Source organism: Luteimonas sp. J29, from assembly GCF_000472505.1.
Taxonomy (GTDB): Bacteria; Pseudomonadota; Gammaproteobacteria; order Xanthomonadales; family Xanthomonadaceae; genus Luteimonas.
In genome coordinates, this window is record NZ_AWZR01000014.1 from 1 (window position 1) to 54525 (window position 54525).

Here is a 54525-nt window from a genome sequence, read left to right on the forward strand (position 1 = left end):
CGCTCATTGCCGCGTGACCCGGATGCGGCCTGCGGCCTTATCCGGGCTACGCGCCGCCAATCGCGTAGCCCGGGTAAGCGAAGCGCACCCGGGGCCCCATCGCGGCGCTCATTGCCGCGTGACCCCGGATGCGGCCTGCGGCCTTGTCCGGGCTACAAGGGCCGTGCGTCGACGAGATGTTCGCCGGGTCGCGTTCACTTCACCCGTTACACTGGCCGCGTCCCACACAGGAGCAATCAAGGATGTTGAAGACCAAGACGGTGTTGGCCACGGGGGTTGCACTGGTGCTGCTGGCGGCGTGCGGCAAGCAGGACGCCCCACCACCTGCGGCCGACGCCGCCACGGAACCGGCACCTGCCGCGGCCGGGCCGGCAATGGCCGAGCCCGACACGAACGAGCCGGCTGCCGCCGCGGAAGAACAGGCTGCGGAGGAGACGAGCGGGGAGGAAGCTTCGGCCGCGCCGGATGCCCCGGCCACGTTCGACATCGGGGCCATCCCCGTCAGCGACCAGCCGCTGCCCGAATGGCCCTACGTCGTGCTGCCCTCCGGATACGCGTTCGATCGTGACGACGTTTCCCGGCAGTCCAAGGACCTGGCCCGCGTGCCCGTCTGGACCGGCCAGTCGCTGCTCTGGGTGGAAGGCCGCACCTTCAGCGACGGCGTGGAGAGCACGGACGGCAAGACCTACTCCAAGTTCGAAGTGCGCAAGAACCTGCAGCAGGCCATCGAGGCGCTGGGCGGGGTGCGCCTGGGCCAGCGCAGCTTCGACCGGACGACCTACCAGGCCAACCGTGCAGAACTCGACGACTTCCGCCAGGAGTTCTCGGAAATGCAGAACGCCTACTGGTACGACAGCGACGCGGACACCTACGTGATCCGCCGAGCCGACAAGGCGATCTGGGTGGTGTTCGGGAGCAGCAACACCCGCGGCGCGGTGCTGGTGGCGGAAGGTCCGCTGCCGGAGGCTGGGGCGCAGTAGGGCCATGGGCGGCTGGTGGGGACCCGCTGTCCCCACCGGTCATGCGCGGCAGCGGCCGGCGACATGTCATCGGCCAGTTGCGGGTGGTCCCGGATGCGGCCTGCGGCCTTGTCCGGGCTACGAGGCAACTGTGTGGCCCGGGTAAGCGCAGCGCACCCGGGGGACGATGCGAAGCCGATTGTCGCGCGGTCCCGGATGCGGCCTGCGGCCTTATCCGGGCTACGGGGCGGCCGGCGACGTAGGATGATGCGCCGGGCGCGCATGCCCGCGACGAGCCCGGCATCAACGAGGTGACGAAGGCGTGGCCCATCCAGGCGGCGATGGCTTCGGCCGCGACGTTCGTCGTGGGCGCCGCGATGCCGCTGGCGGCGGTGCTGCTTCTGCCGGCCGACATGCAGGTGATCGGCGTGTCGATCGCGTCGCTCGCGTTCCTGGCGCTGCCCGGCGCGATCGCGCCGGCGCAGGGGCGCCAACGGGCTCAAGGCGACGTTGCGCATGACCTTCTGGGGCACGCTCGCGATGGCGCTGACTGCGGGCATCGGCAGGCTGTTCGGCACGACGGTGCGAGGCTCGACGGGGCAGTCCCTCCGGCGCGCCCTCGTGGCGGGTGGTCCGCCGCGGCGCCAGGTGCGCGCTACGACGCTTCGCCCTCGCGCAGTTCCGCCAGCAGCCGGCCCGGTGTGCAGCCTGCGATCGCATGGAAGTCCGCGATCAGGTGGCCTGGTCGTAATAGCCGGCATCGGCTGCGATGCAGGTCCAGGCGGGCGCGGGGGTGCGCTGCGCCAGGCGGACGGCGGTCTCGAAGCGCTTCAGCCGCGCGTAGGTCTTGGGGCCGATGCCCAGCGCGCCACGCAGCACGCGGCGCAGGTGGCGCTCGCTGAGACCGAGATCGCGGGCGACCGTGCCGACATTGGCGGCCTCCAGCTTCCCCAGCGCCACATCGAGCAACGGCAGTGGAACGGCCGCGGGTCGGGTACGTCCCGTGCGTTGCGACAGCGTCGCGTGCAGCAAGCGCGAGGCGTTGCCCGCGTCGTCTGTCCGGGCAAGACGCTCACGCAGGCGCCCGGCGTCGGCGCCGCCCCACAGCGCCTCGAGTGGCACGGGGTCGTCGCCCAGGTCCGATGCCGGGCTCCCCAGCGCCGCGTCGCAGGTGCCGGGGCGCAACCGGACCAGCAATGCGCGCTGTCCGCCGTGGATGAACTTGCGGTGGACGCGCGTGCGGGGACCCAGCGCATGGATATCCACGCCGCCATCGATCGATGGCGCGAAGCGTGCGACCAGCTGCACCTCCGGATGCGGAATCGCCACGCGGCGGGTATCGCGCCGGAAATGCTGCACCGTGGTTGCCAGGACGGGACCCGTGGCGTGGCCGGCCGGCATTGCGGCGCGGAAGGCGGAGGCGGGGTCCATGGTTCGATAGTGCGCCCCGGCGGGAAGGGTCGCAACCCCGCTGCGCATGGCCGTTTTCTCCAATCCGCGCGAGCGCGTGGCGGATATCGTGCGCGGCATGGACATTCTGTTGACCGGTGCGACCGGAAAAGTGGGAAGCAGGCTCGCCAGGCGGCTGGCGGAGGCGGGCCATGGGGTGCGTGCGCTCGTGCGCGATCGGGCCAGGGCGGCATCGCTCGCCGGGCATGGCATCGATCTGGCGGAAGGCGACCTGATGCGCCCGGAAACCCTGGAACCGGCCCTGCGCGGCGTCGAGGCGATCGTGCATTGCGCAGCCTTCTTCCGCGGCGCGACGCCGGAACAGGCGCACGCCGTGAACCACGTGGGGACGCGGCACCTGGCACTGGCGGCCGTCCACACCGGCGTGGGCCGCTTCGTGTTCACCAGCACGGGCCTTGTGTATGGGCCGAACGGAGGTGTCGCAGCGCGCGAGGACGACGCCTGCGCACCCGTCGACGCGTACCCGCGGAGCAAGCTCGAGGCCGAGCGGATGCTGCTGGCGATCGAGGGGCTCGACGTGCGCATCCTGCGCCTGCCGTTCGTCTACGGCGACGGCGACCCGCATATCGCCGAGGCGGTGCCGCTCATGCAGGCGTTCCCGCCGGCGCAGCGCATGTCGATCGCCCATCATGCGGACGTGGCGCAGGCGGTCGTGCGGCTGCTGGCTGCACCATCGCCGACGCATCGCATCTACAACGTCACCGACGACGCGGCGCCGGACCTGGCCACGCTGTTCGCCGCGGTCGGGCAGCCGCCACCCGACGGCAGCAACCCGGAGCGCGCCCGGGCATTCGCCGTGGTGCTGGACGGGCGCCGCCTGCGGGATGAACTCGGCTTCCGTCCGCTGTACCCGCGCCTGGCGGATGCAGCGGCGGCCGGACAGGCCTGAGCACGCCGGGCGGCGTGTCCGGCGCGGAGTGCGGCCGGTTCCGACGCGCAGCCGAGCGCCGCTCCCCGCGTGCAGCTGCCGGGCGATCATCGCGTCGTCGCCCGCCCCATGGCCTGCGGCTGCGCCACGACGCGGGCTGCGCGACTTGATTGCGTCCACACTGCAATGACCATCGACACATCGGGCACGCACGGTTGCGTGCTACGGTCCGGCGGGCGCCGTGGCGCCGTGCCATTCGTCCCGTCATCCCCAGGAACCCCCGTTGCCCTCGCGATCCCGCCGCCTCGTCCGATCCTGCCTCGTGGCCTGCCTGGCCTTCGCGTCCATCGGTGCGGCAGGCGCCCAGCCGCGCGCGGTGCCGCCGAAGGACACCACCGCCTTCGTCGACGTGAACGTCCTGCCGATGGACCGGGAAGGCGCGCTGCACCACCAGACGGTCCTGGTGCGGGACGGCCGGATCGTGGCGATGGGCGAGTCGGTCGATGTGCCGGGGGACGCGCGGATCGTGCACGGGCGCGGCAGCGCCTGGCTGCTTCCGGGCCTGGCCGACATGCACAACCACGTGCATCGCAGGCAGGACCTGGAACTGCTGCTGGCGCAGGGCATCACCACCACGCTGCACATGGGCGAGGCGCCCAACAGTTTCGTCGGCAGGACGCGGGCGGCGATCGAGGCCGGCGAGCAGGCCGGTCCGAGGGCGTTCGTGGCGCTGGCGGTGGATGGCTCGCCGCGCTATGGCCACCTGGTGGTGGCCGATGCCGAAGACGCACGCGCGGCGGTGCGCCTCGCGCGCCGCAACGGGTACGGATTCATCAAGGCCTACAACAACCTGTCGGCCCCGGCATTCGCCGCCCTGGCCGCGGAGGCCAAGGCACAGGGCCTAGGGCTCGTCGGGCATGGCGTGGCCGAAGTCGGCCTGCGCGGGCAGCTGGAGGCCGGCCAGTCGCTGGTGGCGCATGCCGAAGAGTTCTTCTACGCGTTCTTTCCGCCGCCGGCGGGCGAGGATCCCAACGCCGCGCCCGACGAGGACGGGATCGACGCGGCCATCGACCTGCTGCGCCGGCACGGCACGACCGTGGTGGCCGACCTCGTCACCTACGGCACGATCGCGCGCCAGTGGGGCCGCCCAGACGTGGTGGAGGCCTTCCTCCGCAGCCCCGGCTCGCGCTACCTGCATCCGGAGCTGCGCGTGTCGTGGCCGCTGCAGGGATACGCGCGGCGCAGCGGGAGCCTCGACGCCCGTGCGCGCTTCCTCGCCAGGTTCGTGATGGCGATGCACGAGGCGGGCGTGCCGTTGCTGTCGGGCACGGACGCGCCGGACATCCCCGGGCTGTTCCCGGGCGACGCCCTGCATCGCAACCTCTCGGCCCTGGTGGACGCGGGGCTGGATCCGCATGCCGCCCTGGCGACGGCCACGCGTGTGCCCGGCGAGTTCGTCCGCCGTCACCGGCCCGACCTCCCGGCCTTCGGCGTGGTGGCCGAAGCGGCGCGCGCGGACCTGTTGCTGGTGGCCGCCGACCCGCGTGCGGATCTCGCGACGCTGGCCGCGCCCCTGGGCGTGATGGCCGACGGGCGCTGGTATCCGCGCGAGGACCTCGAGGCGCGCAAGCAGGCGATCCTCGAGGCGTATGCCCGGGCCGAGGCGTCCGCGCGCGAGGCGGGGACGGAGTAGGGCCGCCGACGATGCGTGGCCGCGGCGGCGCTGTGCCGCCGCGACCGCGATCCCGTCGATGGCCCGGGAGAGAACGCCCCCGCCGGAACCCGGACGTCCGGTCGGATCGCTACGTCAGCGGCCCGCCACCGCCGCGGCACGAGGGCGGATCGAGCGGTGAGGTCTGCACCGGACATCCCTTCAGGCAGTTCGCGCCGCGAGCCGTGTTCTCCTCGACGCACTTCACCCGGTCGGGCCCTTCCGGATGGTTCTCGAGGCAGGCCTGGTAGCCCTGCGACGTCTGCCCGGAACAGCGGCTGGAGCAGTCCGACCAGCTCGAGTCGTAGGTGCATTGCCAGAATTCGGGGCGGGCGAAGAAGGCGTCGAGCGGCGACCGCCCGAACGGGTGGGAGGCGGCCATCTTCGCCCTCAGGTCCCGGTTCTGTTCCTGCACGGCCCCGACCTGGCCTTCGAGGTCGGCGATCCGCTTCTCCATGGCGTCGCCGCCTGCCGGTGCCGCCTGCTGGCAGCCGGCCAGTGCCAGCGCCGCCAGGAGAAGCGACAGTCCTTTGATTGCGATTCCAGTGCGCATATGCGTGCTCCCAATCCTGAGTGCCCCTGCGTTGAGGACAACGAGGGGGACGGAAGGGATCGGTCATGCCGGCAACCGACGCAGGTTGGCCACGTGGCGGCCACTCTGGATGGAACCCGCGGCTCCAGGCGGGCAACCGCTCTGGGCGCGTCCGCACCCGGACGCATTCCAGGGAGGCTGGCTGCCTCCAGGCGCGATCATGCAGAATGGGGCAGCCGACCAGGGGATTGGTCCGGGGGGAGGACCATGTGGGGATTGCGTCTGGCGTGCGCCACCTTGATGGTGCTGCTCGTGGCCTGCGAGCGAAATCCGAAGCCCGGCGTCGAGGATGCGACGCAACCGGCGCTGGCCGCCCACGCGGCACGGATGGAAGGTCGGGCTGTGGGCCTGCCGGCTGCGGCCCCCTGGACTGTGGCGCCACCTGCACCCGCGCCGCAGCCCGCGCTTGGGCCATTCGGATTCAGGCCGCCGCGGCAGCTGCTGCGGCCCACCGACGACGGGCCCGGGCGGGCCATCGTCGAGACACTGGCGACGCTTGACATCGACGGGGACGGTCGCCCGGACCTCGTGACCATGTCCGCACAGGGCCTGGTGGACGTCTATCTCCAGACTCCGGCTGGGCAACTCGTCCGTCGGGTCACCGTTCGTTCGACCACTGGGGACTACTCACCGGACAACAGCTGGCTGCTGGGCGACTTCAACAGGGACGGCATCGACGACTTCGTCTTCAGGCTGACCGATGAGCATGGCGTGCATGGCGGAGTGGGCCTGCTGCTCTCGCGCCAGGGTGGACTCCCGGTATTCCGCGAGGCGTTCCCTCCCACCGTGTACATGGCCGCGGACGGGATCTCCGAGTGGGTGGTCCTGGACGAGGATGGCGACGGGCACCAGGACATCGTCCTGTTCCGGAACTTCGTGGATGTCCCGTCGACCCCGCTGTCCTGCGCGTCGCAGATCTGTCCCAACTACCAGGTGCTTTATGGCGACGGGACGGGCAATCTCGGACGCCCCGTGCTGCGCAGGTTGCCGTTCGACCAGATGCTGCGCGAGGCCAGCGTCATCGACCTGGACGGAGACGGCCTGGAGGACATCGTGGCCTCGGCGCTCGCGCCCGGATCCCCGGAGGACGATGTGGCCCTGTTCGCCTCGTACGGCAACGGCGGGCCACCGCTGCAGGAATGGCACTACGTCCACCCGCTCGGATCGTTGACATCGGTCGTGTTCGCGGACCTGGACGGGAACGGTCGCGCCGATACGATCCATGGCGCCACCATCCGGTTCCAGGAGGCGGCCAGGCGGTTCTCCGACGAGGTCTACCTGGCGTCCTACTACCACTACCCGTACGTCCCGCACGTCGCCGACTTCGACCACGACGGACGGGGCGACCTTGTGAACCACCAGTTCACGGACTTCGGGACGATCCCGTTCCTTGCGGTGTACCTGGGGACGGGCGGGGACTTCCGGCAGCCGTTCACCCTCGACGATCCACCGTGGCCCCACGGCTTCAACATCTCCATCCATCGCCATGCCTACGCGTCGGCGGACTTCAACGCCGACGGCTGCACCGACCTTGCCATCGCCGTCAATTACGATGGCGTCGCCATCCTGGACGGCTACAACTGCCTGCCCTGGCCCCACCGGATGGCGGGGCCCATGCCGCGGCGGAAGAAGCGGTAGGACGCGAGGGCGCCCGGCCGGGGGCGTGGCCGCACCGGCCGTGGCGGGCATTGCGCCTGCGCCTTGGCCGGCTTACCGTGGGCCCGGGTGCATGGCACGGCGGGGACGCCGGACCCCGGGACTGGCATGGGCGCAGACGACCTGGAAATGCTGCTGCGGTTGCTTGCGGCGCTGTTCGCGGGCGCGCTGATCGGCTACGAGCGTACCTACCACGGTCGCCCGGCGGGTTTCCGGACCCATGCGCTCGTGTGCATGGCCTCGAGCCTGCTGATGCTGGTGACCGTGTACGAGGACCAGTGGGTCCGGACGGCGGGGGAGTCGGTGCGCCTGGATCCGACGCGCATGGCCCAGGGAATCATGACCGGCATCGGCTTCCTCGGCGCCGGCGTGATCATGAAGGAGGGCATTTCGGTCCGCGGACTCACCACGGCCGCCTCGATCTGGATCACGGCCGCGATCGGCATCCTGGCCGGGATCGGCTTCTACTTCCCGCTCGTGGTGTCGGTCGTGCTGACGATCGCCGTGCTGTCGCTGTTTCGCCTGCTGGAGTCGCGGATGCCGGCGCAGGCGTACTACCACGTCCAGTTGCGTTTCGGCCAGGCGGCTGACATGAGCGAGGCCGCGTTGCGGGACCTCATCGAAGGCCACGGCTTCAGCATCGCCAACCTCAGCTACCGCTTCGACGGTGGAGAGCGCGTGGTCCGGCACAGCATGGTGCTGCGCACGACCGACCGCTGCAGCGCCGCGCGGCTGTCGGAGACGCTGGCCGCGAAGGACGGGGTGCTGGAGTTCAGGATCACGCCGACGGGAGACTGATCGCCTGCCCGGCGAGCCCGGAGGCTGCACCGAGACGGGCTGCTGGGCGCGGCCCCGTGGATCGCGGCCGTGGAGCAAGGTTCACGCGCGAACTGTATGTAGCGCCTACAGACGTCCGCACGCCACCGCATCGAGGATCCGCTCGATCTCGGCCACCAGCTGCGCCAGATCCCGGGTGTCGAAGTACAGCAGTTCGTCGCCGTCGTGGGTCGTGCCGTCGTGCAGGGTTCCCCGACCTCCTCCAGCGCCCAGCGCACGCGCATGTCGCGCGCCAGTCCGCGGCCGCCGTCGGGGGAATCCGCGAAGGCGGTGATGACCGGACGCAAGGGGGCGGTTCCCGGTTCAGCCACGGCCGCCCCCTCTGGAACCGGGAGCGGGGCACGGAGGAGGCACGCGCTGGCGAATCATGGGCGGCTCCCGGTCGGTGGAGGCAGGGCCAGCGGCCCCTCTATGCCTGCGACGAACCACGGCTGGCCGGATCGACACGGCATCCGACCCCTGCGTGATCGCCTGGTTGGCGCGGGACCCACCAGGATCGGCGCCGTGGCGGAACGCGCCTCCGGTCCGGCGCTGACCTGCCGGCGCCCGGTTCGACCGGCGCCGTCGGCGTGGAGCCGGATCGTTCCGGCGGCCTCCACAGGGCATCGACCTGCATCAACGCGCCGCGCGAGCGTGCACGGCAACGTGTCGTGATGCGGACAGGCGACAATGCGAAGGCAGCCCGGAGCCGGGATCCGGGGCGGAACGCACACAGAACAACGATGTCGGAGTCGGCGAGGAGAACGATGGCCGTGCTGGCGCTGGGCGCGGTCGCTGCGGCATGGGCGCAGGCGCAAGCGGAGGAGCGGCCGCAGGCGCGGGAACTCGATGCGGTACGCGTCACGACGACGGTGCTGCCGGCGACCGCGGGCGAGGCGATCCACAGCGTCACCGTTCTCGGTCCGGAGCAGCTCGCACCCTGGCGCGGACGCAGCCTCGCCGAGGTGCTCGCCGCACAGGCCGGCCTGGTGCTGGACCGCAGCGCACGCGGCGGCGGCTTCGGGGCCCTTTACCTGCGCGGGGCCGATCCCAGCCACGTGGTCGTGCTGGTGGACGGGGTGCGGCAGAACGATCCGCTGTCCTCGCGCGGCAGCGCCGTGGACCTCAATACGCTGTCGCTGGAGCAGGTGGAACGGATCGAAATCGTGCGCGGTGCCGCCAGCGTCGCCCACGCCGAGGCGATCGCCGGCGTGGTCCACGTGCACACGCGGCGGCCCGCGTCCGGCGCGTCCGCGGGCGCGGCGGTCGGCGGTGACGGGCTGCGTGCGGTCCATGCGGTGCTGTCGGGCGACGGCTGGCGCCTGGCGGCGAGCGACCGCTCGGACGGAGACGGGGACATCGGCAGCCACGACCTGCGTGCGCTGGACGCGTCGTGGGCGGGCGAGCTGCGGCCGGCGCTGTCGATCCGCGCGGCCGCGGGCTATGGCGACAGCGTCGCCCGCGGCTTCCCGGACGACAGCGGCGGGCCGCGCCACGCAGTGCTGCGCGAGCTGGAAGAACGCGAGGCGCGCACCCGACACGTCTCGCTGCAGGCCGAGTGGCGTCCTGCGCTGGGTGCCGTGGAGGCACAGTGGGCATGGTTCGCCCGGGACGGCGCGGAGGATTCGCCCGGCGTGGCCGGAGGCGTGCGCGATCCGGTCGGGCTGCCGGCGCTGGCCGCCCGCACCGGTTACCGTCGCGACGAACTCCAGGCCACGTGGAGAAGCCCGCTGGGAGCGCGCGGCGAACTTGCCGTGGGCATCCTCCACCAGCGCGAGCGTGGCCGCTACGACGGCCGCATCGACTACGGAGTCTTCCGGGCGCCGGTGGCGTTCGCCATGGAGCGCAATACCGGCGCCGCCTTCGCCGAACTGCGCTGGCGCCACGCCGGCTGGACCGCGCAGGGCGGCCTGCGCTTGGAGCGGCGCAGCGACGGCGACACCGGCCACGTCCACGCCAGCCAGCCGATGCTGTCGCTGCAGCGGCGCCTGGCCGGCGGCTGGCACTGGGGCGCGTCGTACTCGCGCAGTTCGCGGCCACCGAGCTTCTACGCGCTCGGCCATCCGCTGGTTGGCAATCCTTCGCTTCGCCAGGAGCGGGCGGAGCACCGCGAGGCGTACGTCGCCACGGACGACGATGCGGCCTGGCCAAGCCGGTTCACCCTGTTCAGCGCCCGCTACCGCGACCTGGTCGATTTCGACGCCGGGCCGCCGCCACGGCTGGTGAACCGGGCGCGCATCGAGGCCGACGGCCTGGAATGGCGCAGCTCCCACCGTTTCGGCAACGACTGGCGCCTCGGCCTGGACGGCACCTGGATGCGGGTCCGCGATCCGGCGGGCGGGGCGATCCTCCGCCATCGCCCCAGGCTCCAGGCGGGGGCCGACCTGCTCGTGCCCGTCGGCGGGGCCGAGCTGTCCCTGCGCCTGCAGCACCTCGGTCGCCGCTTCGATTCGGCGATCCCCACCGGCGACCGCTGGCTCGACCGGGCGACCACGCTCGACGTGGCGATACGCCGGCCGGTCGGGCCTGCGATGCTGCTGCTGTCGCTCGACGACGCCACCGATTCACGAGGCGAAGAGGTCATCGGGCTGGACACGCCCGGCCGTCGCCTGCGACTGTCGCTGCAATGGAGCCTGGAATGAAGCCACGCCTACGGATCTCGCCGGTGCTCGCCGGACTCGTCGCCGGTGCCGCACTGCTGCCCGCGCTGGCCTGGATCGGCCTGCTGGCGCCCGCGCCCGGGCGGGCGCAGGACCCGCCGCCGCAGCCGGTGACGGTGCAGGAGGCGCTGGCCCTGGTCGAGACCTACTGCGGGGCCTGCCACCTGGTGCCGCCGCCCGATGTGATGCCCAAGCGCGCCTGGCCGCGTTCGGTGGACACGATGACCGAGCTGGCGGACAAGTTGCGCGGCGAGGGTTTCATTCCGGCCGAAGCGCTGCCGCACATCAAGGCGTTCTACTACGGAAGCGCGCCCGCCGAGCTTCCGCGCCTGCCGTACCTGCCGCCGTCCACGTCGCAGGTGCGCTTCCGCGCCGGAGCCATCGGTGCGACGTCGCCCACGCCGCTGGTCACCCACGTGGCCGCGGGCTTCGGCAGCGTGCCCAACGACCTGGTGGTTTCGGACGCCGGGCGCGGCGCGGTGCTGCGGTTGTGGCAGCGGGACGGCAAGTGGCACGAACAGGTGCTCGGCGAGTTCGTGGCGCCGGCGCATGCGCAGGTCGTGGACCTCGACGGCGACGGGCGCCTGGACGTGGTGGTGGCCGAGATGGGCGAGATGCGGCCCACCGGCGAGCCGGTGGGCAAGGTCGTGGTGCTGCTGGGCGAGCCGGACGGCAGCTTCCTGCGCCGCGACCTGGTCGAAGGCCTCGGCCGCGTGACCGACGTGCGCGCGGCCGACCTCGACGGCGATGGCGACATGGATCTGGCCGTGGCCGTGTTCGGCACCAACAACATCGGTGCGATCTTCTGGATGGAGAACCGCGACGGCGCGATGTACCGCAGGCCGCTGGTCCCGCTCGCCGGTGCGCTCGGCATCGAACCGGTGGACCTCGACGGCGACGGGCTGCTGGACCTGGTGACGCTGGTGTCGCAGGAGCACGAGATGGTGCTGGCGTTCCGCAACCTCGGCGGCGGCCGGTTCGAACAGGTCGAACTGGCGCGCGCGCCGCACCCGATGTTCGGCTCCACCTCGCTGCGTGCGGTCGACCTCGACCGGGACGGCGACATCGACCTGCTGTTCACCAACGGCGACGCCTTCGACCTGCAGACCGACCCCAAGCCCTACCACGGCGTGCAGTGGCTGGAGAACCTGGGCAACATGGAGTTCGCCGCGCACGACATCGGCCGCTTCTACGGCGCGGTGGCGACCGCGGTCGGGGACATCGACGGCGACGGCGACCTCGACATCGTGGCCAGCAGCTGGGTCAACTACTGGCGCGATCCCGCCCGCCACACCCTGGTCTGGTACGAGAACGACGGCCATCAGAACTTCACCGCCCACGGCATCGCCAGCGAACCGGCCGGCCTGACCTCGCTGTGGCTGGCCGACGCCAACGGCGATGGCCGCCTCGACATCCTCGCCGGCGCCTTCCGCATGGACCTGCTGCAGGAGATGCTGGGCATGCCGGTCAACGAGGACACCCGGCCGGCGCCGCCGAAGGGCCGCGCGAAGGAGCATCCGCGGCTGCTGGTCTTCGAGAACCTGTCGCGGGACGGTGCGCCTTGAGCGGAGACCGGCGCCCGGGCGGGATGCCATCCGGTGCGCCAGGAGTGGATCGTCGCCAATGGAGTCCACCGATGCCAGGAATGCCGTGGTGGTCGCCGTTGCTGGCTTGCTTGCTGCTGGCGCTCGGCGCGGACATCGCGCGAGGTGCCGAGGGCGGCCTGGTCGCCTTCGGTGCCGCGCGCTCGCAATCGGCGCGGGCGCTCGAGTCCGCGTGGAAGGCCGTGCCGGAACACAAACGCCGCGCGATCGAACGCTACCTGGTGTCGCTGGGCGTGTCGTCGACCGGCACGGTCCGACTGGTCGGTGCGTGGCAACTGGATGGCCGCCCTCTGCTGCATTTCCAGCACCTGGACCTGCTCGGGGACCGACTGGTGTGGTCAGTGCTGGTCGACCCTGCGGCGATGACGGCCCGGCCGGTGCTGGATCCGGACGCCGTGGGCGGCGACAGCGCGGAAGCCCTCATTCCGGCGGATCCCGACTGACCCTACCGGGAACAGCCATGCGTTGGAATGGCAGGTCCGCGTCACGGAGTACGCCATGTGCCACCGGTTCCCGGGACTTGTATTCCTCCTGCTCGGTCTGTCGCTCGGCGCAGCCCAAGCATGCTCGCTGGTTCCACTGCCGCCCGCGGCGCGCGCCTCGCAGGCCCATGCCGTGGTCCTGGCGGTGCCGGTTCGCACAACGCTCGAGCCTGCCCGGGCGGGGAGTTCCGGATACAAGGGAATGGCCAGGCAGCGCGTCGAATGGGAGGTCCAAGCCTCGTGGAAGGGTCCATACCGGCGCGGTCGGCGCGTGCACACGGATGCCGAGATGATGCTGGGCCCCGCCAGCTGCCAGTCCCTGGCCGAGATCATCCCCGGCATGCCCCGGCTCGTGTACCTGTTCGATGCGCGGACGCCGCATCGGCGTATCCTGGTTGTGGAGGTGCAGGACACGGACGCCGGAGTGCGGTGGCTTGATGCGTCCAGCAGTGGCGCTGACGACGGGGCCGATTGAACGGTCCAGCCGGTTTCGCTGGAGCGCGACCGTGCGAGTCGTCCATGACGCCACGCTTCTTGTCACGGAAGGAGTCTGCTGGCAGCATGGACCCGCATCGACCTGAAGCATGGAGCGCTGGGATGAGATGGATCTGGACGATCGCGATGGTGGCCGCCATGACGGCCGTTTCCGCAGGGTGCGCGTCGAATGCCCAACCGGCTGAAGCCTCCGACATTACGGAGCCATTCTCCGGGACGTGGGCCGTCGAGTGGTGCAACGAGGCCAGGCCAGACCACGATTGCGGTGGTTTCGACGTGACATTGGTGCAAAGGGGGCGCAGCGTCTGCGGCCAGTACGACAGTGCGCGGGTGAATCTGACGCAGGTGGACGAGGGTCGTGTGGAAGGGATTGCCACGGGAGATACCGCCAACCTTCGGGTTCGCAGCCACCGTAACGACACGGTGGTTGAGGTGCACGTGCGTCGCGTCGGCGAGGACCTTCACTGGAAGCAGGGGGACACCATCGAGCGCGGGGGGAATGATTTTGTACTCATCGCCAACGAGGAGATTCTCCTGAGCCGGCCGGCGATCCCGCTGAGGTCGCCGGAGAGGTGTCAGCAATAGAGATCAAGGATGGAGACAAGAGATGGAGTTCAGGTTACTTGCTCAGGATGAGTACGATCGAAAGCTTCGCGAGGTGATCGTCGGGACGGAAGGGCATCATGCTGGTGTACAGGATGTGGGGGATGGCCTCGCAACGATTGGATGGGGTTACACGCTCAACAATCACGAGAACATGCCCATATGGCGAAGGGCGGGCATCGAGCTGACGCCAGAGCAGACGGCAGTCCTCGAGCATGTGGACCGGGCGCCGGAGGGTCGGAAGACGGCCATAGGTCTGACGTTCGACAAGGTTCTTACAGAGACGGAGTCCGACCGTTTGCTCAGAGCTTCGATCCAGGCCTATGAGGCGCCGGCCGTTGAAGCGGGCATGCCTCTGTCAGACGAGCGCGTCGCGGTGGTCTCCGTGACGTACAACCGTGGTCCGGGTGTCATGCGGAGTCATGAGGTCATGGGTGCGATAAGGGATGGAGACCGGGCCGAGGCTTGGTATCAGTTGCGATACAACTGCTGGGGGTCAAAGGTGAGCGCCGAGAACGGCCTGCGCAAGCGCCGCTTCGCCGAAGCCGAGATCTTCGGCCTCTACGACGACCCGGAGGCCGTTTCCGTGGAAGAAGCGGCGGCCGTGTACGCGATGTACCGCGAGCACCATGCCGAGATCGACCGGGTCGAACGCCGGTTCGGCGTGACCGTGAATGGGGTCGAGGCGCGGCCGAACCGGATCGCGCACGCGAACCGGGACTACCCCGACATCGTGGCGATGTACGGCGAGGTGCAGACGATCGCCGACTCGCTCGAGCCGGCGAGGTCACGATTGCTTGGGCACCTGCGCGAACGGTATCCGACGCTTGCAGGCGAGCTCACGGAGGAACGGTTCAATGCCGGCTTGATCGACCCCGAGCGGTTCCCGCGTGAGTTCGCAGTGGTGGCAGGGCAGGGCGTGCAGCCGGGAAGTCCTGCGGTCGCGCACCGGATGGCCGGCCCTGCAGCGACGCAGCATGGCCCGTTCCAGAGCGGGCACCTGAACGCGGCGGTCGCGGCGCTGCGGTCGGACGATCCAGCGCAGGCCGACCGAGCGCTCCGGAGGCTGGCCGACTCGCCGGAGGGACAGGCGTTCATCCATATGGGCGAGGAAGCGCGGGCCAGGGGCGAGGAGGTCGCGCGAGAGGCGTTGGTCCGGTAGCGCAGGGTGCCGTACTAACGTGCATCCGAAACGCCTGGTCGACGAGAACAAGCCTGTAGGGAGCAAGGCGGGGACGCACCTTGCCGGTCGTGATCTGGTGGTATCCGGCGCATGCGCCGATGCTACTGGTACTGCTGCAAGGGAAAGACCCGAGGAACGCGGACACCACGAGATCGTCAGGATGTTCGCGCACTGGCGCGTGGAGGAATGAACCTTGTCGGCGTCGGGCTCCGCTGGCGCCATTCGCCGGCATCGACCATGAAGCATGGAGTGCTCAGATGGGACGGATCAGGAGGATCACGATGGTGGCCGCCCTGACGGCCGCTTCCGCGGGGTGTGCGTTGAATGTCCGCTCCGGCGACGTATCTGACGGTTCAGCTCCTTTTTCGGGTACGTGGTCCGTCGAGTGGTGCAACGAGGCCCGGCCGGATCAAGAGTGCGGTGGTTTTGACGTTACATTGGTGCAGAAGGGCGGCCGCATCTGAGGCAAGTACGATAGTGCGCGAGTAAACCTGACGCAGGTGGACGAGGGTCGCGTGGAGGGCATCGCCACGGGACACAGCGCAGACCTGCAGGTTCGCAGCCACCGCAACAACACCGTGGTGGAGGTCCATGTGCGGCGCATAGGCGAGGATCTTCGCTGGAAACAGGGCAAGACCCTCGAGCGCGGAGGCAATGACTTTGTGCTCATCGCAAATGAGGCCATCCTCGAGAGGAGGCCAGCTGGCCACCTGAGGTCACCGGAAGGGTGTTAGCTGAGGCCAGGTTGCACGTACCCACGGCAAAGGAGTGCTGGAATGAGACCTGTTGGGCTATCTGTTTCGATCGTATTGCTCATCGTCGCCGGTGGGTGTGCCTCGGCAATCGAGAGCGGTGAAGATCCTGGCGGCAAGTCAGGCTTCTCGGGGTCATGGAGTGTCGACTGGTGCAATCCAGACAGACCTGATCTTGAATGCGGCGGCTTCTCCGTCACCCTCAGGCAGACTGGAAAGCGTGTCTGCGGCGAGTATGGCGGTGCGCTGGTGAACCTCCGTCAGATCGACGAGGGTGTCGTTGACGGAATCGAGGAGAGCGACGGCACCGCCGTTGTCGATGTCCGAAGCGGGAGGAACGGCGACATCCTGCGCGTGCGCATCACCAGGGCCACAGATGGTCTTGCCTGGAAAGTGCTGGAAACGCTGAGCGAGGGAGGTGGCGACATTTCCATCATCGCGATGGATGAACTGTTGAAGCCAACCGAGGACGAGTCCTTGAATCTGCGGAGTGATTGCAGCTGAGGCGCATGGCAGCGGAGCTTGAAATGGAATTCAGGCATCTTACGAGAGAAGAATACGATCGGCGCCTTCGCGAGGTCCTGGTCAGCACGGAGGGAATGCATGCCCGGGTCCAGGACGTTGGAGACGGCAAGGCAACGATCGGTTGGGGATACACACTGAACCGTAACGAGAACGTCGCCATCTGGACGCGATCCGGGATGGATCTGACGCCTGCGCAACTTGAGGTTCTTCGCCAGGTGGACCATGCGCGCCCCGAAGACAGGACCGCCATCGCCCTTGGGTTCGAGAGGGTCCTGACCGAAGAGGAGGCGAATCAGCTGTACAGGGCCTCCATCCACGAGTACGAGGCTCCCGCGGAGGGCGCAGGTATGCCGCTCTCGGTGGAACGCGTCGCCGTTGTCTCCGTCACGTACAACAGGGGCGTCGGAGCAATGCAGCGGCATCCGGTATGGGATGCAATTGAAGGTGGCGACCGCGCGGAGGCCTGGTATCAGCTGCGCTACAACTGCTGGGGATCGAGGGCCAACGCCGAAGGCGGCCTGCGCAAGCGCCGCTTCGCCGAAGCCGAAATCTTCGGCCTCTACGACGACCCGGAGGCCGTTTCCGTGGAAGAGGCCGCGGCCGTGTACGCGATGTACCGCGAGCACCATGCCGAGATCGACCGGGTCGAACGCCGATTCGGCCTGACGGTGGATGGCGTCGAGGCGCGACCGAACCGGATCGCGCATGCCAATCGCGACTACCCCGACATCGTCGCCATCTACGGAGAGGTGCAGACCATCGCCGACTCGCTGGAACCGGCCAGGTCGCGCCTGCTCGCGCACCTGCGTGAGCGTTATCCGGCGCTTGCCGGCGAGCTCACGGAGGAGCGGTTCAATGCCGGGTTGATCGATCCCGGGCGGTTTCCGCGCGAGTTCGCCCTGGCAGCAGGGGAGGGTGCGCAGCCGGGGAATCCGGCGCTCGCACCCCGGATGGACGGTCCGGCAGGGCCGCCGCCGGGCCCGTTCCAGCACGGGCACCTGAATGCGGCCGTCGCGGCGCTGGCGTCGGGCGATGCGGAGCAGGCCGACCGTGCGCTCCGGAGGCTGGCCGACTCGCCGGAGGGGCAGGCGTTCATCCGGATGGGAGAGGACGCGCTGGCCAGGGGCGAGGAGGCCGCGCGGGACGCGATGGCGCGATAGCGGCCTGGCCAGGAGGACCGCGTCTGGCGCGGGCCGCTCGTCCAGGACAGCTCATGCGATCGGCTCCGGGCCGGGCGGCACCGGCCGTTCGGCGCGGGCGGGAAGGCCGCGCGGGCCTCGCCGGTGCCGACAGCATGTGTATGCTGGCGGGATGGCGGGCAACGGGGTGCAGGGTGCCATGGCCGGACATGCCCACGATGCGGATCCCCTCGAGCGTTCGTCGAAGCGCAGGAAGGCGTGTACGAACGCGCACTCGGGGAACTGCGGGCAGGACTCAAGCGCGGCCACTGGATGTGGTTCGTGTTTCCCCAGCTGCGCGGCCTGGGCAGGAGCGCTCAATCGGCGTTCTACGGGATCCGCGGGCTGGAGGAGGCACGGCGTTACCTGGCGCATCCTGTGCTCGGGCCCCGGCTCGAGGCCGCGACGCGCTGCGTGCTCCAGGCCGGGGTTCCGCCGCCGGTGATCTTCGGCCAGCTGGACGCGATGAAGTTCATCTCCTGCATGACACTGTTCGCGCAGGCCGGCGGCGCCGACAGCGTGTTCGCGGACGCGCTGCGCACCTGCGGACTGGAGGACCGCCTGACGCTGGAAGCGCTGTCGATCGAGTCGGGCGGCGCCTGAGCGACCGGCGTGGCCGGAATCGACCGGGCGGGTGGGTCCGGCGGCAGGTTGAGGGCGGGCCGCCTGCATGGCGTTCACCGGCTGGTTGCGAAGTTCCGCCCCGTCCATCCAGATCGGCGACGGACAAGATGGCGTCCGACCGCGGCGCCCGTCAGCCGCGCCGCGCCGCCTCGATCGTGGCCACGTCGATCCGGCGCATCTGCATCATCGCGTCGAACACGCGCTTGGCCGCCGCGCGGTCTTCGCCGCGGTAGGCCTCGATCAGGACGCGCGGGGTGATCTGCCATGACACGCCCCAGCGGTCCTTGCACCAGCCGCAGGCGCTCTCCTGGCCGCCGTTGCCGACGATCGCGTCCCAGTAGCGGTCGGTTTCGGCCTGGTCCTCGGTGACCACCTGGAACGAGAACGCCTCGGTCTGCGGGAACTGCGGGCCGCCGTTCAGGCCCACGCAGGGAGTGCCCAGCACGGTGAACTCCACGGTGAGCGGATCGCCCTGCTTGCCCGCCGGATAGTCGCCCGGGGCGTGGACGAGCCTGCCGACGGCGCTGTCGGGGAAGGTGTCGGCGTAGAACCGGGCGGCTTCGAGGGCGTTGCCGTTGAACCACAGGCAGATGGTGTTCTTCGGGATCATGATGCCTCTCCTCAGGGGGCGTGCGGCGCGCTTTCCATGGTGCGACGAGCGGGCGGGGCGGGAATCGACACCCTGCGCGCCACGCCGGTGGCCGGCCGGCGGCCGCGGCCGCGTTGTGGCAAGGGATCCAGCCGGAGACCCGCCATGCCGCCCAGCCGCCATGGTTCCCTGTTCGCGGCGCTCGCCGCGGTGTCGGTCGTGGCAGGGGCGGCGGCGGCCGATGCGCCCTCGGACGCGAGGCCCGCGCCGGTCGTGGTGGCCACGGCCGACACCGCCGAACAGGCCTACGACGCGGGGGTCTTGCGCATCCTGGTGCAGGCGGCGGCCACCGGCGGCCGCTACGCGGTGCTCGAACTCAACGAGGCCCCGGGCTACCGCACGCCGCCGCACGTGCACCCGGGCATGGACGAGAGCTTCTACGCGCTGGAAGGCACGCTGGAGCTGGAGGTCGGGGGCACGACCCACACGCTCGCGGCCGGCTCGTATGTCCACATTCCGCGCGGCACGCCGCACGCCCAAGGCAGCGCGGACGACCTGCCGGTAAAACTGCTCACCACGTTCACGCCCGGCGGGTTCGAGGCGTTCTTTCTCGACCGGGTCGAACTCGCGCGGACGGTCCGGCGCGGCGACGAGGAGTTCCTGCCGCGGATGATGGACGTCGTGCACCGCCACGGGGCATGGCTGCAACCGGCGCAGTAGCGGGCACGTTGCCGGACCCGCAGTGCCTGTCGACGGCCCGTACACATCGCCGTGAGCCCTGCACGCGTAGGGTGGGCGCCGCCGCCGTGTGACCGGCCCAGAGGGAGAACGCGCGATGTCCGCCAGCATCCACCGACCGTACGTGACGTCCTGTCCACCGCTCCACGCCGTGCTGCTCGGCGGCGCGGCGACCCTGTTCCTCGCTGCGCTGCTCAGCGATATCGCCTACACCCGCAGCTACGAGATCCAGTGGAACAACTTCGCCTCCTGGCTGATCGCCGGGGGCCTGGTGGTGGCGGGGGCGGCGCTGGTGTGCGCGATCCTCGGCCTGCTGCCGGCACGCCGCACCCGCCACTCGCTGCTGCACTTCGTGCTGCTGCTGGTGGCCTGGATCGTGGGCTTGCTCAACGCGCTCTGGCACGCGCGCGATGCCTGGGCCAGCATGCCGGGCGGGTTGGTGCTGTCGGTGATCACCGTCCTGTTGGCCTGCGCGGCGACCTGGCTCGGGTGCGGGGCCGTGCGCACCGGAGGTGCGCCATGAACCGCCTGGCCCCGGCCGCGCTCGCGCTGGCGACGATGCTGGCCGCCTGTTCGGGCGAACAGCCGCCCCTGCAGTACGGCGCCGACCCTGAGCTGCCCGAGCCGCGGCGCGGCCTGATGCCGGACATGGTGATCGCCAAGCCGGCGGGGTGGGGCGACCGCGTCCCGCTGGTGCCGGAGGGTTTCGAGGTGCGGGCGATCGCCACCGACCTGCTGATCCCCCGGCAGACGCTGGTGCTGCCCAATGGCGATATCCTGGTGGCCGAGGGCCGCGGCGGGAACGCGCCCAGGCTCAAGCCCAAGGACGTGATCGCCGGGCCGATCAAGGCCGCCGGCACCACCCAGGTCCAGAGCGGCAACCGCCTGACCCTGCTGCGCGACGCGGACGGCGATGGCGATTACGAGATCCAGACCGTGTTCGCCGCCAACCTCAACGCCCCCTACGGCCTGGCCCTGGTAGGCGACAGCCTGTACGTGGCGAACCAGGACGCGGTGGTCCGTTTCGACTATACGCCCGGGCAGACCCAGGCCAGCGCGGCCACGCCCGAGACGCTTGCCCTGCTGCCGTCGGAGATCAACCACCACTGGACCAAGGCGATGACCGCGAGCGCTGACGGACGCAGGCTCTACGTGGGCATCGGCTCCAACAGCAACATCACCGAGCGCGGCATGCTCGCCGAGCAGGACCGGGCGATGGTGTGGGAGATCGACGTGGCCAGCGGGATGCACCGCCCCTACGCCACCGGGCTGCGCAATCCGACCGCGCTCGCCATCCAGCCGGGCAGCGGCCAGCTGTGGGCGGTGGTGAACGAGCGCGACGAGCTCGGCCCGAACCTGGTGCCCGACTACCTGACCTCGGTGCGCGAGGGCGGCTTCTACGGCTGGCCCTGGGCCTACTGGGGCCAGCACGTGGACGAGCGCGTGCGCCCGCGCAACCCGGAGAAGGTGGCCCAGGCGATCACGCCGGACTACAGCCTGGGCGCGCACGTTGCCGCGCTGGGCCTGGACTTCTCCAGCGCGGCGATGGGGCCGGCGTTCGCCGATGGCGCGTTCGTGGGCATGCACGGCAGCTGGAACCGCGCCGATCCGGTCGGCTACAAGGTGGTGTTCGTGCCGTTCCGCAACGGCCGCCCGGCGGGCGACCCGGTGGACTTCGTCACCGGCTTCCGCGACGACGACGGCACCACGCGCGGGCGGCCGGTGGGCGTAACCGTGGACCCGCGCGGGGCGCTGATCGTGGCCGACGACCTGTCGAACACGATCTGGCGGGTGTCGCGCGTGGATGCGCCGGCCCTGGATCCTGTTCCGCCGCTGGGAGAGGACGCGGGCGGGATGGACGACCGGGACGGTGCGACGGGTGACGACACCGGGCCAGGGGACGACGAAGCCGGAACCACGCCCACACCGGCGCCGCCCCCGCCCGGTTGATCCGCCCCGGGCCGGTCCTGGCGCGCACTGGACGGCCGCCCGGGCCGTGGGGGCGCCTGGGTGCCTGGGCGTGCCGGGAGGGGCCCGCGCCGGTTCGGCCGACAGCACGGGTATGGTGTGGTCATGGTGGACGCCGCCCGCCCCCTCCAGGTCGCCTCCCTTCCGCCGGCCCTGCTGGCCGATGCCGCGCGCCTGCTGGCCGCGGGCATGCGCGACAACCCGCTGCACCTGCGCGTGTTCGGCGCCACGCAGGCGCGGCTCGAACCGTTGCTGGCCGACGCCTTCGTGCGGCTGCTGGACCGGCAGCGGCGCACCGGGCACGTGCTTGGCGCGTTCGACGGCGAACGGCTGGTGGGGGTCGCCGCCATGGTGGCCCCGGGCCACTGCCAGCCGCCGGCGAGGGAGAAGGCCACGATGCTGCGGATCCTGGCGCGTGCCCGCTCGCTGCACCGCCTGCCCAGGATCGCCTGCTGGCTGCATGCCTGGCGCCGGCATGACCCGCGGTTCGACCACTGGCACCTGGGACCCGCGGCGGTGGCGCGCGGGCGGCGCGGGCAGGGTATCGGCACCCGGCTGATGGAGGCGGTGTGCGAGCGGCTCGATCGCTGCGGCGGCATCGGTTACCTGGAAACCGACAAGCCCGAGAACGTGCGCCTCTACCGCCGCGGCGGCTTCGAGGAAGCGGGACGGCAGCGGGTGCTGGGCGTGGACAACTGGTTCATGCTGCGCCATCCGCGCAGCCCCGGTCCGCCGCACTGTGCTTGAATACGCCGCGGCGCCGGAGGGGAGACCGGCAGGTTTGGGGGGGGGCGAGCAGGGCGTGCCGATGTCGTGGGTGGTGATCCTTGCGGTCGCGGCGGCGCTTGCGTCGGGCGGATGGCTGCTCGCGCGCATGCGCCGCGGCCGGGCACGGCTGGCGCCCGTGGCGGGCGGCGCGCCTGCATCGGCCCCGGGTGAAGCGGCCGCTGTGGACGGGGAAGGTGCACCGGCCGGCGCGGCCGACGACCCCGGCCCGGCGATGCTGCCGGCGGAGCGCGCGATCCTGGAGCAGCTGTGCGGACGCGCCGCGGCCAGCGCACGGCCCGCACCGCCGGGGGGCGACGGGGACCTGCAGGCCGCGGCCGAGGCGGCCGCGGTCGAGACCCTGGCCGGCATCCGCGCGCACCCGCGCTACGTGCCGCGCCGGCCGCAGCTGCTGCCGCAGCTCACCCGCGCGATCAACGATCCCGGGGCGAGCGCGCAGTCGATCGCCGCGATCCTCGCCCAGGATCCGGCGCTGGCAGGCAACCTGCTGCGCGTCGCCAACAGCGCCATGTACGCCCGCCGCGGCGGTCCGGTCGAACACTTGGAGCGGGCGGTGGCCCTGCTCGGCACCGACGGCCTGCGCCGCACCGCGATGGCCGCGCTGCTGCAGCCGGTGATCGCCGACGACGGCAGTCTGTTCGCCCGCTGCGCGACGCTGCTCTGGCGACATACCCTGCAGTCGGCCGGCTTCGCCCTGCAGCCGGCGCCCGGTGTCGCGCGCGACGACCTGCACTCGGCCCAGCTGCTGGCCCTGGTGTGTGGACTGGGCGCGGTGGTGGTGGTGCAGGTGATGCGCGACAGCTGGGGGAAGGGCGGCGCCGGCGTGCCTGGCGTGGACACCATGGTGTCGCTGCTCGATGCCTGGTCGGTGCGCTGTGCGCGCGCGATCTCGGCCGACTGGGGCCTGTCCGAACGCGTGCGGCAGGCGATGGACCAGTTGGCCGACGACCTGCCCGACGATGCGCTGGGGCCGCTGGCGCGCCGCGTGCGCATGGGCCGCGCGCTCGCCGCCGGGCAGATGCTGGATACCGATGGCCCGGCGCCCGGCGGGGCGGGGCAGGCGTGAGGAGGGCCCCGCGCCACGCCCGTGGCGGCCCGGCTGCCGGCCCCGCCGCGGGGCACGACGCGATGACGTGCCGGGCGCGGCCGACGGCGCTGCCGGGGGCTGACGTGGATGGGGTGCGCATGGTTTGCTTGGCGGACGCACCCGGCGAGGCATCGATGCGGCGGCCCAGGTTTCCCCCGCTCCACCTGCTGTTGGCGCTCGCCTTCGCCGCGGGCTGCGCGGTGTCGCCCGGCGCGCGCACCGCGCCGCCGGACTCCGACGAGGGGCCGCTGTCGCGCAGCGTGGTGCGGCCCAGCGCGGCGCCCGATCCCAGGGCCGTGGCGCCGCCCGCGTTCGAGTACGCCTACGTGCCGCCCGCGTCGGCGGACCTGCAGCGCATCCACGAGCGCGTGCGCGACGCCGACCTGTTGCGCCGGCTGCCGGAGGTCCAGGCCATCGACGGCATGTTCGCGCTGCCCCGGCGGCTGCGCTACGTGACCGCCGAGTGCGGTGAGTTCGGCGCGTTCTACCGGCCGGCCGAGGTCGAGGTGGTGCTGTGCTACGAAACCCTGCGCGTGCTCTATGAGCGCGGCAAGGCGCACCAGCAGGCCCTCGGCCGCGGCGACGAGCATCCGCTGCGCTACGTGCGCGCCAACGTGCGCTTCATCGTGCTGCATGAAACCGGGCATGCGCTGGTGCACCTGCTGGACCTGCCGGTGACCGGCCGCCTCGAGGACGCGGTGGACCAGCTCGCGGCGATCCTCATGCTGCGTTTCGCGAGCCTGGAGGAAACCCCCGGCGAGGTGATCGAGAACCTGCGCCTGGCCGCCAACTGGATGCTCTCGCGCAGCACCGGCGCCTACAACCTCGATGCCTACGCCGGCGAACACGCGCTCGGCGAGCAGCGCTATTTCAACCTGCAGTGTCTGATCTACGGCACCGACCCGGCGGGTTTCGCGGGCATGGTCGCCGCCGGCGACCTGACCGCCGAGCGGGCCCGGGGGTGCCCGCGCGAAACCCGCCGCGTCAGCCGCGCCTGGGTGCGGCTGCTGCTGCCGCACCTGGCGCCCGGCTACGAGGCCTACCGCGAGGAAGGCGCGCGTTACCTGATGCGCGGCGACTGACGGCGCCGTTGTCGGCCGGATCGCCCCCGGTTATTGCGCGCGGCGCGTGACCCGGCGCGCCGCCGCCTTCAGCCCGGTCTTGGCCTCGGCCACGGCGGTGAGCGCGGCGGCGGCCGGCGAGGCCTTCCACTCCTCGTAGGCGACGTCCAGGCCGGCACGCTCTTTTGCGGTGAACAGCTTGCGCGCCATCGAGAACATGGTGCTTTCCTCCTCGCTGGCGTGGTGGTCGATCATCTCGCCGAACACCTTGACCCGTCCGGCGAACTGCGGCGTGCCGAACTCGGCCGCGTGCACGTCGGGCGGCACCGTCTTCTCGACGGCGCGATGTTCCTCCACCGCCTCGGCGTGGGTCTTGAGCCCGTCGCGGTCGGCGCGCTCGGCGAACATCGGGTAGAAGACGGTCTCCTCCCACTTGGCGTGCGGCAACAGGTTGGCCTTGATCCTGGCGAGCAGGTCGGCGCGCTTCTTCGCCGCGCGGTCGGTGGTGCCTTCCATCTGTTCGAACAGTTGCCGCAGCTCGTCGTGCTCGGCCCTGAGCGTCTTCAGTATGTCGCGCGTCGCCATGGTGCATTCCTCGTGGCAGGGAGCGAAGACCATGCGGCAGCGGCCGTGGTGGCGACGTGAGCGGACGGGCGGCGGCCGTCCGGGCCGTGGAGGGAACGGGTCAGGCGCTGCCCGGCCCCGCGGCCAGGCGGTTGATCGCGTCGTTCTCCACCACCCGGGGCGGGGACGGCATGGCCGCGAGTGCCAGCATCGCGCGGCCGAGGTGCGCGGTGCTGGTCAGCAGCCCCGGCGCCAGCCTCGCGCCCACGCCCATCAGCGGCGCGGCCACCGCGTAGAACGGGCGCATCCAGCGGTGCGGGCTGCGTTCGCCGTGCGCCGGCCGGATCCCGCCGGGGCGCAGCATCACCGTGGTGAGCGGCAGCGCCTGCAGCGCGACCTCGGTCTCGCCCTTGATCCGCAGCGGCATGATCCGGCTGCCGGGATCGGCGTGCGCGCCCGAAACGTAGAGCAGGCGCGCGCGCGGATTGCGTTCGGCGAAGGCGCGGGCCACGTGCAGGGTGAGGTCGAAGGTGACGTGGCGGTAGCGCCCCTGTGGCGTGCCCACGGGCGGGGCGCCGGCGCAGTAGAAGCAGGCATCGAACGGCGCCAGGCGGTCGAGGACGCCTTCGAGGGCGTCGAAGCGTTCGACCACCAGGTCCTGCACCCGCGGATCGGCGTGGCCGATCGCGCGCCGGCCGAGTACCGCCACCGCCGACACGTCCGGACGGGCGAGCGCTTCGACCAGCACGCCCTGCCCGACCAGCCCCGTGGCGCCCGTCATCAGGATCCGCATGGTGCCTCCAACGCAAGCTCCCGGCGCAGTCTAGCGACCGCGTTCGCCGTGCGTCGACGGGCGCCCGACGCGGCGCGGCGCGACCGCGCGCCGGCGCCGCTCAGTCCAGCGCCTCGAGGATGACACCCCAGCCGCCGGGTGGCCGATGCGCGGCGAGCGCGTCGCGGACCACGTCGTCCACGACCAGGTCGGCCGGGATCCCGGCGCGCCGGAACATGTGCACTGCGCCGGCACCGGGTGGCGGGGCGTCCGCGGCGCCCGGCCCGCGCTGGCCCAGCACGTTGAACAGCTGGTAGTCGTGCCGGACCGCGCCGCTGCCGCGGATCGACAGCCGCGCCCGGAAGGACTGGAAGTTGTCGGCGCCCGCGGCACGCAGGGTGGCGATGAAGGCGTCGCTGGCGAGCACCGTGCCGCCGGTCATGAAGTGCGGCAGCCAGGCATCGTCCGGGGCGTCGAGCTCGAACTCGAGCGGCGGCAGGCCGGTGGTTTCGATGGGCCGCCCCTGCAGCACACTCGCGTCGTGCAGCGCCGGCTGCGAGACGATGCCGTGGTCGTGCGAGTAGTCCTCGTACAGCCGGTACCAGCCGCGCATCAGCGGCGGATGTCCAGCAGTTCGACCTCGAACACCAGCGAGGCGCCCGGCGGGATCACCTTGCCGGCGCCGCGCTCGCCGTATCCCAGCCAGGCAGGGATGTACAGCTCGCGCTTGCCGCCCGGCTGCATGCCCTCCAGGCCCTCGTCCCAGCCGCGGATCACGCGGCCGGCGCCGAGCCGGAACACGAACGGCTGGCCGCGGTCGCGCGAGCTGTCGAACTTCGCGCCGCGCCGGTCGGGCGCCTTCTCGTCGTAGAGCCAGCCGGTGTAGTGGACGGCCACCTCGTCGCCGGCCTTCGCCGCCGGTCCGTCGCCCACGGCGACGTCGACGCGCTGGAGATCGGGGACGTCGCCGCCGGTGTAGGGCAGCGGTCCGCCGCAGGCGGCGAGGAGCGCGAGCAGGCAGGTCGCAAGGAGGATGCGGAACGTCATGCGGCGGGACAGCGGGTTGCGGGGGAACGCAGAGGATAGCCTGCGCCGGCCCCGGTGCCGTCAGAATGCCACGACGCCCTGCACCCGGAGGTAGCGGTACGCGTACGCGTCGGTGCCGTCCCCGGCCAGGACCGGGGTATCGGAGTAGCCGGCGTCCACGCGCAGCCAGGCATCGCGCCAGCGCGGCGTCTCCAGGCCGACCTCGACCATGCGCGCGCGCCGCCAGGCGTCGTCGGCATTGCGCTGCCGGCCGATGCCCGCGAGGGCGCGCCACTGGTATCCGCCGACGAAGCGCCGCCAGCCGACGACGCCCAACGTTTCGCCGTACCACGATGGCGAGAAGTAGTCCGCTTCGCGCGGATGGCTGTTGCGGTAGTACCGGCTGCGCAGCTGCAGGCTGACGCCCTGGGAGGGGACCAGCGCATGCACCAGGTGGCCCCGCAGGTGGGTGCGCAGGTTGCGGCCGGTCCCGAAGTGCTGGGCGCCGCCGAGCAGGGTGGCCGACCAGCGCTCGCCCATCGGCAGGTCGACCGTCGCGCCGGCGAAGGTATGGACCCAGCCATTGGCCACGCCACTGCGCGTCTCGAGCGTGTCGCGTTCGACGAAGACCTCCTTGCGCCGCGCGTCGAGGCTGTGGATCGAGGCCCGGCCGACGAGGTCGTCGCCATTGCTGCCAAGGTCGCCCAGCCACCGCCACGTGCCGAGGTCGCCGGCGCCGGAGAGGTAGGCGCGCTCCTCGTGGCGGTGCCAGCCGTCGCCGGAGAACTCGGCGCGTTCGACCTTCGCGCCCCACCAGTGGTCGAGGTCGCGATGGACCACGTCCCAGCCCAGGGCCAGGCGACGGGTGTCGTTGCCGTCGGCATCCGAACTGGCCCAGGCATCGACGCGCACCGCCTGGCGAGCGACGTCGTCGCCGTCGTCGGCGGGCGCCGGTGCGGACGCCGCCAAGGTGGCGACCAGCAGCGGAGCTGCGAGGAGATGTGCGAGGCGGCTCATTTCGTCCCCCAGGTCTTGCGCAGGCGCAGCAGTTCTGCCGCGTAGCCCATCACGCAGACCGGCTGCAGGATCATGGTGTAGCCGAGGGTGTAGACCAGGAAGCCGCCCAGGTTGCGGCGCACGCGCAGGTGCTGGGCCTGGAACATCTGCCTCTGGGTTCGGAAGATCACCAGGTTCCAGATCGCTGCGAGCGGCAGGACGAGCAGGGTCATGGGCCCGACGATCCAGTAGAAGCCGAACAGCGCGAGCACGATGCCGGGCAGGAACGCGAACGTATAGACCAGGTCGAGCGGCAGGAACAGCAGGTTCCACCAGATGAACAGCGTGGTCATGCGCGGATGGAACAACAGCCGCCAGTGGCGTCCGAAGGCTTCCATCAGGCCACGCGACCAGCGCTGGCGCTGGCGCGCGAACTGGCGCAGGCGGGTCGGCACCCGGGTGAACAGGCAGGCATCCTCGCAGTAGCCGATGCGCGCTCCGTTCTCGAGCAGCGCCCACGACAGCACGATGTCCTCGCCCACGCATTCCGGCCAGCCGCCCGCGTGCACCAGCGCATCGCGCGTGTACAGCGAGAACGCGCCCTGGGCGACGAGGGTGCCGTGGTACATGCTCTGGACGCGCTTGACCGCGGCGATGCCGTGGAAGTAGTCCCACTCCTGGCAGCGCGTCAGCCAGTTCTCGCGCGAGTTGCGCACCAGCACCGCGCCCGCGACCGCGACGGTGCCCGGCGGGTCGGAAAGGTAGCGCTGGACGATCTTGCGCAGCGCGTCGGGGCGCAGGCAGGAGTCGCCGTCGACGGTGATCACCAGTTCCTGCGTGGTCTCGGCCAGGCCCCGGTTGAGCGCTCGCGCCTTGCCGCCGTTGCACGGCTGCGCCAACACCCGGATGGCGAGCCCCGGGCGGGGCAGGCGGGCGGCGCCTTCGCGCGCCAGGGCCAGGGTGTCGTCGGTCGAGCCGTCGTCGACCACCACCACCTCGACGTGGCCCGGATAGTCCTGCCTGACGAGGCTGGACAGCGTATCGGGCAGGTTCTCGGCCTCGTTGTAGCAGGCCACGAGCACGCAGACGTCGGGCAACTTGCCGAAGCCGCGGCGCGGCGGCCGCCGGTCGCCGAGGATCGATCCGATCAGGAACGCGTTCATGAAGCCGGGCACCCAGGCCACGAACGCGATCACGACCACCGCCGGCCAGTGGCCGATGATCGCCGACAGGTCCGCAAGCCATCGCTGGGACAGGAAGATCGACAGGCCCATCCAGGCCAGCGACGCCGCGAGCACGAGCGCGAACTTGACGCGCAGCGGCACGTAGAACCGACGCCTTGCGTCATACGGGACTGGGGGCTGGAGGGGGTACCGGGGTGCAGCGAAGTCTGGAACCGGGTCCGGTACGGGGCCCGGCGCGGGGAGGGGGGAGTTCAAGGCGAAGAGCAGTGGTGATGAACGATGCCCGGCTAATAGCAAGGCACATGCCAACTGAGTCACAGTTCAGGGGTGCGGCCGCTCACCCTTTGCGGCGGGGACGCGCCGATGCCTGCCGGACATGGCATGCGGGAAGGTCGAGGGCGCGGGGCCGCGCCCGGTGCACGACACCCGGCGCCCGCGGTGGCACTTGAGCGCCGGTCCGCGGGGTCGCCGGCCGCAGTCGCAGCCGGACGGAGTGCGGTTCGCTTCCAGGACGGCCGCGCCGGCCTCGCCGCCTGGTCCGGCCCTGCGCGGGCCGGTGCGATGGATCGGCCCGGAAGCCGGCCGGGCTCAGCGGCTGTTGCGGTCGCCGACCGAGTCCGCGATCAGCGTGGCGACGCCGCGCGGGTCTTCCTGCTGGGCCACGTGGCCGCCGGGGAAGGTGCGGATGGTCCAGCCGCGGGCCTGCGCGTTCTGCCAGCTCCTGTCCTTCTTCGCCCGCTCCTCGACCGACTGGTCGGCCGGGACGAAGGCCACGTAGGTGACCGGCAGCGCCAGCGCGGCGGGGTTGCGGTAGGACACCGGCTGGCTGAAGCACTTGACCGAGTGCTTGACGCTGTACGGCGGCTTCGCGCCCGGCTGCACCCACGGCACCTGCATGAAGCCGTCCTTGAACCGGTCCGGGTCCATGCCCTGGCCGCCGAACAGGTCCCAGAGCGACTGCCCGTCTTCGGGGACCGCGGCGTCGAGGAACACCACGTGCCTGAGGCGCTCGGGGATGCGGTCCATCACCCCGGTGATCACCATGCCGCCGTAGCTGTGGCCGGTGAGCACCACGTCGTGCAGGTCCTCGAACAGGATCAGGTTGACCACGTCCTGGATGTGGGTCTCCAGGTCGATGTCGGGGCTGTTGAGGTGCTCGCGCTCGCCCAGGCCGGTCAGCGTGGCCCGGTACACGGTATGGCCGTCGGCGGTGAGGAACTCGCCGGTGCGCTTCCACTCCCAGCCGCCGGCGGTGGCGCCGTGGACCATCACGAAGGAGTACTTGCCGTCCGCGGCCTGCACGGCCGTGGAGGCGAGGGCGAGGAGGGCGAGGACGAAGGCGATGGCGCGGTTCGGGAGTCGGGTCATGGTCGGCGGTGCTGGCGTGCGCGCGCACGGGTCGCGGCGGAGAGTGCCACGGGCGCGGGCGCCGCGGGCGCTGCGATTCCACATCCGTGCGCCGTGATGCCGGCCGGGAATGGATGCGGCCGGGCCGATACCGCCAGACGCGGCAAACCTGGCCGCCGCGCGCCCACGACTTCCGGCATGGGCCGGCCCCGCGGCGCGGTGCTGCAATGGCCCGAATCGACCTGGGGACCCACAGCATGCGCACCACCCGCCGCGACCTGTTCAAGCTTGGCGCGCTCGCCGCCGCCTCCGCCGCCCTGCCGGGCCTCGCCGCCGCCTCCGGGTCGGCGCCGGTCGAACGCGCGAAGAAGCCGCTCGACATCCTGATCCTCGGCGGCACCGGCTTCACCGGGCCGTTCCAGGTCCAGTACGCGCTCGCGCGCGGGCACCGGGTGACCCTGTTCAACCGCGGACGGCGGCCCTCGCCGGAATGGCCGGGCGAAGTGGAGCAGCTGTCCGGCGACCGCAATACCGGCGACCTCGCCGCCCTGCGCGGCAGGCGCTGGGACGTGTGCATCGACAACCCCACCACGCTCCCGTTCTGGGTCCGCGACGCGGGCCAGGTGCTGAAGGACAGCGTCGGCCAGTACATCTTCATCTCGACGATCTCGGTCTATGCCGACGGCTCCAGGCCCGGCATCGGCGAAGACGCGCCGCTCGCCCCTTACCGGGGCCGCGACGCGATGGCCGAGACCCGCGAGACGCTGGTGGCGGACATCGAGAACCTCTACGGGCCGCTCAAGGCGCTGAGCGAGGCGGAGGCGCACAAGCAGTTCGGCGCGCGCACCACGATCATCCGCCCCGGCTACATCGTCGGCCCGCGCGACGACTCGGACCGCTTCACCTACTGGCCGCGCCGGATCGCCCAGGGCGGCGAGGTGCTGGTGCCCGGCGACGGCCGCGACCCGGTGCAGGTGATCGACGGGCGCGATCTCGCGGAGTGGACGATCCGCATGGCCGAGAACGGCACCACCGGCACCTTCAATGCCTGCGGGCCGGACTACGCGCTGAGCACCGACGCGATGGTGCACGGCTGCCACGCCGTGACCGGGGGAGCGGCGCGCTTCACCCACGTGCCGGCCGACTTCCTCGAGCAGAACGGCGTGGACCTGCCGATCTGGGTCTCGCGCACGCATCCCAGGTACGGCGGCTACGGCTCGGTGAGCAACGCGCGCGCGATCGCGGCCGGGCTCACGTTCCGCCCGCTGGCCACGACAGTGGCCGACCTGCTGGCCTGGTTCGACTCGCTGCCGGCCGAGCGCCAGGCCGCGTTCGGCGCGGGCATCAGCCGCGAGCGCGAGGCCGAGCTGCTGGCGGCGTGGCGGGCGCAGGGCGCGTAGCCGGGCCGCGGATCGCGGCTCAGTAGCCGCGCTGCTTCCCGATCCTGGTGTCGAGCACTGTCCTGAGTTTGTCGCAGGCGCCGCGGATGGCCTGCTCCATGGTGTCGGCGTCGTGGCTGGTGCCCACCGGGTCGTCGTTTTTCAGGCGCGCCTCCAGCGCACACCGCTTGTCGGCGACGCCGGACTTGACCGGGGAGTTGGTGTCTGACAGGAAGACCTCGATCCGGCTCAGTCGGGGGAAGTAGCGGCCGAGCTGCTGTTCGAGCATCGCGTTGACCCGCTCCTCGAGCGCGTCGGTGCCGTCGATGTGGTTGTCGGTGTTCAACTGGATGATGGGCATGGGAGCGTCCGCCTGTGGAAACCGCCCCGATCCTACAGCGCGAGCGTGAGCGTGCGGTCAGCCGCCGCCGCTCCCGCGCCGTGGCCCCTCAGCGCCAGCCAGGATGCTTCGTGGCCTGGCCGATCCAGTCGCGCACTTCGGGAGCGCGGGCTTCGTCCAGCGAACGGATCTTGACGTAGCGCGACCCCTCGCCCAGGGGCGGGGCGGGATCGAACTTCGCGCCGGCGAAGAACACCAGGTTCACCGACACGTCGTAGGCCACCATCTCCATCAGCCAGCCCTTGCCGGGCAGGCCGTAGTACGCCTTCTTCCATTTCACCGCGTACTGCAGGCCGGGGATCGCGTCGCGGATGGCGCGGTCGACGTGTTCGACGATCGGCTGCAGGGCGGGCATCGTGCCCGCCATCCAGTCGGCGACGACGGCGTGGCTGTCGGACGGCACGGGCGGTTTGCGCCCGGGAGTGTGCGCGTGTGCCTTGGGCATGGCCAGCCTCCTTTGACCCGCAAGAGCGGCAAAGGTTAGCGCGCAGGACGGCCGCGTTGCGGCAAGGCCCACTCCCATCGACTGGCCACCGGACCCGTTCCATCCGGAACCATTGTGCCGGGCAGCCACGCCGTGCCCGGAGTTTGCCAACCTCCGGCACGTGGCCCGCGCCTCCCGCGACCGGTATGGTCCAATCGTCGAAGCCGTGGGATGGTCGGCACCGGGGAGCACATTGCACGGTCTTCGCAGAGCGCGGCCAACGCGCACGGGGAAGACGCCACCGGCCCCTGCCGCGCATCCAGGCAGTACGCAGTACGCAGGCCCGTCCCGACCACCGGACGTCGTTCCCGGGCTGCCGTCCCGACGCCCGGGCATGTTCCTCCATCGCAAGGAATCGCCCATGCTCAAGGCCGTGCTCGCCCGACACCGTTTCGCGACGTTCGCCGTCGCCACCCTGGCCTGGTCCTGGGCCTGTTGGCTTCCCGTCCTGCACGACATCGAGGGCGAACTGTTCAAGTCGCCACCCGGCGTGCTCGCGCTGTTCTTCGCCGGTGCCTACGGGCCCAGCCTGTGGGGAATCGTGCTCGCCGCGTACTTCGACGGCCGGGACGGACTGCGCGAGCTGTTCGGCCGCAGGCTCGGCACGACGGTCGCGCTGCGCTGGAGCCTGCTGGTCCTGCTCGCCGCGCCGCTGCTTTATGGCGGCGCGCTGGCGCTGTTCGCCGCGACCGGGGGACACCCGGGTCCGGCCAATCATGGCCTGTGGCCGTGGCTGCCGGTGATCATGCTGGTGTCGCTGTTCCTCGGCCCCCTCGCCGAAGAGTTCGGTTGGCGCGGATTCGCGATCCGCCAGTTCGACCTCGACCGCGAGTTCACCAGGGCCAATGTGCTGATCGGCCTGCTCTGGGCGGTGTGGCATGCGCCGTTGTGGTGGGCGGCGACCGGCACCGCCATCAGCGGCATGCCGGTGACGGTCGGCCATGTCGCGCTGTTCGTCGCCGCGGTACTGGGATCGACCTGGCTGTATGCCTGGGCCTGGCAGCGCACCGCCGGCAGCGTGCTGGTCGCGGTGATGCTGCACCTGGGGCTCAACAGCGGTGGCACCGTAGCGGCGTGGCTGTTCCCCGAGCTTCCAGCCTCGGAGAAGCCGCACCTGTACGCCGCGTACGTCGCCTGCGTGTGGCTGCTGGTCGGGCTGCTGTGGCTGGTGCTGCGGTCTCGCGGTCGCGGGCGGGGCTGACCGGCCCGGCTAGTCGCGCTGGCCGGAGACCAGCGCCAGCACCGCGATGCCGGCCACGACGCCGAGGCCGGTCCACAGCCGCAGCACGATCCGGTTGCGCGCGCGTCCCGTCAGCACCTGGTACGCGCCCTGCGCCACGGCGCTGGCGCCGAACAGCCAGGCCGCGACCAGGATGGCAGCGACCGCGAGCAGCTGCATCGTGGAGCCCGCGAACCGCATGCCGCCGGCATTCCCGCCCGCGCCGGCCAGCATGGGCGCCACGCGCACCAGCACCACGGTCATGATGCCGGCGATCACCAGGCCCGCCACGGCCAGCGCGCCGCCGAACCGACGCGCCCAGCGGCGGGTGACCATGGGTCCGCCGCAGCGCGGGCAGGCGGAGCGGAACTGCCAGGCTTCATGGCCGCAGTGGCGGCAGGTGTTGAGGTCCTCCGGATCGCTGCCGTCGCCCGGCCCGTGGAAGAAGGTGGCGGTCCCGGGGCGAACCGCCGCGTAGTGGCCGATGGCCTTGCGCGCGTCGCCCCAGGCCGTGGACGGCACCGGGAAGGTCAGCCGGGCGTCGCGCGCCGGTCGCACGGTGCCGCGTGGACCGATGTACGGCGGGTGCCGCAGGTGCAGGTGGGCCACGTGGCACCCGGCGGCGTCTCGCGCAGGCCGGCTTCAAGCACCTCGGGTGCGCCGTGGCGCGGAAGCACGATGACCTCGTCGCCGATCCAGATGGCCTCCTCGCCGACGATGACCTCGATACCGTCGCCGGGAACCATGTCGACGACCGCGAGCTCGTTCAGCAGCGGGCCGTGGCGGCCGCTGCGCTTCGGCGTCGAGGAAAAGCTGCCAGGCGGCGGCCTCCACGCGCCAGCGGGCCAGCTCGCATTCGCCGCGCGACAGGAGAGCCTGCGCGCGGGCGGCGCGCAGCGCGGGAACCAGCAGTGCGAGCGCCAGCACGACGAGACCGCTGCCGACCGCGACAAGGCTGGAGAGCCAGTCGCCGTGCAGTCCCCGGAGCACGGGCAGCCAGGGGACGAGGACGGCGGCCACTCCCGCCACGAGGGCGGCCGAGGCGACGCATCGCCAGCGTCGGGGATTGTGCATGCCTGTCGCCCGTCGGGATCGTGCAGGTCAACGGACCCGGCGCCCGTGGCCGGCCAGCGTTCGGGGCTACAGCAGGCGGAAGGCGAGCATCGCGATGATGGTCGGCGGCAGGGCCGCGGCCAGCAGGCCCAGCGGATGCACGGTCTCGTCCCTGAAGTAGCGGCGCACGATCGACATGCCGGCCGGGTTCGGCGCGTTGGCGATGACGGTCAGGCCGCCACCGGCGACCGCACCGGCGACCAGCAGGTACTTGAACTCGTCGCTCAGGCCCTCGACCAGCGAACCCAGGTAGGTCAGTGCCGCGTTGTCGGTGATCGCGGTCAGCGCCGTGGCGCCGAAGAACACCGCGTCGCTGCTCATGTCCATCAGCAGCGGCTGTAGCCACCAGCGTTGCTGCCCGCCGAGCACCACCAGGCCGGCGAGGAAGAACGCCACCAGCAGGCCCTCGCGCAGGATCAGGCGGTCCTGGTGGCGGCCGTAGGCCGTGGCCACGCCCATGAACAGCAGGAAGATGCCCATGAACATCGGCGGGTGGTGCGCGAACACGACCAGCCCGGCCAGGAACAGCACGTGCAGGACCACGATCGGCAGGGGTGCGGCCGGGGTCGGGGTGCCGGATTCGCCCGACGGCAGCTTCGACAGCTCCCTGCGGAACACGAACACCACCAGCGCGGCGTTCACCGCCACCGCGATGGCCGCCTTCCAGCCGAAGTTCGCCAGCATGAACACGAGGTCCCAGTTCCACTGGCCGGCCACCATCAGCACCGGCGGGGCGGCGAACGGCGTGAGCACGCCGCCGATCGACACGTTGACGAACAGGGTGCCGAGCAGCGCGTACTTGGTCCGGTCCGACACGTTGACGGCGTACACGCGGCGGGCGAGCAGCATCGCCGCCAGGGTCATGGCCGCGGGCTCGGTGATGAACGAGCCGAGCAGCGGCACCAGCGCCAGCACGCTGAAGCAGAACTCCAGTCCGTTGCGCCAGGGCAGCAGCCGCGCCAGCGCGTCCACCAGGCGCGCGGCCAGCCAGACGATCGGCCGGGTCCCGGCGATCACCATGATCGCGAACACGAACATCGGCTCGGTGAAGTTGCGCGAATCGACGTAGCTCGACGCTTCGGACGGGCCGGCCATCGCCATCATCGCCAGCACGAACACGATCGCCCAGAAGCCGAACACCACCTCGACCTCCGCCAGCAGGTGCCAGATGCCCGAGTGCGCGGGCTGGCGCTCGGCGAGGCGATGGAAGTACTTGGTGCTGAAGGTGTGCAGGACCGCCAGTGCGAACAGCACCGTGGCCACCAGTTCGATCGGGGTCGGAGTCAAGACGGGCCGGGGCAGTGGGACTGGTCACCAATGCTAGGCCAGGCAGGGCGCCCGGCGGCCGTGGCTTCCACCAAGGTCGAAGGCCTTCGTCCCTGCCTTGCGCTCCCGGTCCGGCGGTCGGGCGGCCGTGCGAGGCCGCTTTGCGCTACGCTGCGCACCCCCCGCAAGCCCTCGTCCCGATGTCGTCGTTGCGCGTGTTCCTGCTCCTGGTCGTGATCGCGGCCAGCACCGTGGTCCATGTCACCCCGCTGCTGCTGGTGGCGCTGGTGAAGATGGCGATCCCGCTGGCCGGTGTGCGGCGGGCCTGCAACGGGGTGCTGACCGCCATCGCCGAGAGCTGGATCGGACTCAACAACCGCCTCTGGGACCGCTTCAGCGGCGCGCGGCTGGTGGCGACCGGGCTGGACGGGGTCCGGCCCGATGGCCACTACCTGGTGCTGGCAAACCACCAGAGCTGGGTCGACATCCTGGTGCTGCAGAAGCTTTTCAACCGCCGCATCCCCCTGCTGCGCTTCTTCCTCAAGCGGGAACTGGTCTGGGTACCGCTGCTGGGCCTGGCGTGGTGGGCCCTGGATTTCCCGTTCATGGGCCGCCACACCCGGGCCCAGATCGCGCGCAATCCCGCGCTGGGCCGGCGCGACATGGAGGCCACGCGCCGGGCCTGCGAGAAGTTCCGCGACATTCCGGTGGCGATCATGAACTTCGTCGAGGGCACGCGCTTCACCGACGACAAGCACGCGCGCCAGGCCTCGCCGTACCGGCACCTGCTCAAGCCGCGCTCGGGTGGCGTGGCCTACGTGCTCGACGCGATGGGCGACGCGCTGCACGGCATCCTCGATGTCACCATCGCCTATCCGGGCGGTCGCCCCAGCATGGTCGACCTGATGTCGGGGCGGGTGCGCGAGGTCCGCGTGTCGGTCCGGGTGCGGCCGCTGCCCGCGGACGTGCCGCGCGCAGGCGACGATTCGGATCGCGCCACCCGCGCGCGCTTCCAGCGCTGGCTGAACGCGCTGTGGGAAGAGAAGGACGCGGAGATGGCGCGCCTGTTGGGCGAGGGCGGCACCCCGGCATAGGCCCCGGCGCCGGTGCGGCTTCAGGCGCCGGCCCGCTCCGCGTCGTGCTGTTCGTCCGACACGATCCTGCCGTCCACCAGGGTGATGGTGCGGTCGCAGGTCTCCGACAGCCGCGGGTCGTGGGTGACCACAAGCACCGCGCAGCCGAAGTCGGCGTTGAAGCGGCGCAGCAGGTCGAACACCTCGGCCGCGGTCCTGGTGTCGAGATTGCCGGTGGGCTCGTCGGCCAGCAGCAGGGCGGGGCGCGTGATCAGGGCGCGCGCGATCGCCACCCGCTGCTGCTGGCCGCCGGAGAGCTGGTCGGGACGGCGGTCGGCGAACTTCGCCAGCCCCACGTCGGACAGCAGGCCCCGCGCCCGTTCGAGGATTTCCGGAGTCGGGCGACCATTCGCCACCATCCACGGCATCAGCACGTTCTCCAGCGCGGTGAACGCGCCGATCAGGTGGTGGAACTGGAACACGAACCCGATGTGGCGCCCGCGCAGCGCGGTGCGCGCCTCGTCGTCCATGTGTGCGGTCGCCTCGCCCTGCAGGTACAGCTCGCCGGCGGTGGGCGTGTCGAGCAGTCCGATCAGGTTGAGCAGCGTGCTCTTGCCCGAGCCCGACGGGCCGACGAGGGCGGCGAAGTCGGCGCTGTCCAGGCGCAGGTCGATGCCGTGCAGCACCTCGACCTCGGTCGGCTGGCCGACGTTGTAGGACTTGCGCAGGCCTTCGAGCCGCAGCACCTCGCGCCGGTCAGCCACGGATCGCCTCCACCGGGTCCAGGCGCGAGGCGCGCCAGGCCGGCGCCAGCGCCGCGCCCATGCCGGCGATGGTCGCGATCGCCATCGCCGCCGGGATCAGCGCCGGTGGCAGCGGGATCACGAACAGGCCCGGCCCGAAGCGGTTGAACACCCAGACCAGGCCGAGGCCGGCCAGTGCGCCGATCGCCGAACCGATCAGGCCGAGCACCGCGCCCTGGACCAGGAACACCCGCAGCAGCTGGCGGCGGCGGGTGCCCATCGCACGCAGGATGCCGATCTCGCGCGTGCGCTGGGCCACGCTCACCGCCAGCACACTGGCGATGCCCAGCGCCACCGACATCGCGACGAAGAAGCTGATCATGCGCGTGGACAGGCTCTGCGAGCTGAGCGCGTTCATCAGCTGGGCGTTGCTCTCCATCCAGCTTTCGGCCTGCAGGCCGGTGAGCCCGCGCACGCGCGCGGCCAGCTGGTCGGCCTCGAAGAGCTTCTCGACGGTCAGGTCGATCACGGTCACGCCGCCGGGCAGCGCCAGCAGCGACTGCGCCTGCTTGAGGTCGGTGTAGACGTATCGCGAATCGAGGTCGCGCACGCCCAGTTCGAAGATGCCGGCGATGGTCACGATCGCGTCGCGGCCGTCGCCCGCTTCCAGCCGCAGCTTGCCGCCCAGGCGCAGGCCCAGGTCGTCGGCAAGGATCCGCCCGACCAGCACGTTGCCCGAGCCGACCCGCAGCTGGCCTTCCACCATGTGCGCGTCCAGCGGGATCACGCGCAGGTAGCGCGGCGGATCGATGCCGACCAGCGCCACCGATTCCACCGCGTCGCCACGGCGGCCGAAGGCCGGGCCCGAGACCAGCGGCGAGACCGCGGTGATGCCGGGCAGGCGGTCGAGGACGTCGCGCACCTCGAGCCAGTTGTCGATCGGGCGCAGCGACTGCGGCCGCGGATCCTCCAGCACCAGCTGCAGCACGCCGTCGCCGGCGCGGGCGAGGCGGTTGACCTCGCGCGGCGCCTCCACGCGGATGTGGGCCTGGGTGCCGAGCGTGCGGTCGATGACGTTGGCCTGCAGGCCCGAGATCAGCGCGGTCACGAACACGATCACGGCCACGCCCACCGAGATGCCGACCAGGATCAGCAGGCTCTGGGTCCGGCCCTGGCGCAGGAAGCGCAGGGCGATGCTGGCCTCGATCCACATCGCTCAGTCCAGCGACATCGGCAGCTCGCCATGGGTCGCGGCGCGGTCGTGGTGGCCTGCCTCGGGCAGCGGCTGGACGCGGACGCGGGCGCGGTCGCCTTCCCCGGGCAGCGCGCCGGCGCCCAGGGCGGCCGCTGCGACGACCTGGTCGCCGGGTTCGAGGCCGTCGAGCACCTCGCTCATCGCCAGCCCGCGCAGGCCCAGCCGCACCGGCACCCGTTCCACGCGTCCGCCACGGATCCGCAGCACGGCGGCCCGGTCGCTGCCCGGGTCGGCATCGAGCAGGGCGTCGTTGGGCACCGCCAGCCCGTCGTCGCGCCGGCCGGTCTCGACCGTGGCGGTGACGGTCATGTCCTGGCGCACGAAGTCGGCTTGCGGGTCGATCCGCAGGCGCACGTCGACGGTGCCGCGCGCCGGGTCGACGGCCGGGGCGAGGTGGAACACGGTGGCCGTGAACGGCCGCATCGGGAATGCGTCGGCGATGCAGGTGGCGGCCTGGCCGACCTCGAGCCGCTCGAGGTTCTTCTCGTCCACCGACAGCAGCACCTCGCCGGGGGCGTCGCGGGCGATCTCCAGCAGCACCTGGCCGGGCGTGACCGTGTCGCCCGGCTCGACGTTGCGTACCAGCACGGTGCCGGGCACGGTGGCGCGGATCTGCGCCCGCGCCAGATCGGCCTCGGCCTGCTCCAGTTGCTGGATGGCCTGAAGTTCGCGGGCCCCGCCGTCGAGCGCCTGCAGCGCCAGGCGTGCCTGCTCGGCCGCCGCGCGCGCGGCGACGACGGCCTGCGCCGCGACTTCCACGCTCTCGCGCGAGACAAGCTGGCGCTCGCCAAGTTCGCGCCGGCGGGCCAGTTCGCGTTCGGCCTGGTCGAGTTCGGCCTGCGCCTGGCGCAGACGGGCACGGGCATCCGGTCGCTCGTTGCTGCGCAGGGCCTCGAGCGCGGCACTGGCCTCGTCGCGGCGCGCCTCCAGGTCGCGCGCGCGCAGCACCACCAGCACGTCGCCGGGTTTGACGCGGTCGCCGTCCATCACCCGGCGCTCGAGCACCAGGCCGGAGATCTCGGCGCCGACCAGCACCCGCGAGGGCGTCGCGACGCGTCCGGTGGCGACCACGTTCTGCACGAGTGGTCCGCGCGCCACCTCGTAGCCGGGCAATTGCGGTCCCCGCAGCCAGGCCACGGCCCACGCCGCGACCGCCACCAGTCCCACCGCAGCCGCGGCCGCCCACCACCTGCGGCGCGCCTTGCCCTCGGCCATCGTCGACCCCCGCCTCGAAAGTGCGAAGTGTCGCCGGAATGCCGTGACGGCGCCATTCGCGGCAGGGCGGACGCAAGCTCCCGTCGCGCGGCGGCATCGACGCGCGGGCCACGGCGGAACGGGCAGACTGGCCGTCCGGACCAGACCAGGGAGCCGCCATGCACCAGTTCCATCCCTCCGCCGACGACGTCATCGCCGTGACCGTCGAAGGGCAGATCACCTCCGCCGACCTGCAGGCGCTGATGGACCGGATCGAGCAGGTCCTGTCCCGGCATCCGGCCATGCACATGTTCATCGAAACCCGCTCGCTGGGCACCCTGGAACTGGCCGGGTTCGGGGGCCACCTGGCACGGGCGATCCCGCTGCTGAAGGAGTTGCGGCGATTCGGGCGCATCGCGGTGGTGGCCGACCAGGCATGGGTGCGCGCCGGCACGCGGCTCGAGAGCGCGCTGCTGCCGTTCGTCAGCTACCGCGTCTACCGCCCGGAGCAAAGGGACGAAGCATTGGCGTGGGTCACGCAGGGCTGATCCACACCGGCGAACCCCGGCAGTCGCGCGGCGAGGCCCGGGCCGGCGCCAGGGTTGCGCCGGCCGGCCGCGTCGGCACTCAGAGCATCGCCAGTTCCATGTTCGTGAGGTTGCCGCGGTACTCGTTGCGCAGCCGCACCTTGCGCGCAAGGTCGTCGATGATGTGGCCGGAGAAATCGACCCCGGTCAGCTCCTCGGCCATGTTGATGCCGCCGGGCGTGTCGACGTTCACTTCCATCAGCTTGTCGCCGACGATGTCCAGCCCGGCCAGGTACATGCCGTCGCGGACCAGCTTGGGCGCGACCAGTTCGGCCAGGCGCAGGGCGTCGGCGTCCGGTTCGGCCAGCTCCACCTTGCCGCCGGCGCTGATGTTGCTGCGCGCGTCGCCGGAGTCGTTGTAGCGGCGGAAGCAGGCGTAACGCCCGTCCACCTGCAGCGGGCGCCCGTTGAGGGTGAGCAGGCGCAGGTCGCCGTCGACCGCCTTGGGCAGGTACTCCTGGGCGATCGCGTAGCCGTCGCGGATCACCGCGTCGATCATCTGGTTGACGTTGGCCCCGCCGTCGCCGTTGACCACGAACACGCCCTGGCCGCCGGAGCCCTGCAGCGGCTTGATCACGCCGCGGCCGCCCTGGTCGGCGATGAAGGCCTTGATCTGTTCGGCATCGCGGCTGATGCAGGTCACCGGCCGCACTTCCTCCGGGAAATGCTGGAAGTAGGTCTTGTTCGACGCATCGGTGAGGTGGATCGGGTCGTTGAGCACGATCACCCCGCGCGCGACCACCAGCTGGGCGAACAGCAGGGAGCTGTTCGGCGCCCAGGGCCGGTCGACCGCCTCGTCGGCCGGGTCGCTGCGCAGCATCAGCACGTCCAGCTCCTCGACGTTGATGCGCTCCACGCGCGCATCGTCGCCATGCAGGTCGCCGAGCAGGGCCGCGTCGTCGTCGTAGGCGTCGCGGCGCGGCAGGTGGGCCCTGGCATGGACCACGCCCGAGGGGTCGTAGATGAAGTCCTCCAGCCCGATCAGCGCCACCGAATGGCCGCGGTTGATGGCGGTGCGGGCGAGGCGGATGGTGGTGTAGTTGTCCTTCTCGGTCGCCACGTCGTTGACGACGAAGCCGAGGCGCAGGGGGCGGTCGATCATGGGCTCAGGCCCAGGGGCAGCGGGGTGGGATGGGCGTGGTGGAGTTCGGACACGTCGAGGCGGCGGCACTGCGCGAGCGCGTCGCGGAAGCCCGGTGCGGTGGCGTAGCGCGGCAACAGCCGTGGCGGCACCGCCCAGCCTTCCTCGACCAGGCGGTCGAGGGCGCGGCGGTGGCGCAGCGCGAACTTGCCGGCGAACAGGGGCTCGAACGCACCGCCTTGGCCGAGGTCCTCGAGCAGCTCGCACAGGCCGCGCAGGTACACCGCGTCCTTGGTCAGGCCGCCGCCGCGCAGGGCGCGCACGGCCACGTCGAAGGCCTCGTCGGTGGCGAAGCCGTGCTGCTCGTGCAGGCAGGCGAAGATCGCCGGGATGCCCTGGCGACGGACCGCCATGTCGGCGGCGATGACGCGGGCGGCGAGTATCCGCAGCCGTTCGCCCGGGAGGTAGCCGGCCAGGAACTCGGCCAGCACCCCGAGCCCCTCCTGCAGCGGGTCGTACCCGGCCAGGCCGGGCCCCAGCTGCCGCAGCGGCTGGCCCGAACCGTTGTAGTGGGTCACGACGTGGGTGCCGACCTCGTGCTGCAGCAGCGGCTGCAGGCGTGCCGAGGGCAGCCGCAGGCCGGCGTCGAGGTACAGCCGTCCGTTCGAGACCATCATCAGCGAGCCGATGTCGGCGTCGACCACCACGTCGAGCGAGAAGTCCGGGGCCTGCCCGCGGTACCACGCCACCTCGTCCTCGACTGCGGCGACGACCGCGTCCACGCCGAGGTCGGCCTCGAGCGGCTCGCCCGGCACGACCTGCTCGAGCAGGCGCCGCGCCAGCGCCAGCAGTTCCGGCTCCACGGTCCCGAACAGGGCGACGCTGGCGTCGATGAAGGCCGCGGTTCCGCGCAGCCGCACCAGGTCCAGGACATGGACGAGGTCGCGCTGCTTCTCGCCGAGCAGGCCGGCCAGCAGCGGCGATTCGATACGGTCCACCGGCAGCGCCAGCAGCCGGCGGCGCATCGCGTCCAGGTCCAGCACGGGCTCGGCGTAGCGCAGCGGCGACACGCGCGCGTGGCCGCTGGCTTCGAACTCCCGCCACAGCGCGTCGGTGCCGAGCGGGTTGAGCGCGAGCAGCCAGTCGAGCCCGGCGTCGATGCCCAGCAGCGCGGCGTCGACCTGGGCCGCCACGGGCGGCAGTTCGCGGCCTTCGCGATGTCGCGGGGGCGCAGCGGCGTTCACGGCCGCCTCCGGAACTCCGGGCGGATCTGCGCGACCGCCGCGTGCAGGCCCCGCTGCAGGTCGCGCAGGGCGGCGATGTCCACCTGGCCGGTCCACTCGTCCATGAAGATCTTCTTGTACTCGGGCGAGATGGTGCACACGCGCTCGCCCCAGCGGTCGTACACCCACTCCGGGAAATGGCCGCCGGTCGGCCAGCGCACGTTGGCGCGCACGTCGGGGGCGCGGCCGAGCACCGGCGTGCGCCGCAGCGCGGCGGCGAAGCGGTCGGCGACCTCGCGCCAGGCGCCGGGGGCAACCGTGCTCAGGCCGAGCTCGATGTCGGGATTCCCCTCCTGCGGTGCAGGGGCGGCGTCGGCACCGTCGCGGCGGTGGTTGTAGCTGTGCAGGTCGATCAGCAGCACCGTCTCCCAGCGCTCCAGGAGTCGCTCGATGAGCTCCTCGACCATGGCGTAGAAGCGGTCCCAGCGTGCGAGCGAGCGCGCCACTTCCGTCCCGGGGGGCGCTCCGCGCCAGGCCTCCAGGCCCCAACAGTCGTCGGGCCGGCGGTACACGGCCTTGTCGCGCGGGCGGTTGAGGTCGACCTCGAAGCGCGAGACCGGCACCGTGATGCGGACGTCGCCCACGTCGGTGAGCACGCCGGTGAACGGATCCTCCTCGCGCAGGCGCGCGTCGTCGGCAAGCGCGACCAGCGGCTGCAGGGAAGGGCGGATCGCGTGGCCGTCGTGGATCGCGGTCGCGATGACCGGCCCGTCGCGCAACATGATGTCCCAGTCGCGCTCGCGCGCGGACGCGGCCAGGGACGGCCGGGTCTCGAACCAGTCTCCGGAATGGAGGGTGGGAGGAGGGGGAGAAGTACCTTCGGGCGCCATCATGCCGACGGATGCTGGCAGCGCCGCAATGATCGGCCCGTGAGACCATGCCGGGCGCCGGGGGCATCGGTTCAGGTGCGTCGAGGCCGCGTCGCGGACGGGGCCGACGCGCCTGATGGATGCCCGTACAATCGCGGACTTTCCCGACCGGCCTGCCCATGGCACCCAACGCGACCATCTACCGGGTCGAGCTCCAGGTCACCGACATGGACCGGCACTACTACGCCGGACACGTGTTCTCGCTCGCGCAGCATCCGTCCGAGACGCCGGGGCGGTTGATGCTGCGCCTGGCCGCGTTCGCGCTGTACGCCGACGAACGCCTGGAGTTCGGGCGCGGCCTGAGCACGGCCGACGACGCCGACCTGTGGCAGCGCGACTACACCGGCCAGATCGAACGCTGGATCGACCTGGGCCAGCCCGACGACACCCGCGTCCGCCGCGCCTGCGCCCGCGCCGGCGAGGTGGTGGTGGTCAACTACGGCGGGCAGGCGGCCGAGGCGTGGTGGGACCGGCACGCCGGCGCGTTCTCGCGACTGGCCAACCTCACCGTGCTCGATGTCGCACCGGCCGACGTCGAAGCGCTCACCGCGCTGCTCGAACGCAGCATGCGCCTGACCGCGATGATCCAGGACGGCGAGCTGCAATTGATGAGCGAGCGGCTGAACGTGGCCGTCACGCCCCGGGTTCGCAAGCGGGGCCGCTGAACTCCTTTCGTACGACGCGTACACGCGGTTGTCGCGCCGCATTTACGGGCGCTTGCCGAAAGTGCCGGTTCCTCCACGAAGGAGCACGGCGATGACGGATGCACGCGAACACCTGCTGGACTGGCTGCGCGATGCGCATGCCATGGAACAGCAGGCCGAACAGATGCTCAAGGCGCAGGCGGCGCGCATCGAGCACTATCCCGAACTGAAGGCGCGGATCGAGCAGCACATCGAGGAGACGCTCGGCCAGCAGGCGCTGCTGGAGGGCTGCATCACGCGGCTGGGAAGTTCGCCGTCCAGGCTCAAGGACGCCATGGGCAAGGTCGCGGCCATGGGACAGGCGATCGGCGGCATGGTGGCCTCCGACGAGATCGTCAAGGGATCGATGGCTGGTTACGTCTTCGAGCACATGGAGATCGCGTCCTACCGCACCCTGATCGCGGCCGCGGAGGCGCTCGGCGACCAGGAGACGCGGGCGGCCTGCGAGCGGATCCTGGTCGAGGAGGAAGCGATGGCGCGCTGGCTGCAGGACCACCTGCCGGACGTCACCCGTCAGTTCCTGGAGCGCGCCGATACCCCCGGGGCCACGGCGAAGAAGTAGTCGTCGCGACCTGATCGCGCATCGCGAATGAGGCGTCCGGACGCCTGCCGGGTCGGACGTCGCGGTGCGGCCCCGATTGCGGTACTGCGCGGATTGTTGGCGGCGACGGCGGTTGCTACGCTCGCACCGACGCCGCAAGGGGCTGCACATGCACAGACGGGACTTCCTCAAGGCCACCGCGCTGTTGGCCGGGGCGCCGGCGGCGGGCCTGGCCGCTACCACGGCCGCGCCAGGCACCGCGCGCCTCCTGCCGCGGTCCCTGTCGCCGGGCGACACGGTCGCCCTGGTGAGTCCGTCGGCGGCCGTCGCCGAACCGCTGGACCTGCAGCTGGCCCGCGAGGTGATGGAGGCACTGGGCCTGCGCGTGGTCACCGGCGCGCACTACGCCGACCGCCGCGGACACCTGGCGGGCGACGACGCGGCGCGCGCCGGCGACCTCAATGCCGCGTTCGCCGATCCGGCGGTAGCGGCCATCGTCTGCACCCGTGGTGGCTCCGGCGCGGCGCGCCTGCTGCCGCTGCTCGACTACGACGCGATCCGCGCCAACCCGAAGGCGCTGCTCGGCTATTCCGACATCACTGCGCTGCACTGCGCGATCCAGGCCCGGACCGGGCTGGTGACGTTCCACGGCCCGATCGGCACCGGCAGCTGGAACCGGTTCAACGCCGACCAGTTCCGGCGCGTGTTCTTCGAGCGCGAGCTGATGCACTACGCCAACCGCCGCGACCCGGACGACGACGAACTGGTGCCGCGCCGCAACCGCACCATCACCCTGCGCGGCGGCAAGGCGCGCGGCCGCCTGCTCGGCGGCAACCTGACGGTGCTCAGCGCGCTGGCCGGCTCGCCCTACCTGCCGGACTTCGACGGCGCGATCCTCTTCCTCGAGGACGTCTCGGAGGCGCCGTACCGGATGGACCGGATGCTGACCACGCTCAAGCTGGCCGGCATCCTCGACCGCATCGCCGGCTTCGTGTTCGGCGAATGCACCGACTGCGAGCCGGGCAACGGCTACGGGTCGCTGACCCTGGCCCAGGTCCTGGACGACCACATCCTGCCGCTGGGCATTCCCGCCTATCGCGGCGCGATGATCGGCCACGTCCGCGAGCAGTTCATCCTCCCGGTCGGCGCCGACGTCGAACTGGACGCCGACGCGGGCAGCTTCCGCATGCTCGCGCCGGTGTTCGCCGGCCGCTAGCGGCGATCGCGGTCGCGGGCCGCACGCGCGCCGCCGGCGGGTCCCGTCCATGCGTGGTGCAGGCGCCGGCGTCGCCGATGGCCGGGCAATCCCGGAGAGCGACCGGACGGCAGCGTGTGGTAATGTCCGGGCCATGCGCACCCGGTTTCCGGGCACGGCGGGGGCGAGGCCACGACACGGTCGGCGCCGGGCGCGCGCCGCTGCCGCCGCCGGGGCGGTTTCGCGGACTCCTTGGGGAAGACGATGTCCAAACTGCTTGAACTCATGCGCAAGCTGGGCAGCGATGCGGGCCTGGCCGCCGAGTACGAAAAGAACCCGGAAGCGGTCCTGCTGCGCGCGGGCCTGAACGAGGAAGAGCGGAGGGCGATGCTCGAGAAGGACTACGAGGCGATCAAGCGCCTCACCGGCCTGGCCGACGGCAGGTTCGCCACCAACCACCTGATCCGCACTTACGAAGACTAGCCACGAGGGGTCGTTGTGGGCCATTGGATGGGCCGGCGCTGGTCAGTCCTGCTGCTGCTGGCGCTGCTGGCCGCGCCGGCGACGGGCAACGAGGCCCTGGAACCGGAGCTGCGCGAGATCGAGCGGCTCAACTTCGCCGAGCACTGGCGCGAATCCGACGAACGCATCCAGGCGCTGGCGGACCGGCTCGACGAGCTCACCCCGACGCAGCGCCAGCGGCTGGAGTACGTGCGCCTGCGCAACCTGGGCATCGCCGGCCGCCTCGAGGAGGCGGTCGAAGGCTTCGCCGAGCTGCTCCGCGAGGAGATGCCGCCCAGCCTCAAGGTGAAGGCGTTCGCCACCGGGTCCAGCGTCGCCGCCAACCTCGAGGACTGGACCACCGCGTTCACCTGGCTGGGCGAGGCCCTGGCCTACGTGACCGAGGCCCCCGACGACGCGGCGCGGGTGCTGGGGATGGCCAGCTACCTGCATTCGCTGGTGGGCGAGACCGGCAAGGCGCGGGAACTGGCCTTGCGCGGGCTGGCGATGGTGGAGGGCGGCGACGACCGTCGCGCCGTCTGCCATGCCCTGTCCGACCTCGCGCTGGCCGAGGAGCTGGCCGAGAACCACGCCGAGTCCGGCCGAATCCGGCGGCGGCAGATGGAAGCCTGCGACGCGGCCGGCGACCGGATCTACGCCGCCAATGCCCGCTACGGCGTGGGCAAGATGCTCGCCGCGCAGGGCAAGACGGACGAAGCGCTGTCGTGGGCGATGCAGTCGCTGGCGGAATTCGAGGCCGCCGGCTTCGAGGCGGGCGCGTGGAGCGCGCGCCTGGTGCTGGCCGAGTGCCTGATCGCCAGCGGCCGCGAATTCGACCACGCGCACGACCTGCTGGCGGGGGCACTGCGCTACTACCGTGCGCGCAACTCGCAGATGGCGGTGGCCGAGTCCGAGCGCAAGCTGGCCGAACTCGCCGAGCGGCGCGGCGATCCGGTGCAGGCGGTGCGCCACCTGAAGGCGGCGGCGGCCGCGTCGGAGGCCGCCGAGCGCGCCGCGCGCGAGCGCCAGCTGGCCTACCTCCAGGTCGAGTTCGACACCCGCGTCAAGGAGCAGCAGATCGCGCTGCTGGAGGCCGAAAAGGAGCTCGCCGCGCTGCAGGTCACCGCGACCCGCCGCTGGCAGTGGCTGCTCGCGGCCGGGCTGGTCGCTCTGCTGGCCACGGCGCTGCTGCTGGTGCTGCTGTTGCGGCGGTCCTTCCAGGAGCGCCGCCGCTACCGCCTCGAATCGCAGCACGACAGCCTGACCGGCCTGCTGAACTACCAGCAGGTGCGCCAGCGCGGGCAGGAAGCCTTCGAGCGGGCGCGCCGGCTGGGGCGGCCTTTCTCGGCCATCGTGCTCGACATCGACTGGTTCAAGGAGGTCAACGACCGCTACGGCCACGCCGCGGGCGACGAGGCGCTGCGCGCCCTGGGAGGCTGGATCGCCGATGTGGTCGACGGACGCGGCATCGCCGGGCGCAGCGGCGGCGACGAGTTCACGATCCTGCTCGAGGCGACCGAGGAGGAGGCGGGCGAACTGCTCGACCGGCTGCGTGCGCGGATCGACGCGGTCAACGTGTTCGGCCAGACCGTGCGCTTCAGCATCAGCGCCGGCGTGTGCCAGGACAGCGAGGCCACGGGCACGCTCGAACACCTGGTGCACGAGGCCGACCAGTCGCTGTACCGGGCCAAGTACGCCGGCCGCGACCGCACCGTGCGCGCCAGCGAGCCGCCGTCGGGCAGGGACGGCGGCGGCGGCCTCGTCGTCGTGGGCAGCGGGATCGAGTTCGGCCGCCACATCAGCGAGCGCTGCCTGTCCGAGATCCGCGAGGCCCAGGTGGTGTTCTGCCTCACCGACCCGTTCTCGCTGGCGATGGTCCAGGGCCTGCGTCCGGACGCGGTGAACCTCGGTGCCTACTACGCCGAGGGCAAGGACCGCCGCGTCACCTACCGCGAGATCGACGAGGCGATCATGGCGCCGGTGCGCGCCGGCAAGCGCGTGTGCGCGGTGTTCTACGGCCACCCGGGCGTGTTCGCCGACGTGCCGCACGCGGTGATCCGCAAGGCCCGCGCCGAGGGCATCCGCGCGCGCATGGAGCCGGGCATCTCGGCCGAGGCCTGCCTGTACGCCGACCTGGGCATCGACCCGGGCCGGCGCGGCGTGCATTCGATGGAAGCCACCCACTTCCTGTACTACGGCCGCGTGCCCGACACCGCCGGGCTGGTGCTGCTGTGGCAGGTGGCGCTGGCCGGGGACCTGACCTGCAGCCGCTTCCACGCCGACCGCGAGGGCCTGCAGGCGCTGGTGGACCGGCTGCTGCAGTGGTATCCGCCCGGGCACGAGGTGATCCTGTACGAAGCGGCGCGGCTGCCGATCGAGGCCCCGCGGATCGAACGCGTGGCGCTGCGCGATCTGCCGGACGCGCACTACGAGGAGTACACCACGCTGGTGATTCCCCCGCTGGGCGATCTGCAGCCGCTGGAAGACGCGGACCTGGCCGGCGGGCGCGTGGTCGCCGGTTGATCGACGCCAGGGCGGATCGCCTTCCGCGCGCGGCGATGCTACCTTTCTGGTAGCGCTAACACGAACGACGCCTGCGAGCGTCGCACCGCCGCCATCCGGGAGGATCCATGCCCAAGCCGTCCAGCGCCCCGCGCGCGCTCCGTTTCCGCCGGCCGTCGCTGCGGCGGTCCGCACTGTTCGTCCTCGCCGCCGTCCTGGCCTTCACCGCGCAGGCGGCGCCATCCGGCGGACCCTACGGCCCCATCCCGCAACGCTACGAAGTGCCGCAGGAGGGCAGGGTGTACTTCGTCGCGCCCGACGGCGATCCCGCGGCGGAGGGCAGCAGCCTGCAGCGGCCGACCACGATCGAATCGGCGATCGCCCGCGTGGTCACCGGCGACACCATCGTGCTGCGCGGCGGCACCTACCGCACCGGCGGCCTGCAGCTCAACCAGGGCATCACCATGCAGCCCTACCTCGACGAGGTCCCGGTGCTCAAGGGCACGCGCGTGGCCACGCAGTGGGAGGCGCTGCGCGACAACGTGTGGCGGACGAAGTGGGACCGCCTGTTCCCGGCGCGGCCGCTGGCCTGGTGGCGGGTCGAGCGCGAGGGCATGCGCACCCCGCTGCACCGCTTCAACAACGACATGGTCTTCGTCGACGGCCGTCCGCTGCTGTCGCAGGGCTGGCCCGGCGAACTGGGCGAGGACGGCTATTACATCGACTACGACAACGGCTACGTGTACGTCGGCGTCGACCCGGCGGAGCACGAGATCGAGATCACCGCGCACGACATCGCGCTGCACCGCCCCTCGCGCGAGGTGCACGGCAAGCCGTCCGACGGCAAGGGCCCGACCATCCGCGGCCTGACCTTCACCCAGTACGCGTTCCGCGCCATCGACATCGAGGACCGCAAGCCCTCGACCGGCCCGAACGACGAGCCCACCGACGACCCGGTGGGCATCTCGCCGCGCAGCGAGCACGGCAAGCAGGTGGTGGGCACCACGCTCGAGCACGTGACCATTACCCACACCTCGCGCGTGGCCGGCTACTTCCGCGGCGACAACCTCACCATCCGCAACTCGCTGATCAGCGACACCGGGACCGAGGGCATCTACCTGATCGGCTCGTCGGGTTCGCTGCTGGAGCGCAACATCGTCCGTCGCAACAACGTCGAGCGGCTGACGGGCTACTATCCGGCGGCGGTGAAGATCTTCAACCAGTCCTACGACGTGGTGGTGCGCGACAACCTGATCATCGACCACCCGCATTCCAACGGCGTGTGGTACGACGTGGGCAACGTCGACGGGGTGTTCGTCGACAACTACGTCGAAGGCACCCAGATCGGGTTCTTCTTCGAGATCTCCAAGGGCGTGGTGGCCGCGGGCAACGTGTTCGTGGACAACGCGCAGGGCATCCGCGTGCTCAACAGCTCGAATGCGCGCGTGTACCACAACACCTTCTACAACTCGCCGGTGCTGTTCGACCGCGACGGCCGCAGCGCCACCGGCGACCTGTTCGCCTGGCATCCGGCCACCGGGCCGGACGTGGACGAGCGCGAAGGCCACGTGTTCGAGCGCAACCTGCTGGTGGCGGGGGAGGGCGTCGACGGACCGCTGCTGGAATTCAGGCAGGCGCCGGCGCTGTGTGGCCGCCTGACCCGGCCCATGGCCACCCGCGTGGACGACAACGTGTACGTGCGCGGCGCCAGCGACGAACCGCTCGTCGGCTGGGGCCCCGTGCGCGGCGGCACGGACTGCCAGGCCGGCTACGCGGACCTCGACGCGTTCCGCAGGGCGACGAAGCTGGAGGCGAACGGCGTGGCGATCACCTCCGGCCACGGCTCGCCGTTCCGCAGCATCGAACTGCGGCGCTTCGACCTGGCGCATGTCCCCGAAGGCGTGCATCCCGCGCCCGTGCCGGAGGAAGCGGCCCAGGTCCTCGGCTGGAGCGGCGACGCACTTCCCGGCGCGTATCCGGCGGCAGCGGAGTAGCGTCGCCACGCTGCCTCCTGTCCCCGTTTCGCGCGTTCGGGGAAGGGAAAAGCGCCGCCCGACTCCCTGCAAATGATCGCCCTCCCCCGCGAGCGGGGGAGGGACGGGGTGGGGGCAAGCGCCGGCATCGATTCCACACTCCGCCCGGACATGGCGCGCACGTCACGCCCGTGCGACACCGCGGGGACGAGGATGGCGGCGAACGCGACTGGAGCCTGCCATGTCCGACGTGCCTGTGACCGCGGAGGTCTCGAACCACAAGCTGGCCGCCGTGTTTCCCGACGCCCGGGCGGCGCGCGCCGCCGCCGACGCGCTGTGCCGCGACACCGGCCTGGCCAAGGCCCAGGTCAAGGTGGTGACGCCGGGCTCGGCCGACGTCGCCATCCGGCTCGAACCCGAAGGCGGCGGCATCTGGCGCACCATCCTGCGCGCCCACCTGCGCCTCGGCCTCGCCGGCGCCGCGCTCGCCCTCGTCGCATTCGCGCTGTTGTACCTGTCCGGGGTCCCCTTCGTCGTCCAGTCGCCGGTCGCCGCCGCGCTGGCGCTGCTGTTCTTCGGCACCGTCGCCGGGCTGCTGCTGGGTGGACTGGTGTCGCTGCGGCCCGACCACGACCGCTACGTCCACGCGACCCGCGACGCGATGCAGGCCGGTCGATCCACGGTGGTGGTGCACGCGCTGTCGGCGGAACAGAACGCGCACGCGGCGGATTTCCTGCGCGCGCGCGGCGGCGAGGTCACCCGCACGCTCTGAGGCGCATCCGGCGCCCGCGGGCTACCATGCGCCGGTCCCCGGGCAGGAGCGCCGATGTCGTCGCCACAGCGTGATCCGTATCCCGACGCGCTGCGCGCCGGCGCGCTGCTGGTGGTGGTGCTCGGGCACTGGATCGCGACCCTGCCGCGCCTGCACGACGGCCGCCTGGCGCAGACCGAGCACCTGCTGGCGACCTGGGACAACGCGGCCATGCTCACCTGGCTGGTGCAGGTGGTGCCGCTGTTCGTGTTCGTCTCGGCGGCGGTCAGCGCCGAAGGCGTGGCGCGCCGCGTCGGCGTCGCCGGACCTGCGCGCTGGTGGGCCGCGCGCGCCCTGCAGCTCGCCCGGCCGACCGTGACCTACCTCGCGGTGCTCGTCGCGCTCGCCATCATCGCGCTCGCGACGGGCGGCCGGTTGCTCGACCTGTTCGACCAGTCGCTCACCGTGCACCTGTGGTTCCTGCTGATGCTGCTCACGGTCCAGGCGCTGCTGCCGTGGAGCCTGCGCATGGACGAACGCTTCGGCCTGGGCGCGGTGCTCGCGCTGGTCGCGGCGGCCGCGGTACTCGACGTGCTGCGCGCAGGCATCTCCCATCCTGCCGACCTGGCGACGCTGGGGAGCCGCGTTGCCGGGCGGCCAGCGGGGATCGCGTGGCTCAACATGCTGGTGGTGTGGCTGCTGCCGCAACAACTGGGCATCGCCTGGCGACGCGGGCGCTTCGGCGGGCCGTCGGCAGGCATCGCGCTGATCGCGCTCGGCGCGGCGTGGCTGGTGCTCGCCATGGCCAGCGGCTATCCGGTGGCGATGGTCGGCGTGGCGCTGGCGGGCAACAACATGCTGCCTCCAACCCTGGCCCTGGTCGGGGTGATGTGGCTGCAGGCCGGCGCGGTGCTGGCGTTCGAGCCGCTGGCGCGCCGCCTGCTCGCCCCTCGTGCGCCGGCGCGCGCGATCGCGGTGCTGGGCGCGCTCGGCATGCCGCTCTATCTGTGGCACAAGCTGGCCGAGCTGCCGGCGGCGTGGCTCGGCGAGCGGATCGGCCTGCCGATCGACGCCGGGCTGCCGGGCGAACCCGGCTTCTGGCTGGGCCGCGCATGCTGGATCGCACTGTGCCTGCTGATGGTGGCGCCGGTGATCGCCGCCGTCGTCCGCTTCGAACTGCGCCGCGAGCGCGACGTGCCGGCCACCACGCGCGGCCTGTCGATCGCGATCGGCGGCGCCTGCCTCTACGCGGCCCTGGCCGCGGCCCTGGTCGGCGGCGTGTGGCCCGGCGCGGTGGTCGCGCTGCCGGCAGTTATGATCGCGTCCTGGCAGTTGCGCGCCCGCGGTGGGCGCGCCGGGCAGGAGTCCGAGCATGCGAACTGAACCTTGCGCCCGCCTGCGTCACTGGTGGATCGCCGCCTGCCTGCTGCTGGCGATGCTGTCCGGCTGCCGGACCCTGGAACCGGCGCCTGCGCCGGCGCTGCGGGTCATGTCGTTCAACGTGCTGGTGGCGCGCGACATCGAAGGCCCGGCCCGGTGGTCGGGGCGCCGCGACGCGCTGGTACAGGTCATCGCCGACGCCGATCCGGACCTGATCGGCACCCAGGAGCTGCTGCGCGAGCAGGGCGAATTCATCACCGCTCGCCTGCCGCAGTACGCCTGGTTCGGCCACGGCCGCCGCGGCGACAGCGCGGACGACGACGAGCACATGGGCGTGTTCTACCACCGCGAACGGATGCGCCTGATCGACTCCGGCCACTTCTGGCTGTCGGACACGCCCGACGTGCCCGGCAGCATCTCCTGGGGCACGAAGTACCCGCGCATGGTGACCTGGGGCCTGTTCGAACGCATCGCCGACGGCCGCCGGCTGTACCTGTTCGACACCCACATGCCGTACCGGGACGAGGACGCCGGGGCGCGCGAACGCAGCGCGGCGCTGATCCTGCGCCACATCGCCGGACTGCCCGCCGACGTGCCGGTGGTGCTCGTGGGCGATTTCAACGACAGCCCGGGCAACCCGCCGCACCAGGCCCTGGCCGCGATGCTGGAGGACGCGTGGGAACGCGCGCCGGTCCGCTCCGGCCCGGAAGGCACCGGCCACTGGTTCTCGGGGCAG

At 71.6% G+C, this 54525-nt stretch carries 54 protein-coding genes and 1 pseudogene (1 of these 55 only partly in view); 33 read left to right on the forward strand and 22 right to left on the reverse strand.

From position 1 onward, the window contains the following. The first annotated feature begins 242 nt into the window (after positions 1-242). The gene (locus LUTJ29_RS0113895) at positions 243-980 is read left to right on the forward strand and encodes a hypothetical protein (protein WP_144774256.1); all 738 of its coding nucleotides are present in this window, start codon (positions 243-245) and stop codon (positions 978-980) included. A gap of 711 nt (positions 981-1691) precedes the next feature. On the opposite strand, the gene LUTJ29_RS17600 is transcribed toward LUTJ29_RS0113895, so the two are convergent. Continuing rightward, positions 1692-2390: an AraC family transcriptional regulator gene (locus tag LUTJ29_RS17600; protein ID WP_051323040.1), complete on the reverse strand. Its 699-nt coding sequence runs from the start codon at positions 2388-2390 to the stop codon at positions 1692-1694. A gap of 46 nt (positions 2391-2436) precedes the next feature. On the opposite strand from LUTJ29_RS17600, the gene LUTJ29_RS0113905 reads away from it, so the two are divergent. Both LUTJ29_RS0113905 and LUTJ29_RS17605 read left to right on the forward strand, forming a co-directional pair. Then, complete coding sequence (locus LUTJ29_RS0113905) at positions 2437-3318, forward strand: NAD-dependent epimerase/dehydratase family protein (protein ID WP_198012691.1); 882 nt, start codon at positions 2437-2439, stop codon at positions 3316-3318. Between the two features lie 301 nt (positions 3319-3619). Beyond that, positions 3620-4990, forward strand: coding sequence for an amidohydrolase (locus tag LUTJ29_RS17605; RefSeq protein WP_232221222.1), 1371 nt, complete (start codon positions 3620-3622; stop codon positions 4988-4990). 109 nt (positions 4991-5099) lie between these two features. On the opposite strand, the gene LUTJ29_RS18890 is transcribed toward LUTJ29_RS17605, so the two are convergent. After that, positions 5100-5561 (reverse strand): hypothetical protein, encoded by a 462-nt coding sequence (locus LUTJ29_RS18890; protein ID WP_027073043.1) that lies wholly within the window; start codon positions 5559-5561, stop codon positions 5100-5102. 246 nt (positions 5562-5807) lie between these two features. Between LUTJ29_RS18890 and LUTJ29_RS0113920 the strand changes: the two genes are divergently transcribed. After that, entirely contained in the window at positions 5808-7238 is a 1431-nt protein-coding gene (locus LUTJ29_RS0113920) for a VCBS repeat-containing protein (RefSeq protein ID WP_027073044.1), read from the forward strand. Between the two features lie 126 nt (positions 7239-7364). After that, a complete protein-coding gene (locus LUTJ29_RS0113925) occupies positions 7365-8054 on the forward strand; it encodes an MgtC/SapB family protein (RefSeq protein WP_027073045.1) in 690 nt (229 codons plus the stop codon). Between the two features lie 224 nt (positions 8055-8278). Here LUTJ29_RS0113925 and LUTJ29_RS19075 read toward each other — a convergent pair. After that, positions 8279-8380: pseudogene (locus LUTJ29_RS19075) on the reverse strand (glutathione S-transferase family protein); the annotation flags it as partial. Between the two features lie 459 nt (positions 8381-8839). On the opposite strand from LUTJ29_RS19075, the gene LUTJ29_RS0113930 reads away from it, so the two are divergent. The 9 genes from LUTJ29_RS0113930 (at position 8840) to LUTJ29_RS17625 (ending at position 18157) form a co-directional block, all read left to right on the forward strand. After that, positions 8840-10714 (forward strand): TonB-dependent receptor, encoded by a 1875-nt coding sequence (locus LUTJ29_RS0113930; RefSeq protein ID WP_027073046.1) that lies wholly within the window; start codon positions 8840-8842, stop codon positions 10712-10714. Next, a complete protein-coding gene (locus LUTJ29_RS17610; protein WP_198012692.1) occupies positions 10711-12297 on the forward strand; it encodes a VCBS repeat-containing protein in 1587 nt (528 codons plus the stop codon). Before LUTJ29_RS0113930 ends, LUTJ29_RS17610 begins: the two co-directional genes overlap by 4 nt. An 80-nt stretch (positions 12298-12377) precedes the next feature. Beyond that, the gene (locus LUTJ29_RS0113940; RefSeq protein ID WP_144774251.1) at positions 12378-12779 is read left to right on the forward strand and encodes a hypothetical protein; all 402 of its coding nucleotides are present in this window, start codon (positions 12378-12380) and stop codon (positions 12777-12779) included. Between the two features lie 22 nt (positions 12780-12801). After that, positions 12802-13293: a hypothetical protein gene (locus LUTJ29_RS0113945; protein ID WP_027073048.1), complete on the forward strand. Its 492-nt coding sequence runs from the start codon at positions 12802-12804 to the stop codon at positions 13291-13293. 122 nt (positions 13294-13415) lie between these two features. After that, positions 13416-13898 (forward strand): hypothetical protein, encoded by a 483-nt coding sequence (locus LUTJ29_RS0113950; RefSeq protein ID WP_027073049.1) that lies wholly within the window; start codon positions 13416-13418, stop codon positions 13896-13898. A 22-nt stretch (positions 13899-13920) separates the two neighbouring features. Further along, a complete protein-coding gene (locus LUTJ29_RS17615) occupies positions 13921-15078 on the forward strand; it encodes a hypothetical protein (RefSeq protein ID WP_027073050.1) in 1158 nt (385 codons plus the stop codon). 797 nt (positions 15079-15875) lie between these two features. Then, complete coding sequence (locus LUTJ29_RS18715) at positions 15876-16355, forward strand: hypothetical protein (RefSeq protein WP_144774249.1); 480 nt, start codon at positions 15876-15878, stop codon at positions 16353-16355. 23 nt (positions 16356-16378) lie between these two features. Continuing rightward, positions 16379-17536 (forward strand): lysozyme, encoded by a 1158-nt coding sequence (locus tag LUTJ29_RS17620; protein WP_144774248.1) that lies wholly within the window; start codon positions 16379-16381, stop codon positions 17534-17536. Positions 17537-17659: 123 nt separating this feature from the next. After that, complete coding sequence (locus tag LUTJ29_RS17625; RefSeq protein WP_084524894.1) at positions 17660-18157, forward strand: DUF1810 domain-containing protein; 498 nt, start codon at positions 17660-17662, stop codon at positions 18155-18157. Between the two features lie 151 nt (positions 18158-18308). Here LUTJ29_RS17625 and LUTJ29_RS0113980 read toward each other — a convergent pair whose 3' ends face one another. Further along, on the reverse strand, positions 18309-18788 hold the full coding sequence (locus tag LUTJ29_RS0113980) for a VOC family protein (RefSeq protein ID WP_027073053.1): 480 nt from the start codon (positions 18786-18788) through the stop codon (positions 18309-18311). A gap of 144 nt (positions 18789-18932) precedes the next feature. Here LUTJ29_RS0113980 and LUTJ29_RS18215 point away from each other — a divergent pair, with 144 nt between their 5' ends. The 6 genes from LUTJ29_RS18215 (at position 18933) to LUTJ29_RS17650 (ending at position 24428) form a co-directional block, all read left to right on the forward strand. After that, entirely contained in the window at positions 18933-19487 is a 555-nt protein-coding gene (locus LUTJ29_RS18215) for a cupin domain-containing protein (protein ID WP_051323044.1), read from the forward strand. 115 nt (positions 19488-19602) lie between these two features. Then, the gene (locus LUTJ29_RS0113990) at positions 19603-20028 is read left to right on the forward strand and encodes a DUF2231 domain-containing protein (protein WP_027073054.1); all 426 of its coding nucleotides are present in this window, start codon (positions 19603-19605) and stop codon (positions 20026-20028) included. After that, complete coding sequence (locus LUTJ29_RS17635) at positions 20025-21455, forward strand: sorbosone dehydrogenase family protein (RefSeq protein WP_084524895.1); 1431 nt, start codon at positions 20025-20027, stop codon at positions 21453-21455. The genes LUTJ29_RS0113990 and LUTJ29_RS17635 overlap by 4 nt, the downstream gene beginning before the upstream one ends. Before the next feature lie 123 nt (positions 21456-21578). Beyond that, positions 21579-22220, forward strand: a complete 642-nt coding sequence (locus LUTJ29_RS17640; RefSeq protein ID WP_051323045.1) for a GNAT family N-acetyltransferase — start codon at positions 21579-21581, stop codon at positions 22218-22220. 202 nt (positions 22221-22422) lie between these two features. Continuing rightward, complete coding sequence (locus tag LUTJ29_RS17645) at positions 22423-23325, forward strand: HDOD domain-containing protein (protein WP_232221223.1); 903 nt, start codon at positions 22423-22425, stop codon at positions 23323-23325. Between the two features lie 128 nt (positions 23326-23453). Next, positions 23454-24428 carry a DUF4344 domain-containing metallopeptidase gene (locus tag LUTJ29_RS17650; RefSeq protein WP_232221224.1) on the forward strand — a complete coding sequence of 325 codons (975 nt, stop codon included), beginning with the start codon at positions 23454-23456 and terminating at the stop codon, positions 24426-24428. Between the two features lie 30 nt (positions 24429-24458). Here the strand turns inward: LUTJ29_RS17650 and LUTJ29_RS0114015 are convergent, their stop codons facing one another. The 7 genes from LUTJ29_RS0114015 to LUTJ29_RS17655 all read right to left on the reverse strand — a co-directional run bounded on the left by LUTJ29_RS0114015 (position 24459) and on the right by LUTJ29_RS17655 (position 30317). Next, a complete protein-coding gene (locus LUTJ29_RS0114015; RefSeq protein ID WP_027073055.1) occupies positions 24459-24992 on the reverse strand; it encodes a hemerythrin domain-containing protein in 534 nt (177 codons plus the stop codon). Positions 24993-25092: 100 nt separating this feature from the next. Continuing rightward, the gene (locus tag LUTJ29_RS0114020) at positions 25093-25752 is read right to left on the reverse strand and encodes an NAD-dependent epimerase/dehydratase family protein (protein WP_027073056.1); all 660 of its coding nucleotides are present in this window, start codon (positions 25750-25752) and stop codon (positions 25093-25095) included. 112 nt (positions 25753-25864) lie between these two features. Beyond that, positions 25865-26356 (reverse strand): hypothetical protein, encoded by a 492-nt coding sequence (locus tag LUTJ29_RS0114025; protein ID WP_027073057.1) that lies wholly within the window; start codon positions 26354-26356, stop codon positions 25865-25867. Continuing rightward, positions 26356-26790, reverse strand: a complete 435-nt coding sequence (locus LUTJ29_RS0114030) for an FKBP-type peptidyl-prolyl cis-trans isomerase (protein WP_043741574.1) — start codon at positions 26788-26790, stop codon at positions 26356-26358. Before LUTJ29_RS0114030 ends, LUTJ29_RS0114025 begins: the two co-directional genes overlap by 1 nt. Positions 26791-26850: 60 nt before the next feature. After that, on the reverse strand, positions 26851-27786 hold the full coding sequence (locus LUTJ29_RS0114035; protein WP_027073059.1) for a hypothetical protein: 936 nt from the start codon (positions 27784-27786) through the stop codon (positions 26851-26853). Continuing rightward, entirely contained in the window at positions 27783-29090 is a 1308-nt protein-coding gene (locus LUTJ29_RS0114040) for a glycosyltransferase (protein ID WP_232221225.1), read from the reverse strand. Before LUTJ29_RS0114040 ends, LUTJ29_RS0114035 begins: the two co-directional genes overlap by 4 nt. A gap of 447 nt (positions 29091-29537) precedes the next feature. After that, complete coding sequence (locus LUTJ29_RS17655) at positions 29538-30317, reverse strand: alpha/beta fold hydrolase (protein WP_043741577.1); 780 nt, start codon at positions 30315-30317, stop codon at positions 29538-29540. 206 nt (positions 30318-30523) lie between these two features. On the opposite strand from LUTJ29_RS17655, the gene LUTJ29_RS0114050 reads away from it, so the two are divergent. Beyond that, entirely contained in the window at positions 30524-31696 is a 1173-nt protein-coding gene (locus LUTJ29_RS0114050) for an NAD-dependent epimerase/dehydratase family protein (protein ID WP_232221226.1), read from the forward strand. Positions 31697-31715: 19 nt separating this feature from the next. Here LUTJ29_RS0114050 and LUTJ29_RS0114055 read toward each other — a convergent pair whose 3' ends face one another. Both LUTJ29_RS0114055 and LUTJ29_RS0114060 read right to left on the reverse strand, forming a co-directional pair. Continuing rightward, positions 31716-32036 carry an HPF/RaiA family ribosome-associated protein gene (locus LUTJ29_RS0114055; protein ID WP_027073062.1) on the reverse strand — a complete coding sequence of 107 codons (321 nt, stop codon included), beginning with the start codon at positions 32034-32036 and terminating at the stop codon, positions 31716-31718. 88 nt (positions 32037-32124) lie between these two features. Beyond that, the gene (locus LUTJ29_RS0114060) at positions 32125-32520 is read right to left on the reverse strand and encodes a DUF1801 domain-containing protein (RefSeq protein ID WP_027073063.1); all 396 of its coding nucleotides are present in this window, start codon (positions 32518-32520) and stop codon (positions 32125-32127) included. A 400-nt stretch (positions 32521-32920) separates the two neighbouring features. Between LUTJ29_RS0114060 and LUTJ29_RS0114065 the strand changes: the two genes are divergently transcribed. Next, positions 32921-33760, forward strand: coding sequence for a CPBP family intramembrane glutamic endopeptidase (locus tag LUTJ29_RS0114065; protein WP_198012693.1), 840 nt, complete (start codon positions 32921-32923; stop codon positions 33758-33760). 9 nt (positions 33761-33769) lie between these two features. Here the strand turns inward: LUTJ29_RS0114065 and LUTJ29_RS18720 are convergent, their stop codons facing one another. The 3 genes from LUTJ29_RS18720 to LUTJ29_RS0114080 all read right to left on the reverse strand — a co-directional run bounded on the left by LUTJ29_RS18720 (position 33770) and on the right by LUTJ29_RS0114080 (position 36178). Next, positions 33770-34387 (reverse strand): zinc ribbon domain-containing protein, encoded by a 618-nt coding sequence (locus LUTJ29_RS18720; RefSeq protein ID WP_198012694.1) that lies wholly within the window; start codon positions 34385-34387, stop codon positions 33770-33772. Next, positions 34309-34524, reverse strand: a complete 216-nt coding sequence (locus LUTJ29_RS18725; RefSeq protein WP_027073066.1) for a hypothetical protein — start codon at positions 34522-34524, stop codon at positions 34309-34311. Before LUTJ29_RS18725 ends, LUTJ29_RS18720 begins: the two co-directional genes overlap by 79 nt. Positions 34525-34918: 394 nt before the next feature. After that, the gene (locus LUTJ29_RS0114080; RefSeq protein ID WP_027073067.1) at positions 34919-36178 is read right to left on the reverse strand and encodes a putative Na+/H+ antiporter; all 1260 of its coding nucleotides are present in this window, start codon (positions 36176-36178) and stop codon (positions 34919-34921) included. 179 nt (positions 36179-36357) lie between these two features. On the opposite strand from LUTJ29_RS0114080, the gene LUTJ29_RS0114085 reads away from it, so the two are divergent. Next, positions 36358-37251 (forward strand): acyltransferase, encoded by an 894-nt coding sequence (locus LUTJ29_RS0114085; RefSeq protein ID WP_027073068.1) that lies wholly within the window; start codon positions 36358-36360, stop codon positions 37249-37251. Between the two features lie 20 nt (positions 37252-37271). On the opposite strand, the gene LUTJ29_RS0114090 is transcribed toward LUTJ29_RS0114085, so the two are convergent. Genes LUTJ29_RS0114090 through LUTJ29_RS17660 form a run of 3 tightly spaced genes read right to left on the reverse strand, consistent with a single transcriptional unit; the run spans position 37272 to position 40443 of the window. Next, on the reverse strand, positions 37272-37994 hold the full coding sequence (locus LUTJ29_RS0114090) for an ABC transporter ATP-binding protein (RefSeq protein WP_027073069.1): 723 nt from the start codon (positions 37992-37994) through the stop codon (positions 37272-37274). Continuing rightward, positions 37987-39186 (reverse strand): ABC transporter permease, encoded by a 1200-nt coding sequence (locus LUTJ29_RS0114095; RefSeq protein WP_027073070.1) that lies wholly within the window; start codon positions 39184-39186, stop codon positions 37987-37989. The genes LUTJ29_RS0114090 and LUTJ29_RS0114095 overlap by 8 nt, the downstream gene beginning before the upstream one ends. A 3-nt stretch (positions 39187-39189) precedes the next feature. Further along, positions 39190-40443, reverse strand: coding sequence for an efflux RND transporter periplasmic adaptor subunit (locus LUTJ29_RS17660; protein WP_051323047.1), 1254 nt, complete (start codon positions 40441-40443; stop codon positions 39190-39192). Positions 40444-40601: 158 nt separating this feature from the next. Between LUTJ29_RS17660 and LUTJ29_RS0114105 the strand changes: the two genes are divergently transcribed. After that, on the forward strand, positions 40602-40970 hold the full coding sequence (locus LUTJ29_RS0114105) for an STAS/SEC14 domain-containing protein (protein WP_027073071.1): 369 nt from the start codon (positions 40602-40604) through the stop codon (positions 40968-40970). Between the two features lie 79 nt (positions 40971-41049). Here LUTJ29_RS0114105 and LUTJ29_RS0114110 read toward each other — a convergent pair whose 3' ends face one another. From LUTJ29_RS0114110 to LUTJ29_RS0114120, 3 genes are read right to left on the reverse strand one after another with little or no spacing between them, the layout of a single operon-like run. Beyond that, positions 41050-42111 carry a hypothetical protein gene (locus LUTJ29_RS0114110; RefSeq protein ID WP_198012695.1) on the reverse strand — a complete coding sequence of 354 codons (1062 nt, stop codon included), beginning with the start codon at positions 42109-42111 and terminating at the stop codon, positions 41050-41052. Further along, entirely contained in the window at positions 42108-43334 is a 1227-nt protein-coding gene (locus tag LUTJ29_RS17665) for a tyrosine/phenylalanine carboxypeptidase domain-containing protein (protein ID WP_051323048.1), read from the reverse strand. Before LUTJ29_RS17665 ends, LUTJ29_RS0114110 begins: the two co-directional genes overlap by 4 nt. Next, entirely contained in the window at positions 43331-44206 is an 876-nt protein-coding gene (locus LUTJ29_RS0114120; protein WP_084524899.1) for an N-formylglutamate amidohydrolase, read from the reverse strand. The genes LUTJ29_RS17665 and LUTJ29_RS0114120 overlap by 4 nt, the downstream gene beginning before the upstream one ends. Before the next feature lie 155 nt (positions 44207-44361). Between LUTJ29_RS0114120 and LUTJ29_RS0114125 the strand changes: the two genes are divergently transcribed. The 9 genes from LUTJ29_RS0114125 to LUTJ29_RS0114165 form a co-directional block, all read left to right on the forward strand. Further along, positions 44362-44907, forward strand: a complete 546-nt coding sequence (locus LUTJ29_RS0114125) for a YaeQ family protein (RefSeq protein WP_027073074.1) — start codon at positions 44362-44364, stop codon at positions 44905-44907. A gap of 91 nt (positions 44908-44998) precedes the next feature. After that, entirely contained in the window at positions 44999-45508 is a 510-nt protein-coding gene (locus tag LUTJ29_RS0114130) for a ferritin-like domain-containing protein (RefSeq protein ID WP_027073075.1), read from the forward strand. Positions 45509-45656: 148 nt separating this feature from the next. Next, the gene (locus LUTJ29_RS0114135) at positions 45657-46703 is read left to right on the forward strand and encodes an LD-carboxypeptidase (protein ID WP_027073076.1); all 1047 of its coding nucleotides are present in this window, start codon (positions 45657-45659) and stop codon (positions 46701-46703) included. 243 nt (positions 46704-46946) lie between these two features. Continuing rightward, on the forward strand, positions 46947-47165 hold the full coding sequence (locus LUTJ29_RS0114140; protein WP_027073077.1) for a hypothetical protein: 219 nt from the start codon (positions 46947-46949) through the stop codon (positions 47163-47165). Positions 47166-47180: 15 nt separating this feature from the next. Continuing rightward, positions 47181-49706 (forward strand): diguanylate cyclase, encoded by a 2526-nt coding sequence (locus LUTJ29_RS18485; RefSeq protein ID WP_198012696.1) that lies wholly within the window; start codon positions 47181-47183, stop codon positions 49704-49706. 107 nt (positions 49707-49813) lie between these two features. Further along, positions 49814-51679 carry a right-handed parallel beta-helix repeat-containing protein gene (locus LUTJ29_RS0114150; RefSeq protein ID WP_084524901.1) on the forward strand — a complete coding sequence of 622 codons (1866 nt, stop codon included), beginning with the start codon at positions 49814-49816 and terminating at the stop codon, positions 51677-51679. Between the two features lie 220 nt (positions 51680-51899). Continuing rightward, complete coding sequence (locus LUTJ29_RS0114155) at positions 51900-52430, forward strand: hypothetical protein (protein ID WP_027073079.1); 531 nt, start codon at positions 51900-51902, stop codon at positions 52428-52430. Between the two features lie 54 nt (positions 52431-52484). Then, positions 52485-53792 carry an acyltransferase family protein gene (locus LUTJ29_RS0114160; protein ID WP_027073080.1) on the forward strand — a complete coding sequence of 436 codons (1308 nt, stop codon included), beginning with the start codon at positions 52485-52487 and terminating at the stop codon, positions 53790-53792. Then, positions 53782-54525, forward strand: partial view of an endonuclease/exonuclease/phosphatase family protein gene (locus LUTJ29_RS0114165; protein WP_043741582.1) — the 5' portion only. The gene runs 126 nt beyond the window's last position; only the first 744 of its 870 coding nucleotides appear in the window; its start codon is at positions 53782-53784; its stop codon lies off the right edge, out of view. Before LUTJ29_RS0114160 ends, LUTJ29_RS0114165 begins: the two co-directional genes overlap by 11 nt.

What these genes read in the sequence shown, in the direction of transcription:
- LUTJ29_RS17620 (WP_144774248.1), top strand. Translation starts at nt 16,379, where the DNA reads ATGGAATTCAGGCATCTTACGAGAGAAGAATACGATCGGCGCCTTCGC.
- LUTJ29_RS17640 (WP_051323045.1), top strand. Translation starts at nt 21,579, where the DNA reads ATGGTGGACGCCGCCCGCCCCCTCCAGGTCGCCTCCCTTCCGCCGGCC.
- LUTJ29_RS0113895 (WP_144774256.1), top strand. Translation starts at nt 243, where the DNA reads ATGTTGAAGACCAAGACGGTGTTGGCCACGGGGGTTGCACTGGTGCTG.
- LUTJ29_RS0113925 (WP_027073045.1), top strand. Translation starts at nt 7,365, where the DNA reads ATGGGCGCAGACGACCTGGAAATGCTGCTGCGGTTGCTTGCGGCGCTG.
- LUTJ29_RS0114135 (WP_027073076.1), top strand. Translation starts at nt 45,657, where the DNA reads ATGCACAGACGGGACTTCCTCAAGGCCACCGCGCTGTTGGCCGGGGCG.
- LUTJ29_RS0114095 (WP_027073070.1), bottom strand. Translation starts at nt 39,186, where the DNA reads ATGTGGATCGAGGCCAGCATCGCCCTGCGCTTCCTGCGCCAGGGCCGG.
- LUTJ29_RS0114105 (WP_027073071.1), top strand. Translation starts at nt 40,602, where the DNA reads ATGCACCAGTTCCATCCCTCCGCCGACGACGTCATCGCCGTGACCGTC.
- LUTJ29_RS0114055 (WP_027073062.1), bottom strand. Translation starts at nt 32,036, where the DNA reads ATGCCCATCATCCAGTTGAACACCGACAACCACATCGACGGCACCGAC.
- LUTJ29_RS17610 (WP_198012692.1), top strand. Translation starts at nt 10,711, where the DNA reads ATGAAGCCACGCCTACGGATCTCGCCGGTGCTCGCCGGACTCGTCGCC.
- LUTJ29_RS18890 (WP_027073043.1), bottom strand. Translation starts at nt 5,561, where the DNA reads ATGCGCACTGGAATCGCAATCAAAGGACTGTCGCTTCTCCTGGCGGCG.
- LUTJ29_RS0114140 (WP_027073077.1), top strand. Translation starts at nt 46,947, where the DNA reads ATGTCCAAACTGCTTGAACTCATGCGCAAGCTGGGCAGCGATGCGGGC.
- LUTJ29_RS18215 (WP_051323044.1), top strand. Translation starts at nt 18,933, where the DNA reads ATGCCGCCCAGCCGCCATGGTTCCCTGTTCGCGGCGCTCGCCGCGGTG.
- LUTJ29_RS18715 (WP_144774249.1), top strand. Translation starts at nt 15,876, where the DNA reads ATGAGACCTGTTGGGCTATCTGTTTCGATCGTATTGCTCATCGTCGCC.
- LUTJ29_RS0114030 (WP_043741574.1), bottom strand. Translation starts at nt 26,790, where the DNA reads ATGACGTTCCGCATCCTCCTTGCGACCTGCCTGCTCGCGCTCCTCGCC.
- LUTJ29_RS0114085 (WP_027073068.1), top strand. Translation starts at nt 36,358, where the DNA reads ATGTCGTCGTTGCGCGTGTTCCTGCTCCTGGTCGTGATCGCGGCCAGC.
- LUTJ29_RS0113990 (WP_027073054.1), top strand. Translation starts at nt 19,603, where the DNA reads ATGTCCGCCAGCATCCACCGACCGTACGTGACGTCCTGTCCACCGCTC.
- LUTJ29_RS0114110 (WP_198012695.1), bottom strand. Translation starts at nt 42,111, where the DNA reads ATGATCGACCGCCCCCTGCGCCTCGGCTTCGTCGTCAACGACGTGGCG.
- LUTJ29_RS0113950 (WP_027073049.1), top strand. Translation starts at nt 13,416, where the DNA reads ATGAGATGGATCTGGACGATCGCGATGGTGGCCGCCATGACGGCCGTT.
- LUTJ29_RS0114160 (WP_027073080.1), top strand. Translation starts at nt 52,485, where the DNA reads ATGTCGTCGCCACAGCGTGATCCGTATCCCGACGCGCTGCGCGCCGGC.
- LUTJ29_RS17615 (WP_027073050.1), top strand. Translation starts at nt 13,921, where the DNA reads ATGGAGTTCAGGTTACTTGCTCAGGATGAGTACGATCGAAAGCTTCGC.
- LUTJ29_RS0114060 (WP_027073063.1), bottom strand. Translation starts at nt 32,520, where the DNA reads ATGCCCAAGGCACACGCGCACACTCCCGGGCGCAAACCGCCCGTGCCG.
- LUTJ29_RS0114125 (WP_027073074.1), top strand. Translation starts at nt 44,362, where the DNA reads ATGGCACCCAACGCGACCATCTACCGGGTCGAGCTCCAGGTCACCGAC.
- LUTJ29_RS17660 (WP_051323047.1), bottom strand. Translation starts at nt 40,443, where the DNA reads ATGGCCGAGGGCAAGGCGCGCCGCAGGTGGTGGGCGGCCGCGGCTGCG.
- LUTJ29_RS0114155 (WP_027073079.1), top strand. Translation starts at nt 51,900, where the DNA reads ATGTCCGACGTGCCTGTGACCGCGGAGGTCTCGAACCACAAGCTGGCC.
- LUTJ29_RS17600 (WP_051323040.1), bottom strand. Translation starts at nt 2,390, where the DNA reads ATGGACCCCGCCTCCGCCTTCCGCGCCGCAATGCCGGCCGGCCACGCC.
- LUTJ29_RS0113905 (WP_198012691.1), top strand. Translation starts at nt 2,437, where the DNA reads ATGGCCGTTTTCTCCAATCCGCGCGAGCGCGTGGCGGATATCGTGCGC.
- LUTJ29_RS0114025 (WP_027073057.1), bottom strand. Translation starts at nt 26,356, where the DNA reads ATGCGCGGCTGGTACCGGCTGTACGAGGACTACTCGCACGACCACGGC.
- LUTJ29_RS17655 (WP_043741577.1), bottom strand. Translation starts at nt 30,317, where the DNA reads ATGACCCGACTCCCGAACCGCGCCATCGCCTTCGTCCTCGCCCTCCTC.
- LUTJ29_RS0114065 (WP_198012693.1), top strand. Translation starts at nt 32,921, where the DNA reads ATGCTCAAGGCCGTGCTCGCCCGACACCGTTTCGCGACGTTCGCCGTC.
- LUTJ29_RS0113920 (WP_027073044.1), top strand. Translation starts at nt 5,808, where the DNA reads ATGTGGGGATTGCGTCTGGCGTGCGCCACCTTGATGGTGCTGCTCGTG.
- LUTJ29_RS18725 (WP_027073066.1), bottom strand. Translation starts at nt 34,524, where the DNA reads ATGGTTCCCGGCGACGGTATCGAGGTCATCGTCGGCGAGGAGGCCATC.
- LUTJ29_RS0114120 (WP_084524899.1), bottom strand. Translation starts at nt 44,206, where the DNA reads ATGATGGCGCCCGAAGGTACTTCTCCCCCTCCTCCCACCCTCCATTCC.
- LUTJ29_RS0113940 (WP_144774251.1), top strand. Translation starts at nt 12,378, where the DNA reads ATGCCGTGGTGGTCGCCGTTGCTGGCTTGCTTGCTGCTGGCGCTCGGC.
- LUTJ29_RS0114035 (WP_027073059.1), bottom strand. Translation starts at nt 27,786, where the DNA reads ATGAGCCGCCTCGCACATCTCCTCGCAGCTCCGCTGCTGGTCGCCACC.
- LUTJ29_RS0113930 (WP_027073046.1), top strand. Translation starts at nt 8,840, where the DNA reads ATGGCCGTGCTGGCGCTGGGCGCGGTCGCTGCGGCATGGGCGCAGGCG.
- LUTJ29_RS0114050 (WP_232221226.1), top strand. Translation starts at nt 30,524, where the DNA reads ATGGCCCGAATCGACCTGGGGACCCACAGCATGCGCACCACCCGCCGC.
- LUTJ29_RS17635 (WP_084524895.1), top strand. Translation starts at nt 20,025, where the DNA reads ATGAACCGCCTGGCCCCGGCCGCGCTCGCGCTGGCGACGATGCTGGCC.
- LUTJ29_RS0114015 (WP_027073055.1), bottom strand. Translation starts at nt 24,992, where the DNA reads ATGGCGACGCGCGACATACTGAAGACGCTCAGGGCCGAGCACGACGAG.
- LUTJ29_RS0114150 (WP_084524901.1), top strand. Translation starts at nt 49,814, where the DNA reads ATGCCCAAGCCGTCCAGCGCCCCGCGCGCGCTCCGTTTCCGCCGGCCG.
- LUTJ29_RS0114130 (WP_027073075.1), top strand. Translation starts at nt 44,999, where the DNA reads ATGACGGATGCACGCGAACACCTGCTGGACTGGCTGCGCGATGCGCAT.
- LUTJ29_RS0114020 (WP_027073056.1), bottom strand. Translation starts at nt 25,752, where the DNA reads ATGACGGGCGCCACGGGGCTGGTCGGGCAGGGCGTGCTGGTCGAAGCG.
- LUTJ29_RS0113980 (WP_027073053.1), bottom strand. Translation starts at nt 18,788, where the DNA reads ATGATCCCGAAGAACACCATCTGCCTGTGGTTCAACGGCAACGCCCTC.